This is a genomic window from Mucilaginibacter mali (assembly GCF_013283875.1).
GTDB classification, from domain to species: Bacteria; Bacteroidota; Bacteroidia; order Sphingobacteriales; family Sphingobacteriaceae; genus Mucilaginibacter; species Mucilaginibacter mali.
Window position 1 is genome coordinate 2,991,176 of the sequence record NZ_CP054139.1, and the last position, 57,671, is coordinate 3,048,846.

The window sequence follows — 57,671 nt, forward strand, 5'->3', positions numbered from 1 at the left end:
TACGTGGACAAGTCATCGGACTATAACCTGAACAGTTATCGCTATTTGTTAGGTTCGGATAGCGCGGATAAGGCGGGGAAGCCTAAGAATATCAAAATCCAGATCAAAGAAAACGGCCCGCTGGTAACATCAATACTGATCATATCCGAAGCACCGGGCGTAAACTGGCTAAACCGGGAAATACGTGTGGTAGCAGGGCAACCCTGGCTGGATATCATTAATTCGTTTGATAAGATCAGCACCCAAACCAAAGAAGGTATTCATTTCGGTTTTGCTTTTGATATACCGGATGGTACCATGCGTTTGGATATCCCATGGGGCGTAATGATCCCCGAAGCTGACCAGTTACCCGCCGGCAACCGCAGCTGGCTGAGCATACAGCACTGGGCCGATATATCCAACAGTACGAACGGCATTACCTGGACGGCCATCGAAGCGCCACTGGTGGAGATCGGCAATATGTCGGTTAACCTGCGCGGCGGCGCGCATGGTAGTCAAAATTGGTACAAGCATCTGGATAAAAGCCAAACCCTGTTCTCCTGGGTGCTCAACAATCACTGGGGTACCAATTTCCCCTTAGAACAAGGCGGCGTGATGACCATGCATTACGGCCTGCTTCCCCATGGTGCTTATGATGCCACCACAGCCAATCGTTTCGGCCTGGAACAAAACCGGCCTTTGATAGCTATTCCTGTTGATAGATCGCCAGTAGTGAATACCCCGGTCAAGATAGGCAACCCGAATGTATTTATATCTGTTTTAAAACAGAGTGATGATGGTAAAGGCATGGTACTGCGGTTACGTTCGGTATCAGGCAAAGCAGAAAAAGTAATGCTGAGCTGGCCTGATGGCAAGCCGCGTAAATTATTTAGTTGTATGGCTGATGAGAAGCCGCTGAAAGCTGCTACCGGCAATGAGGAGGTTTTGCCTTATGGGGCGCTGAGTTATTATTTTGAGAAATAAACCTACCATAACGTCATCGTGAGCGATAGCGAACGATCCCCGATCAGCAGAGCAACTCTGCACAGTTTGGGGTTCTTCGCTATCGCTACCCATGACATGTTTGTTTTTCCGCTGAAGCCTCACCCTGCCCTCTCCAGAGGAGAGGGTTCCAAAGTCTCCCCCTTTGGGGGAGATTTAGAGGGGGCTTTCATCAGCATGTCATAAAAACCATTAGAGGTCGCCGGGATTATATCGCTCAGAATGACGGTTTAGTTGCTACTTATCCTTTATCCAAACCGTACTAACCGGGTCGCGCTCTACATATTTAGGCGGTTCGTTGGGGCGGGTTGGCGGTATGGCTATATAGGTTGATTGTGGTGTAGCAGTCGTCGGTACCCGGTTAAGGCGGGCATAGTTAGGGATAGCCGTTAGCGGTGTACCGTCGCTCCAGGTGCCGTTAATGATCATTACGCCGTGCAGAAAATCGGGCTTCCATTGTACGGTCAGCGGCTTGTTGCTGATGGTTTTATCGATACTCTGCTGATCGGCCGATTCCACATTATACAGCATTGGGCCGTAGCGCAGTGCTACTTTACCGTTATCGGCGGCTATGCGGGTGTCAGCAGTAACGCGTTGCACTTCCATCGGGAGTTCCAGGTCAATGCGGTCGCCTTTTTTCCAAACGCGTCGCACAATGGCGTATCCGTTAACGATTTTTGGTGATATGGCCTTACCATTTACGCTGATCGATTTCAGGCCGTTCACCTGTGGCGTTGGGGTGTACAGCGTACTGGTGGTACGGTTTGGCACGCGTACATAAACGGTAAACTCCTTGCTTTGAACTGGATTTACAAGCATGGTTACCTTACCATTCCACGGGTAATCTGTTTTTTGGATCATCTCCACATTGGTACCGGCAATTTTATCAACTTTAATGGTGCTGCCTACAAACAGGTTTACATACAGGCCGTTATCGCCACGAACGTAGGTCCAGGTGGGCATCATTAACAGCGTGCGCGGGATATTGCCCACACAGCAAGGACATACGTGCCACTCATAACGCGCCTGTGATGTTGACAGCGCGTTGGTATACAGGAAGTTTTTGCCGGGCAGATCGAGCGAACCTAACAAGGCGTTGTACATCGTCTCTTCGTACAGATCGGCGTACCTGGCATCATGGTAGGCCAGGTTCATTTTATATTCGAAGAAGATGAGCCCGCAGCTTGAGCACGACTCACAATAAGCATCGTTACCCAGCGAGAAATTACCGCCAAATCCTTCGGATGTTTCGCCGCTGCCGATACCACCGGTGATATAGTATTTTTTGTTCACCATATTATCCCAGATAGACATTACGGCGCTTTGGTAATCCACATCCCCTGTCTCGGCAGCCACGTCAGCCATGCCCGAATAGGTATAAGTTGCCCTTACCGCGTGGCCTACGGCTTCGTATTGTTGTTGTACCGGCACATGGCTCTGATCGTACTCACTGCCTCCCTTACGGTTATCCAGCAGGAACTTGGCCAGTTTAATATAGCTATCGCCATGGCTCTTAGGCCCCTCCATATCATTCACAAAACGGCCGAAGCGAACCAGCGCCTGCTCCATTTCCTGGTGGCCATCGTACCAGTGGATCTTATCAGGCCCGATGTTAGTCACCCAGCAATCGGCCAGTTTTTTGGCGGCATTGTACAGGCGCTTATCCTTGCCTTCAGTAAGGGTATAATGGTTAATGGCCGATTCGATAAAATAACCGGCGGTGTATCCTTCGTGATTACCACGGCCCTCCGGGCTCCAGCGCTTATGCCAGCGGCTGGTATCACGCAACGTATAGGCGGTTTGCAGGTAACCATCAGGTTCCTGTGCAGCCAGGATAATGGGGATCCACCTATCCAGCGTTTTACGCATTTTTTCCTGCGCGGCAATCATTTCCTTATCGCCCTGCGGGTCAACCATCAGCGCCTCGCTCATGGCCTCGACAGTTTGATGTACCCATGCATTCGAGAATACATAACCGATGTGTTTGGCATGCGGTTCGCCACGCAGGGCTTTAGCCGCTTCAATAAAGTTATCCAAACCACCCTGACCGGTAGTCAGGTCGGTGCGCTCGCATTGATCGATGCAGAATGGAATCCAGTTAACGATCATGGCCTTGGCCCTATCGTTCCACAGTTTGCTGTCTATTTTATAGCGGCGGGTGTATACCACATCCAGTCGCCTGGCTGGCGGCGGCGTAACCACTTTTACTTTGAATAATGACGATGAACTATAAGCGCCATTCCCCGCGGTATAGCTGAGCTGGTAATCGCCGGGAGCCGAAAAAGTGGCCGAGCCATCTTTTTCCGCATCGTTACTGAACGTAACCGCGCCCGGGCCGGATACCTTTACCCATTTATTAGTTTTTAAAGGTGTTGTTGATCTCACATTAGCGTACAGGTAAGTTTTACCATTCAACATCACATCCCTATCCGGAACAGCGGCTATTACCGGCGGGTACCCATCTACGTTAGGCATTTGATATACGATCCATTCCTGCAGCGAGTTGATCTGCCTGTCGGCCGAGTCTACTTCGAGGCGTAGCTTACTGGTTTTTACCGCGTCGAAGGTGGTGGTGCTTAACTTATCGTTATCCAGCCCCAGGCCCAATGCATTGTTAACCGGCACGAAAGCCTTGCCATCCCAATATTGTATGCGGTAAGCCAGCGGCAGGCGCAGGTTTAAGTTTTGATTATGCCAGTAAAGCGCTACCTGTTTGGTTTCAATGGGTTGCTTCCACTCGTACTGTACCCATTGCTTACCCACATATTGCACCCTGCGGGGATTATTGCCAGGTGTATTACGGGTGTTGACCGGCATGCGGCCATCACTTAAACGTTCGTAATCACCATTGCCCGATGCGGTGGCTATTACCGCCAGGTTAGGCGTATTTTGCTGCGCGAAAACAGAGGTGCAGGCCGAAGCCAACAACAAGGCTAAACAAATTGCTTTTTTCATGATGATACCGGGGTGGCTAAATAGTCGGTTAATAATTAAAAGTAAAGTTAACGGAATAAATATACCACGCAATAATAAATGTATTTTTAACAGATATTTTACCGAAGCATATATCAATCGCCTACCGGGCCTATGCTATATCAAAGCAGTGTGGTTTTGTTCCAGTACTTTTTATAAAGCCGTTTAGCCTCAGCAACGGCGTCGCCCTGTGGCATTACCGGGTAATCTTTGCGTTTGTTTACCCATTGCCATTCCCAATTTTTTATCTGCTTTTCAAAAGCTGCTCTGTCCAACGGCTTTTTACCGGCTATATCTAATTCCATCGCGGTAAAAAACTGCTGCCAGCGGGGTTTATAAAAATCGTTCATCAGGCCGCTCCATTGCCTGCAGGCATATTCGTTCAGCGGGCATTCTTTATCGCCCCACAGGGTGATCAGGTCTTTGGCGTTCATTTCGTACAGGGCCTTTTCACTTTCCGTTTTTCCCCAGCTACGGGCATCGGCTACCCATTTGCCTAACAGGAAATCCTGTCGTGTAGCCAAAAGCTTGTCCATATCAGTAATCAGGTCGATAAACCCGGCGCTGTACTTTTTAAATGCTGCCATATCCTTTTGCTGATAAGCTGTTACGATCTTTCGTTGCAAAGGCAGGGCATAATTGGCCAATACCTGCCGGGTAACGTCAACCAGGTCAAAACGGTAGCCGTCGCTGTTTTGCAGGGCTGGCGCGGCGTTTATTAAGGCTTGCCAGGCGGGCAGCAGGTCTTTCGCATTGTAGTTCAGTTTGGTTTTTGCCCAGCGGGTCATACTATCTAAAGTTGGCCGGCCCTGAATGATAGATTCGGCACCATCGCGGATATACTTATCTTTTGGTACCGAATATACTGTGCGATGCAGTATCTCCCACGCCTTTAGCGCCTGCGCGTTCTTTTTACCATAACGGTTCAGCACATATTGAGGCAGCCAGGTATCTACATTTATCGGTTCATTGCGCCAGGTATTATCGGTCAGTAACTCATAAAGTACCGGGTTTTGCTCAATACCTTCCATCGTAAGGCCAATACCCTTCATTTGCCCGCTTTGCGGATGGTGCAAAGCCGCCGATGGTTCGGCAGCCACCGCATCCATCCGGCCGAACAGGTTGGTGTTGGCGCCGAAGTTGTTCAGCATGTTCCAGATCCATGGCTTGCCGTAAAAGGCACTGGTACGTTTCCATACCGGCTCTATCTCGGTAGCCAGGTCAAGGATGATCATTTTATTATCGGGCACGGCTTTCAGCAGGGCTTCGGTCTGTGCTTCTTTCCAAAACTTGCGGTCGCTATAAAACAGCCAGCCCTGCATTACCCAAACGGCGGCTGTATCGGCCTTATGCATGGCATCGTACACCCCTGCACTCAGGCGGCTTAAATAAGCAGGCTCGTCCGATGGCGGTTCATTCTCGTTAAAAGTATCAGCCGAATACAGGTGATCGGTACCCAGCAATTGCGTTTGCTTTTGCAGGAACTTTTTGCCTATCTGCGCGAACATCGGATCTTCGGCATCAAGGATATAGGTATCGGCAAAACCGTTCTTCCAGTTGGTGGTCTTTAACTTAGCATCGGGAAATTTGCTTTTAAAAGCTGCCGGTACGTGGCCGGTAAAAGCGGGCAGCACAGGTTTCATCCCCAATGCACGCTGACGGGCCAGGATCTTTTTTTGCAGTTCCATATGGCTTTGCATCCAATGCAACGGCAGCGGGCCGCCCCAGCCATCCATATTACCCATCCAAAACCACGAGAAATACGACGGCCCGGTAAAGAAACCTTTCAGATCGGCAGCGGTAAAGCCCATATCCTTATACACCAGGTACCAGGTATACTCTTCGCCGGTAATGGCCAGCGGCATGTTGATGCCGTGCAGGGCCATCCAGTCTATCTCTTTTTCCCAGCGGTTCCAATCCCACCAGCTCATGCTATAGTTAAAGGTGCAATAGTTCAGGTAGTATCGATATTGGTATGGCGTTTCCTTGCGTACCTTGCCTTTTACCTTTGGCAATACCGCGGGCAGGTTAAGGTTGGTGCCGTTCCAGGTTACCTGGCAATGAGCATATTCGGTAAGGTAATAATACAGGGCCGATGCAATGGCCACACCATCGCTGCCGCGCAGTACGATCTTATTACCGCGGCTTTCCAGTTCAAATACACCGCAGCCTTTGTTGGGGATGCTTTCTACCTCGAAGAACCGCACATGCTGTGGGATAACCCGTGCGATGAGCGCTTTTGACGATTGTACTACCGATTGTGCAGACCCGCCAAAAGCCAACAGTAGGTATATGAATGTAAGCAGGATGCTTTTTTGTTTCATAGATAAAAGTATAGGTAGCAAAATTATAATTTAAGGAACAATTTGCGGATATAAACGAAGCGCAGCAGCAGGAGTTGGATAGCTAAAACCCCCGTCCACACGATGGCATGCTGCCATGCTGCACTTAACCGGGTTATCAAACCACCCAGCAAATATTGTGCTGTAGCTTCGAAGCCGATCAGGCCGTGCACCGCAACATATATCAGGATAGAGTTGGTACCTATCCAAACCATGGGTACGCACCATTTTTGGTATCCTGCTACATCGGCCAAACCATAAAAAACGGCAAACAGCAGCAAACTCCATCCGCCTGCATATAGCACGAACGAACTTGTCCACATGGTTTTATTGATGGGGAAAACCATATCCCAGGCCAGGCCCAATAAGATCAGCATCACCGATGCCCCTGCCATTACATACATTTTTTTCATCGGCTTCAATTTAGCCGTTTCCCAACGCAGGAACCTGCCGGTGAACAAGCCAAGCATAGCCGTAGCAATAGCCGGGATGGTGGATAACAGCCCCTCGGGATCATAAACTTTACGGTGCAATTTGCCGGGCAACAGATGCTGATCGATATACGATGCCAAATTACCTTCGGGCGTTAATACGCCGGCGCCGTGACCGGGTACTATGATCATGGTCATCAGCAGCCAATATCCCGCAAGGATACACGTAAACCAGATGATCTGTCCGCGCAGCGAAGTGTTGAGGTAGATGATGGCCGCGAAAAAGCAGGCCAAACCGATACGCCCCAGTACGCTGGCAAAACGGGTTTGTTCGTAACTCTGAAATCTGAACAGGCCATTCACCACCATGCCCAGCAAGATGAGCCAAATGGTGCGCTTTACCAGTTGGGTGTATCGTTTTTTCTTAGTGGTTGCATCAGCGTGTGATGGGTTGGTACCATAAGAGAAAGCCATAGATATCCCGGAAATGAAAATAAACAGCGGGAATATCAGGTCGTAAAAAGTAAAGCCATTCCAGGGCGAGTGGTGCAGCTGGTTGCTGATACCCACCAATATCTGTTCGCCAAAGTTGAGGCGGTCATCGGTAGCGATACGCCAGTTGATTGGGTTGCGGGCCAGGCCGTATTTATCTTTTACGGTATTGGCCAAACCATGAAATATCTCTTCGCCGCTGATGATCCAAAACATATCGAACCCGCGCAGGGCATCAAGCGATGCCAATCGCGGGTTTTTCTTTGCGGGGACCTCTGGTGAAGCTACAGGTATAATACGCATGTGTAAAGCAATGTAAGTAACAAGATAGGTATATTAATAAAAACCTCCGGAGAAAGTGCTTCGTCCGGAGGTTTTTTATACGGCATATTAAGGCCAGTTAATAACCCGGGTTTTGCACCAGGGCCGAGTTTACGGCCATAGCTGTACTTGGTATCGGGAATATACGGCGATAGGTATCGGTATTGGTTTTACCTAAACCGTAGGTATTCTCGAATTTACCAAAACGGATCATATCGTTACGGTGCCAGGTTTCCCAGGTAAACTCGCGGCAACGCTCGGCATAAATATCATCGATAGTAAGCGCTGTTAGTGCCGCCGAAGTGGTACGGTTTGAGCGTACCGAATTTACCAGCGATAAAGCGGTAGCACCTAAAGTAGGCGCGCCACCCCTGAAGATAGCCTCTGCTTTCATCAGCACAATATCTGAGTAACGGAATACCGGTACATCGTTATTTTGGTTACGGCTGATGGTATTGGTATAATCGGGCAGGAACTTGATGTTGCGGTAACCGGTGTTCCAGGCAATTTCATCCTTCCCCAAGTCGTACGATGTAGCGCCCAGGCGTGATGTGCCCAGCGGTGTAAGGTTCAACTGGTAGGTGTATGATGCCGATGGGCTGCCGCCGGTGTAAAACTGGTTATAACCTAAGTTGGTGGTGTTCACCATAATTGGTGTACCATCCTGCCAGTATTGCGGGCCGGTTAACCATTGCTTGTTACGCACGTCGTTGGGGTCGTTAAAGTAAGCGTAAAACTCGGTAGTAGTCATACGCGGGCCGCTTGGTTTTACGTTGTTAAGGCCGCTGCCGCTGCTTTGGTTCATTATCGGGTCGGTTATGCCGCCCGGTGTAGAACCCGAGTACAGGTAACGGATCCCCTGGTTACGGTTCAGATCGTAACGGGCATAAAACATATAACCGTTAGTAGTCGAGGCATCAAACGGAATGGCGAATACAAATTCTTTTTGCGATGGCCCGTTCGTTGGGTAAAACATTTGCAAATAGGTACTCGCCGGCTCAATAGCATACAGCCCCGAGTTGATGATCTGATCGCAGGCGGCTATACAATCGTCGTAGCGGGCAGTGCCGGTATAAATGGCTGCATTCAGGTACATTTTAGCCAATATAGAATAAGCCAAATATTTGGTTGGCAGGCCATAAGTTGCCGAACTGGCCGTTTTCAGGTAAGGAATAGCAGCCTTTAGTTCACTTTCAATATAAGTGAAAACCTTAGCGCGCGGCGTATTGGTTTTCAGGTCGGTAGCGCCGTATAAGGTATCCAACGGTACGTTACCATAGCAATCCATCATCATGAAGTAGGCCAGCGCGCGCATGGTTTTTAACTCGGCCAAACTGGTATTCTTGGCATCACCGGCAGGTGCCGAGGCTTTTATAACCGAAATGGTTTGGTTAGCGGTACCGATCATATTGGTCATATAAGTCCAGCCCGAAGCTACCCAGGCATTGTCTTTTGTCCAGGTGTGGCGGTGCAGTTCAAGGTATTTGTTACCGTCTATCCAATCCGTAGCGAAGATAGGCAGTACAGCTTCATCGCTCGAGCAGCTTTGCAGGAACCAATAGGTAACCGCGAAATCGCTGCGTAAACTAATATAAATAGGGCCCGATGCCGATGTAAGCTGTGCCGCTGTTTGCGGATAAACATCAGGCGTAAGCTCGGCCGTAGGCGGCGTGTCTATTTTATGACAGGCTGAGAAAATAGCGACCAGCGCAAGCATGCTCACTATTCCAAAAAATATCTTTTTCATGTCTTTCAATTTCTTGTTTAAAATGATACGTTAACACCAAACAGGAAGGTGCGTGTTTTTGGATAGAAGTTGTTATAATCTATCCCCGGCGCTACGCCGCCCTGGTTAATTTCAGGGTCGATACCTTTATAACCCGTTATGGTTGCCAGGTTATTGCCCGAGGTATAGATCCTGATATTGCTTACATTTTTGAAAGGGTTTTTAAAATTGTAACCCAGTGTAGCATTATCCAAACGCACGTACGAACCATTCTCGATATACCTGTCTGAATAATAAGAGTTACGCGTATCTGATATTTTATCGTTCGCTGCACTGTTCAGGATATTGCTGGTAGCTGCGCCTGCTGTGTTCGACAGATCGGCACGGGTAGCGTTAAATATCTTGTTGCCAAAGGTGCCGCGCAAGAATACGTTCAGATCGAAGTTTTTATACCTGAAAGTGTTGTTCCAGCCCATAATTACGCTTGGCTGCGCGTTGCCCAGGTAAAAATAATCGGTACCGATGCCCGGGGCGGTAGTGGTAGAACCATCGCGCTTGTAGAACTGCGAGTTACCGCTGGCATCTTTACCGGCATATTTCAGCGTAAAGAACTGCCCCAGCGGATAGCCTACTTTCAATAACTGCAGGGTAGCATTGGTTTGGCCCGCGCCTTCAGGATCTGAGTAACGTACCGAGTCGCCGTTGGCATAAGGGCTTCTCAGGCTGGTGATCTTGTTTTTATTGTAAGCCAAACTTACATTGCTGGACCAGTTGAAGTTTTTACCATTAACCGGCGATGCACTCAGCGTAAGTTCGATACCCTTGTTGTTGATGCTACCGCCATTAGCTACGATAGAACCGCCTGGAACCAACGCTGCCGATACACTGTACCTGAACAGCATACCTGTAGTGTTTTTATCATATACATCTATCGAACCCGAAAGTTTATTGTTCAATACAGAGAAATCTACACCGATGTTTTTGGTAGCGGTTTTCTCCCATTTTAAATCGGGGTTTGAACCCTGGTAAGGTGCGTAAGCGGCGGTTTGCACACCATTGTTATAGTAAGTACCCGCTGCTACATAAAATAGCTGACCAGTGTAAGCACCGATACCTGCCGAGTTACCGGTTTCACCATAGCTGGCGCGCACTTTCAGATCGCTGAACAGGGCTTGGTTCTTCATGAAATCTTCCTGTGTTACGCGCCATGCCAAACCAACCGATGGGAAGTAACCCCAATGATTATTAGCACCGAAGATAGAGCTGCCATCGCGGCGGATAGAGCCTTGTACCAGGTATTTATCCTTGTAGTTATAGTTTAACCTTGCAAAGTCTGATATCATGAGGTATTTGCTGTAGGTAAGGTCGTTACCCAGGTTAATACGATAGCTTGATATAGCATAAGGGTTACCCAAAGTAAGGTTTGAGAAACCGGTATAATCGGTAGGGAAGTTAGTGCTCGATGCCTGGAAACCATCGCCGATGGTATTATCCTGGTACGAGTAACCTAACACGGCCTCGAAACTGTGGTCGCCCAGTTTTTTGTTCCAGGCCAGGAAGGTTTCTAAGGTTTTAGTAGTATTCTCTAAGTTATAACGTAAAGCCGAACCGTTAGAGCCAAACAGCGAACCGATAAGCGTATGCGCTATACCGATGCCCGGATCGGGGTTGTTATAAAAGTTAGATGTTGGGTATTTGCTAAAATAGCTGCCATAATACTCGCCATGGTTTGATGTGGTACGCTGGTACGACAAGTTTACATTGTAAGTAAAGTTAAATGGCAGTTTTACCTGCGTGTTAAAACTACCCAGTAATACGTTGTACTTAGTTTCGTCCTGCGAATTGCCTACTATGGCCAGCGGGTTAAAGTACCCTGTGTTGTTCAGGTTCTCGAAATAGCTGCCATCGGCATTGTAAACCGGCGATACCGGCGAGTGCTTGGCGGCCTGCAACAGTACAATGTTTTGTAATGGCTCGTTAATAGAGTTGCTTGATGAGTTTGAAACGTTAAGGCTGAATTTCAGGTTATCGTTCAGGGCATATTGCTCTAAGTTTAAACGGCCTATCACGCGCTCAAGCGAGCTTTCGCTTAGGATACCTTGTTTTTTAAAGTAGTTTAAGCTGGCGCTGTAAGTACTGTGGTCGGTACCGCCGCTTAACGAGATGTTGTGGTTGTGCGAATAGGCTGTAGAGCGCTCAATGGCTTTCATCCAGTCGGTATTGGCACCTTTATCATCGTTGGGCGAAAAGGCGGCGCTGTTGGCGCTGATAAACGAACGTAACTGATCGGCGTTCATCAGATCCAGGGTATTACTCACTTTTTCGGCACCGAAGTAGCCGCTGTACGTTACCTGCGAAGCACCTTTTTTACCACGCTTGGTGGTTACCATAATTACACCGCTGGCAGCCCTGTTACCGTAAATAGCGGTAGCGGCGGCATCCTTCAATACGTCGATAGACGCGATATCGGCAGGTGCGATAGCGGCTATATCCGCACCGGGGATACCATCTATCACATAGAACGGGGCGCCCGGACTGTTAACCGTTGATGCACCGCGCATAATTACCGCGGCAGGCTTGTTCGGGTCGCCGCTGGCGGTGATGTTTAAACCGGCAACTTTACCCTGCAGGGCCTGGCCTACATCAGATATAGCGCCTTTGTTCAGATCGCCGGGTTTAATGGTGGTGATAGCGCTTGAAAGGGTTTCGCGCGTGGTGGTGCCGTAACCTACTACCACTACCTCGCCCAGCGCGGTGTTGGCTTCTGCCATGGTAATTTTATATTCTTTTGCCGATGTTACCGTTACATCTTTAGTGGTATAGCCTACGCCGGTAAAAACAAGTACATCGCCAGCTTTGGCAGCGATAGAAAATTTACCATCGATATTGGTTGACGCGGCTTTGGCAGTTCCTTTTACGGTAACTGTAACACCGGGAATGGTAACGCCCTTGGTATCAACCACCGTACCGGTAACATTGGTTTGCGCGAAGGCGCCGGTAACCAGGCTGAATAGCAAGAACAAGAGCAGCAGACGGATCCGCGTACCCTGGTTTAATTGTAAATTTAAGTTCATAGTTTGGTTAAAATTTGGTTCATAATTGAGTTTAATTTATTTGGGTGGTTTGTTTGGTATGGTTAAAATTTAAGTGTCGGCGGCAGGTATTTGGCCACAAGCGCCTCGTAATAAGGCTTCAGTTCGGCCCAGCTTTTTTGGTTGGGGTTCTTAGAATACAGATCGTACGGGTTGAAAAGGTTAACCCATTTAAACATCTCGTGATCATGGTCGCTCATCAGGTGGTTATAAGCGTTTTCGCGGTGCTGCGAGTAAAATGAATGGTAGCGTAACATGTACAAACCGGGCTCGGGCAGGTAATCTTTCATCATATGGTAAACATATTCGTCGTGCCCCCATGACATGTGTACATTATCTAAACCGCAATTGCGTTTGTAAACGCCCATTTCGGTACTGTAAACGGGATCGTAACGATCCGGATTATCCTCAAAAAACTCGGGATAGACTATCTTATCAGAAAAAGCGCATCCTACCGGAAAGGTATCGCCAACTACGGCCCATTGTGGCTGGCCGAAAAGGCATAGTACTTTACCCATATCGTGTATCAAGCCAACCAGTACCATCCAATCGGGGTGGCCATCGTTACGTATCGCTTCCGATGTTTGCAACAGGTGCTGCATCTGGTCAAGATCGGTATCCGGGTCAGAATCATCCACCAACTGGTTTAAAAAATCAAAAGCGTCCCAAATGGGCATCTCCTTTTTATCGAAGCTTAAATACTCCTGTTTTTTCTGCATTACGTAATCGTAAGTCTGATATTTATGGTTAATGCGGTAAAACTCTTTTACACCATCCTTTTCGGTTCCATCGTAATCCCTAAAATCCGCTTCTTTTTTATCCTCATTGATAGTTGAAGGATCGGGATAACGTTTTAATACGTCATTATCCCAATCTTCCAGGCTGGCAAGTGGCGCAAAATTTTCGTCCGGTTGGTTGTTTTTGTAAATGTCCATATGACAATAATTTTTAATGACAGAAATTGACTTGTTTATATATATTTGACTTACGGTAAAGTATAGTGGATTGTACGCAACAATTGGTTTACGTATCTAAATTAGACAAAAGGGTACCTATGTTTTATTGATGCCCTGATAAAAATTTACTTAAACGATTAAGTAAGATGGATTATTTTACTGCCCTGATTAATTATAGAAACTGTTTTTTATGAGTGGCATCACTATAAAATTATTAGCCGAAAAGTTAAACTTATCTACTGCTACCATCTCTAAAGCACTGGGAGACAGCCATGAAATAAGCGATGCTACCAAACAGCGCGTATTAAACCTTGCCCGTGAACTGAACTACGTACCCAACGCCTACGCCGGCAGCCTGCGCCGCAACGTAAGCAAAACCATAGCCGTGTTAGTGCCCGAAGTTGCTGATAGCTTTTTCTCGCTCGCGCTGAACGGCATTGAAGAAGTAGCCCTGGCAAAAGGTTATCATACTCTTATTTATTTAACCCATGAAAAGCTGGAACGTGAACAGGCCATTTTAAAAGCATTGGCCGGAGGCCGTGTAGATGGCGCCATTATGTCGGTTACGGCCGAAACGAATATTTACGACCATATACAGGAGTTTAACCGCCAATTGCCGGTGGTGTTCTTCGACCGGGTTTGCGAAGAGATAGATACAGCTAAAATAACTACCGACGATTACCAATGCGGTTACAATGCCACCCAGCATTTAATTGAAGCCGGTTGCCGTAAAATAGCTATTCTGTCTATCCCCAATAATAACCTCTCTATTATTTGCGAACGGATAAAAGGTTTTAAAGCAGCCCTTGCCGATAATGGGCTAAACGCCGAAGACGGCGATATTCTTTATTGCCCCGAAGAACCGGGCGACAGCTACAATTTTATTAAAGAGATCATGTTTAGTGGTAACCCGCCCGATGGCATAGTGGCCACAGTTGAAAAACTGACCACCGATATTTACCTCGTATCGCAGCAGTTGGGGATCAATATTCCTAAACAGTTAAAAGTGGTATGCTTTTCTAACCAGGCATCGGTAAATATCCTTACGCCATCGCTTACTACCATTACGCAGCCTGCTTTTGAAATGGGCAAGGCAGCTGCTACAGTGCTGCTAAAATCGCTTAGGAATAACGAGTTAATTATGAAAGAAGAAAGCATGGTGATACCATCAATCCTGATGGCGCGGGGTTCATCGGTGGGGTAAAGCAGGCCGATAAAAAGCTGGGGACCGTGCGCTTCCCTCCCACAGGACAATGTCATTAAGTTAAGAGATCTTCATTTCAAAAGCATCGTTTAAAGTGGTCTGTGGGGGACACCATAGCCGTTAACTTAAGGATTTTCAGAAAGATTTTTTTTGAGATAGTGGCGTGAGATGGCTCCGCCGGTGGGCGAAACCTATTAGATTTTCCCATATTTGTTTGATTATTTTTTATTAAAAAGGGCGGTTTGTTTTCGAGGCAATTACCGCCCTTTTCTTACATAAAGATAACTTTTTTTTGAAAAAAGGTGTCATTTTCTTCGGGAAAAGCTCCTTTTATCTTCAGCCGCGACGCATTTGTTGATGGCATTATCACGCCCTTACAGGACAGTATTACTAATACGCTTGATCGCGACAAACTTGATGTGTTTGCGCGGCAAAGCGGATTTCTGCAACGGAGGTCCAAGCTTAAACCCGACGAGTTTATCGATACATTGATGTTCAGTGGTCTTGATCATGGGCAACTCAGTTTGCAGGACTGCTGCAACGACCTGGCCCGGCAGCACCAAACCGCTCTTAGCAAAGTCGCATTACATAAGCGGTTCAATTCAAAGAGCCTGAACTTCCTCAAGCTTGTGCTGGCCGAACAACTCTCATCCAGGCTGAATATCAAAGGGACGGACGACTGGCAGCCGTTTTCACGGGTAGTGATCGCCGACTCCTGCAAGTTTTCTCTGCCGGCACAATGCAAGGATGACTATCCCGGTTTTACAAACTTCGGCAATGTATCATCCATTATGAATATCCAATATGCTTTTGATATCAAAAACGGGGATTGGGAAAACCTGGAATTGACCAGGGCTACCGAAAATGACCAAAGTCATTCCAAAAAAACACTGCACCGTATTGGCAGGGGGGAGTTGCATATCTGCGACCTGGGCTTTGTTACTCCATCATACCTCAGAAAAGTGGTGAGTGAACAAGCCTTTTTCCTCAATCGCTTACATCCGCAATGGAAACCCCTGCAGCATGGTTCGGGCAAGCCTGTCGATTGGGCGGCGCTCCACCAAAAAATGAATCGCAGCGGGAAATTGCAGTTCGAAACAATGGTTACTATCGGAACCGGGGAGGATGGCTTCAACTGCCGCCTGATCGCTGTTCCCGTACCGGAACAGGTATGGGCCGAACGGATACGGATAGCTCAACAAAGAGCCAAAAGCCAGAAGGTCGCTCTTTCCGATGAATATAAGTCTCGTTGCCGGTTCAGCATATTTATTACAAATACGCCGATAACCACCCTTAAAGCCGCGGAAGTCATTCAACTATATCGTTTAAGATGGCAGATCGAACTCGTGTTCAAGACCTGGAAATCGCTGCTTGCCATCCATAAGGTAAGGGCTGCCAGGACTGAAAGGCTGGAGTGTCAACTGGTCGCCAAATTTATCTGGATATTTATCAACTGGAAGATATTCCGCTTTGTCGATTCCGTCATTCGGAAAAACCAGCCGGCCTACGCCCTTTCCATTTGGAAATTCTTTAAACATACCCGCCTTAATAGCCAAGTCATCAGAAGTGTGGTTGCCGGTGAATTACCATTAAAAGATTGGTGGGAAAGGTTCCTTTTTCCAATTATAAAAAGTCTGTTGATCGAACCGAAAAAAGGAAAAAAGGCAGCTTTTGAAATTGTCTATGAGGTCTTTAAGAACTTAAGTTAACGGCTATGGTGGGGGACACAGACCACGGGGAATTTTACCCGGTGCCTGTGTCCTCACAGGCACACTAAAAGCTTAGCTTAATGACATTGCCCGTAGGGGCATTAAAAGACGTGTCCATACGGTAGCCCACAAATAGGATGTAAGGAGGGGGTTTACTACCCTAAAAAACACCAAATAAAAAGGTTAACATGTTTTTGTTTGAATTTTTAATTAAACTACTGATAGTCAATAATTTAACATTAATTTTTAGCCAAATTATGTTACATTGTGTTAACCTTTTTTTAAGCAGGTGGTCGCCCTCAAAAACTATACTTACTTATACTCCTTAATCGCCGGTAGCTTTCCCGGGAAAGCTGGTTCGCCCGCTAAGCCTTCAGTTTTCAAGCCTACGACGCCATGGCTTTCCAACACATGTTTATAATACTCCGGCCTATTAGCGCCCCATTTTACCGAACTGTTACGGATAGTGATATTGGTAGCATTATCTAAATAAAAGCCCGATGTGCTGCCAGCCAGCAAGCCATCAACCCTGGCCGGGCGGCGATCGTAGATGCCACCAGTTATGCCCGTAGTTTTATTGATATGCAGGTCTACCTGGTCGAAAGTGATATCGGTAACCTTATCGGCCGATTCGGCGCCTACGTAAATGCCGTTCTCGCTTACGCCTTTAATATTGCTGAAATAAATGCGGCTTACCGTACCTACGCTGCCCTCGGTCTTACCCTTGGGGAAGCGCCAGTTGGCATCCTTATTATTACCGTTAGCCCGCCTGAACGCGGTCACATAGACCGGCTCGGCCTTACCCCACCATACATCCGAGAACAGGTGCGCGTCGACCACGATGTTCGAGAATATTACATCGCTCACCGTGCCCTCGTCCCTGTTCTGTATGCCTATGCCGCGGTTACTGGCCCGGATCACGCAATTGTTCACCACTACGTGACTAATGCGGTCCATATTCTCCGATCCGATCTTGATCGAGCAGGAGCGCGAGGTCATGGTGCAGTTGCTTACGGTGATATTCTCGCAGGGGCCAAATTCCTCGTACTCCCGGCGGTTCTTCAGGCAAATACAGTCATCGCCCGATTCGATATAGCAATTGCTGATGCGTACGTTCTTGCTATGATCAAGGTCAATGCCATCGCTGTTGCGCACTTTCAGGCTGTTCAGCAGGGTGATGTTATCTATAGCTACATCGTTGCAGCCTACTAAATGCACCGTCCAATAAGCCGAGTTACGGATCTGCAGGTCACGGATACGGATATTTTTGCCGCCCACTATGGTAAGCAGGTGCGGCCGCGGGTCGGTGATGTTGAAAGGCTTCAGCACGTACGAGTCTTCCAGTTCGGCACCCATAAAAGATATGCCATTACCATCCAGTGTGCCAGTACCGCTAATGGTTACGTTCTGCAAATTCTCGCCGCCTATCCATATCGTACCCTCGCCCCTGTTGCTGCGGAAAGCGCTTTTTTTGTACACGTCTTCATTGGGGTTGGCCAATACGCGGGCGTTCCCCTCCACCACAAATTCAATGTTCGATTTAAGGTCGAACGGCCCACTCATAAACGCTTTCCCGGCCGGTACGATCACGCGACCGCCACCGGCCTTATTGCAGGCATCTATGGCCTTTTGTATGGCCGCGGCATTGTCCTTTTTCAAACCGGCAATGGCACCGTACGATGTGATGTAAAAGTCGCGCGATGCCGCCGGCCTGCTTTGCGCCGACGCAATGGTGCTGATGAACAGCGTTAAAAGTATATAGCGTTTAAATAGCTGCTGTAACATAATTATTTGCTTAGTGATGCAGGTTGTTGTTGTTGGGCACCTGTGCCCCAGTTGCCAGGCTTGTCGGTCAGCCATATTTCCAGCAGGCCGCCATTGGTGATCATGCTGTGGGTGATATAGTTTTTGCTATATGGCTTGTGGTTATACTTTACCGATGCGATATAAAGCGCGCCTGCCGATGCGCGGTGTGTAATCACGCTAAAGTTCTTACCATAAGTTAAACCTATGCGGTAACTATCGAACAAAGGTGTACTTAACAGATACTGGCCACACACCGGGTCCAACGGGTAAAAACCCAGCGCGCCGAACACATACCAGGCCGACATTTGCCCCGCGTCATCATTACCGCTCAGGCCGCCGGGGCCATCGCTGTATTCATCTTCCAATATCTGTTTCACCCGCGCCTGCGTTTTCCATGGCGATGCGGTGAAGTTGTACATAAAAGGTATCTGGTGCCCGGGTTCGTTACCGTGCCAGTACTCGCCGCCATCAAACAATTTATCAAGCGACGCTTCCAGCTTATCGTTGCCGCCCATCAGGTTGGCCAGCCCCTGCACATCCTGCGGAACGTAGAACGTATACTGCTGCGGTGTGCCCTCGGTTATGTAAGGTTCTTTATGATTGCCTTTAAATGGCTGGTACCAGCTTTTATCGGTATGCCTGCCCCTCACCATATTTACTGCCGGATCGAACACATTTCGGTAATTAAAGCTGCGGGCGGTAAGGGTTTTATAATCGGCGGTCTTATTTAAGCCACGGGCTACTTGCGCTACGGCATAATCATCATAGGCATACTCCAGCGTACGGCTCACCTGCTCTTTTTTATGGAAAGCATCCTGCACCGAATCTTCCATCGGGATATAACCATATTGCAGGTATGATGTTAATGCGCGGCGGCCCTTACCATCTTTATACACGGCCGTCGATGGCGTTTCAAAAGCGTTTTGGCGCATCAGGCGGTAAGCCTCATTCACATTGTAATTACGGATGCCTTTGGTATAAGCCGAGGCGATAAAGGCCGAAACGTGATCGCCGATCATGGCAGCCGTATAACTGTTCCAGCAAGGGAATATGGGTAGCCAGCCACCCTGCTGCCCTTTTAGTATCATGGAGTTAACACAGCTATTGATAAGCGATGGCTTCAATATCTCGAACAGCGGCAACTGCGCCCGGTAAATATCCCACATCGAAAAATCATCGTAATATTCGCCGCCTTTCAGGTGCTGCAACTGGTAATTACCGGCAAATTGCGGGTAGATGCCATCCACATCGTTAAACAGCCGCGGGTGCTGCATGCTGTGGTACATCGAGGTGTAGAAGATTCGTTTATACTGTTCGTTGCCGGTCTGTATGCTTACTTGCGATAGCGCCTTTTGCCAAACGGCCTTGTTCTTTGCTACCAGGCCGTTGAAATCCCAGCCCTGCATCTCGGCATTTAAATTACGCAGCGCCCCAGCCAAACTACTGAACGATGTGCCTACGGCAATGCGCACCTGTTCGCCCTTATTGAGTTTGAAACCAATGTATGCACCCATATCCTTGGCGCTGTGCAAGCTATCGGCGTGTATCACATCGGCACCTTTGTAAACACCATGGGTGCTGAACGACCTGTCTGTCTTGATCACAAAGTAACCGTTAAAACCGGCAGGATTGCCCCAGCCCTGGTAAATACGGTGGGCCGGATTGTAACCCCATATCAAACCTTTTTTGGCATCTACCTTAACAAAACCTTCGCCCCTGTCGCTATTGGGGGTGATAAGGAGGTACAGGCTATCGGCCTTTTGCGCGGTGAATTGCAGCATACCACTGCGCCGGGTGGCGGTTATTTCGGTGGTCAGGCTGTAGTCCGGCAAGTGCACCCGGTAATAATTGGGGGTGGTCACTTCATCTTTATGCGAAAAGGTAGCGCGATATTGGGCAGCGATGGTCTTTAATTTACCGGTGATGGGCATAATGGTGAGGCTGCCATAATCCTGCGTGCAGGACCCGCTTAACCAATGCGTAGCACGGAAGCCGGTCAGTTTTGTGTCGGCGTATACATAAGGCGGCGCGCATTTATTTTCGGTTTGGCGGGTCTCGGCCGTCCATTGGGTCATGGCAAAAGGCAAGCCCACCGCCGGGATGGTATTAGCATTCAATTCGGTGCCGGCACCATGTTTCAACGCGGCCCTTGTAGTAGACGGCGCGGTACCCGCCAGTGGCTGCACATAATGCACCACATCCTGGGCGTGTACAGTACCAACTAAAACCATGCCTGCATAACTAACAGCCAATAATATTTTACACCTCAATTTTTTATAGATAGTGATGCCCACGGCCATTGTTATAACAGTATTGTTAAATCTATAATTGCTGCACGAATGTATTAACAATAGTACTTTTTGGTTATAGCTGGTTAATATTTAATTACGAAACCGTTTTCGCAGAGAGGTGAATTTGGTCAAAAAAAGGTAATGTAACAGATCGATCTAAATTGCTTTTCAACCATTCGCACTCACCTGGGCCTGAACCAGGGATCAAAAGGCTTTTAGCCGAAACTCTTGCCGACATGTTATTCTAATAATAGCAACAGAACGGCGCTTTTGCATTCTACCGCTTACTAAAAAATACCGGGGCTTTACTCACTTACATGCGGCTTATACACATTGGGCTTTCCCTTTAAAAATAATTACTTAAATTTATTAGCATTAACCAATTATACCTGCATAATGCTTAGGGCCTTATTAGTAGACGACGAACCTAATAACCTGGATAACCTGGAATTTATGCTGACGCACGATTGCGCAGGCATAGCTGTGGCCAATAAAGCGCGCAGTGCGGATGAGGCCCGGCAATGGCTGGCCGGTAACGATGCTGATGTAATATTTCTGGATATACAAATGCCCGGTGAAACAGGATTTGATCTTTTAAATACGCTTGCGCCCGGTCAATTACAGTCAATAAAGATCGTTTTTGTTACAGCCTATGATACTTACGCCCTTAAGGCCATAAAAGCCAGCGCGATAGACTACCTGCTAAAACCGGTAAACATTGATGAACTGCGCCACGCGGTTGAAAAAGTAAAGGAGGCTACAGGGGTTCCGGTTTTAAACGGGCAGCAACATCAACTTATAAAGCAACTGCTGCGGTATGTAAACAACCCGGATGCACAGCAGCGCATAGCGCTGCCACATTTGGGGGGCGTAACCTTTGTTAATACATGCGATATTGTATCACTACAGGCCGATAGTAATTATACAATTATCCATCTCAGTAATATGCAAAAGATGGTAATCAGCAAAACACTGAAGGATTTTGACGAGCTGCTTGACCATCAGCATTTCACGCGGATCCATAAATCATACACGGTTAATCTTGATCATATTAAAGAATACAGCACGGCAGATGGCGGGGTAGTAAAAATGATCGACGGTAATCAGTGGAGCATAAGCCGGAGGTTATTAGATTCTTTCCTGGAAAAGATGAAGAAAGCCAGCTTAATGTTTAACAAATAACTGATCTTTTTCCGGCCCGTTATAATTGATATGCGATACGCCCTGTTTATACTGTTCATCCTGCCATTGTTGTGCAAATCGCAGCCATCAAGGTACAGGGCATTTACCATGGCCGATGGTTTGCCAAGTAACAATGTTTACCGCTGTGTTGAAGACGATAAGGGCTTTTTGTGGATTGCTACCGATGCCGGCCTGGCCCGCTTTGATGGCAAGCGCTTTACAGTTTTCACCACGCATGACGGCCTGCCCGATAACGAAGTAATTGATGTAGTAAAGGAAAAGAATGGCCGGATCTGGGCAAATTGCTTTAAACAAACCCCGGCTTATTTTGATGAAGCAAACAATCGCTTCATTAATTCAACAACCGACCCTATATTACGGCTCATTCCTGAAAGAAATAATGTGATGTATTGTACAGCTTTGAAAGATGGAGGCGTTATGTTCGCGAACGATAAATCCTATATCATAAAGGATGGAAAGATCACCATTTATGGCGAAGGCCCTAAATCTGACACCTACTTTGTCATTAAAAACGCAGATGGATCGGTCGTTAAACTGGGTGGTGCATACATTGACAAAAAAAACAGTCGTATCTTTAAACTATACCGCACCATCGGGCATACTTATACCGATAGCGCGGCAATAACGAAAGCAGTTTTAGGTGATATTTTTACTTACGAAAATAACGATCATAATCTGTACATGTTTAACCGGGCCAGGGGATGGATATATAAATGCAGTAATTTCACCAGCAAGCCGTTCGGCTTTAAACTGGATTCGATAAAATCACCCGAATTATTTAGCAGCGTTGGTTTTACTTCTAATAGTTTTTATCTGATCGGTTTTTCGGGGAAGATCTTATTATACGATAAGAAAACCTTGCAGCATCGTTTTGATATTTCCGGCAATTATCTACCCAATAGTGTTTATAAAGACCGAAAGGGCAATATGTGGGTAGGGACTATTGATAAAGGCCTGCTATACTATGAGAATAACCGTTTTAACGCGGTGCAAATCCCCCAAAACTTAAACAGCAGCAACTTCCTGAGTATAGCCGGCAAACCCGATGGCGCCATATTGGCCGGTGGCTTTTACGGGACTATTTTAGAAGCGAAGGGCAGCACCGTTATTATCCACCAGGTACCGGCAAAAAACAATATTATAGCCCGGCAAAAAAAGATACTGGTTTTAAAGAACGATGTTTATACCTTTTCCGAATCGGGAATGTATGTTAACTATGATCACCCTCTGCTCAATCTGTTAACAAAAACCAGGATATTTGGCAAAACTGCCATTGTTTATAACGACAGCATTTTGCTTGTGGGCACAGCTGTTGGTTTACAAAAATTCAATACCAATACAAAAGCCGCCACTTTGTTACGGGCTTTTACAAAAAGGGTTACCGCGATGGCGAGTAGTAGTGATGGTGCAGCTTATATAGGATCAACAGATGGTTTATATAAATATAATTACACCACCAGGATCACAACCGAACTCAAAAACAAGTCGGCATTACTTAAAGAGCGTATTGCCAGCATTTGCATAAGCCCCGATAATTTGGTTTGGGTGGCTACCTCAAGCCAGGGGATAGCCGTTTTAAAGAACGATGAGTTACTGCTTCGCATAGCTGAGACAGATGGTATGATCAATAATGCCACACGCTGTATCACAACAGGCCGCCCCGGTGAGGTATGGTTGGGTACAAGCAATGGCATCAGCCGCATCAACTATACCTTAAAAAATAACCGACTGGGCTATAAGATCTTAAATTTAACCCGTACCGACGGCCTTACTGATAACATTATAAATGAACTGGTATGGAACCGCGATACGGTTTACGCTGCTACCTCCAATGGTATATCCATTATCCCGGCAGATATTTCCGTCCGTAAATTCAGTATTCCTGTACAGTTAACAGGCGTCAGTGTTAATCAGCGCGATACGCTTCAGCAATCCTATTACAAGTTAAAATATTGGCAAAACAACCTGCAGCTACAATTTGCCGGTGTTGAGTTGGGCGGGCATTTCAAGAATTTTCAATATACTATTGATAAAAATGCTACCTGGCTTAATTTACCGGATAATACCCTGGCGCTGCAATTGGAAAGCGGAGACCATATTGTACAGGTAAGGGCAGTTGATATAAACGGAACCGTAGGCAGCAACATACTTAAATTACGATTTGATATCGCTACCCCATTTTGGAAATCCGCGTGGTTCTGGATCATCAGCGCTATTGTTGTGCAGGTCATCCTTATTTATTTTATTAATCAGCGGCACAGGAAAAAGAAAGAAGATCGCCTGGCCAAACAGATAGCAGGCGTGCAGACCGCGGCGCTGGAGCAACAGGCGTTTACCTCGCTCATGAACCCGCATTTTATGTTTAATGCCTTAAACAGTATCCAGCATTATATCAACCTGCAAGACCGCCAGAACACTAACCGCTACCTCAGCGATTTCGCCTCGCTGATACGTAAGAACTTCGAGGCGGCACAGCAATCCTTTATCCCGCTTGAACAGGAACTGGAAAATATCCGAATTTACCTGGGGCTTGAGCAAATGCGCTTTAGCGACCGCTTTGCTTACAAACTCAGCGTACCCGATCATATTGATACCGAAGATTGGATGATCCCCACCATGATCCTTCAGCCCTTGCTGGAAAACGCCTTGCTGCACGGCATTATGCCCTCCGCTATCAAAGGCGAGTTGGAAATCGATGTAAGAATTGAAAACGGCTATCTACTGGTAACCGTGATGGACAATGGCATCGGGATAAGAAATAGCATGGCGCTCCACACTAACAGCGAGCATAAAAGCCGCGGAACCGAGCTCATTAAAAAAAGGATAGCGGCGTTAAGCAATTTCGGTACCGGCCCTATCACTATCAAAATGTCGCCGCTATCGGATGATGAAAAGAACCCCGGCAACCGGACCGTACTCACTATTCCGCCCGATCTTTACGACGCCTGGCTTGCCGCTCAGCGTGCCTAAGATACCGATAACTCACCCATAAGCCGCTCATAAACAACCATGTATACCTGTTACACAAAGCACATTGTGCCGGCCTGCCCGCATTGGTAAATTACATCAACAATTTAACCTTTGAGCGATGAACCGAGCCAAATTAGCGCTTGCTGCACCTTTAAAAGTGATGCAGGGTGTCCTTTTGCTTGCCTTAGCTTTTTTTGGGGCAGCCACTGAAGTATCCGCGCAAGCCAACCTGATTACCAATGTTAATATTTCGCTGCCGGCCAACCCCAATGCAAACACCGCTAACTGGGGCAGTTCAAATTCGCTTTTAACCATAACCGCATCAACCCAGGTTTCAAACGGGCATATCAATGAACAGGTATTGCAGAGCACCATGCTGGTTAGCATTAAAAAGGGAGGGAGTAAAGTTTGCGGCCAGTATACCAGCAGCAATGCACCTTCGGCTGGTTTTAATACCATTGTAAAAACATGGAGCGGCGCGAATGCTACATCCTTCCTTGGCCAGGATTGCACATTACAGCCTGGTTCGTACGAAATAAGCGTACAATTCTTCTATTACAATACCGGCCAAAATAAATTGATGCCAGCCAGTGCCGAAAAAACCAAAGCTTTTACCATTGCCGGTCAAAATTACCAGCCGCCGCAAACCTTAAACCCTGTGAATAACGCGATACTAACATCATCCGCGTTAACTCAACCCATCACCCTTAAATGGACACCGGTAACACCCGCCTTTACCGGCCCGGTTACTTATCGTATAAAAATATGGCAGCTTCTGCTTGGCCAAACAGCCAGCCAGGCAAAAAACCTGAATACCCCATTGGTTACCAAAGATGTGATCGCCACTACACAAACCATCATCACTAACCTGGTATCGGGCCCGTGCCAGCCGCCTTATACCTGCAATTTTGTATGGACTGTGCAGGCCATTGACGGCGATGGGCAGCCGGTGGGCAGTAATAGCGGTACCAGTTCGCCCGCCACTTTCGGGGCGCCGGCTGATAATGGTTCGGCCACTACCGATAGTGTTAATTGCTCAACGGTGTCTACCAAGGCTTTTGCTATTGGCGATGAGATCCTTTTGTCTGATGGTTTTGTAATGAAACTCACATCGGCGCCTACGGGTACTAACAGTTCGTTAAGCGGTAATGGTTCCGTTAAGGTTAAATGGCTGGGTTTGCTCAGTGTTAAGTTTAAAAATATCAGTATAAATGGCGATAACCGGCTATGCTCCGGAGCTGTTTACACCAATACCGATGCCGACCAGGAATACCCCACCCAATGGGGGAAGAATTTTTTAAATAAGCCGGGCGATTGGATAAGCGATAAAGTAAAAACGGTGATGGCTGCCATAAAATACAAGGCCACCCATAATATAAAAGCGCTTATTCAGGCAGCTGATGATGTGGCCACTCCCCCATCTGCCACACCCGTGAATATGCCTTTTGGATATTTCAAAGGCGGTGATACCACTACAGCCATCGGCTTTACCGAAATGGTATTTAAACCAGACCGGGCCGAGCTTGAAGTAATAGCGTCCCTTAATACACAGGGCATATTTAAGGATGCCGGCAACGCCTTCAACGGTACAGATGCGATAGCCTTACAAGGCCGCGGGATCAGGTTTAAGCAATCGGGCCTGAAGGGCATAAATGGTTCCATTATGCTGGTTGAGCCATTGGTTTTCACCTATGCCAATACCGGGACAGAAAGTTTGAAAATGACAGCCAATGTGCCGGGGGTGGGCCATATAGGCAATGGCATCGAATTCAGTTCGGCCAATAATGAATTTTGGAACTACAAACTCGACTTGAACATTCAACTCCCTAAACAGTGGCTTATCCCGGTTGATAAAACAAAGACCAATGTGGATATGAACTTCCAGAGTTCCTTTGCCCGCTGGGGCGACTATATTATCCAGGGAAGCCTTCCGGCTTGTATTATACCGCATTGTAACGGTTTGGGGATAGAGGCCGCCACCATAACGTACGATCATTCGGATATAGCGAATGCAACCGGAATGGTTTTTCCTGCAGGTTATGCCGGCGATACCAATACCTTCTTTTCGGGCTTTTACATGAAGGATCTGAAATTTACTTTGCCCGATGTTTTAAGAAGCTATGCCGATACCACTAAAAACATCCAGATAGTTGCCGAAAACCTGATCATAGACCGTTACGGCCTGAGCGGGAAGGTTTACGCCGCCAACGTACTGAATTATCCTTATGCCAATATTGGCAATATGGGCGGCAGCATCGATACGGTGAAGATAGCTATGGCCAACAGCGCGTTGACCGAAGCATCGCTTACAGGCAAGATCACGCTTCCGCTCAGTTCAACAAATGATGCTACAAGCGGCATTAATTATAGTGCCTTGTTTTTACCATCCGGGGCCCCGGCTGCCGATGGCACTTCATCGTTTACTTTCGCCTTGCATCCCGCGCAGGATGTTACTACACGTTTCCTGGGCGATGGCAAGATCAAGATCGATCCCTCATCATCGCTCAGCCTTGTACTCACCAAATCGGCTTCAACCGGCCGGAACATCGCGCTGAACGTAGACCTGAACGGCTCGTTATATTATCCGGCCGGGCAGATCATCGACCCGGGGAGTATCTTGCCTATGGATCTCGACCTGTCATGCGCATTCCAACACCTGGGGATAACTTATATCAATAGCCCCCAAACATTCACATTCACACCCGGGCAATGGTCGTTTGCCAGTCCTCAGAAGAAACTTTCCGGTTTCCCGTTCACTATTGAGGATGTAAAGGCAAAGTTAGATTCGTACACCATAACCGATCTTTCTGCCAGCGCTACCCCCGATGGGCAATACCTGTTTAAAGGCGGAGTTGAAATAAAAGCGAAGATCAATATAGGCAGCGAAAACTCCAATATCAAGATCAGCGGCGATACCAAGATCCTGCTTAGTGCTGGTATCTTATCATCAAAGTTTACCCCACCCGCTTCTTCAGGGCAGGCGCAGGCTGCTTCAACACCTAACCTTAGCCTGTTAAGCGCCCAATCTCAGTTGGCCTCGGGCAATGTTAATAGCGTAAACTCAGCTACCAGCGCATTCAAAGCCGACAAGGGTTTCCTTACCCAATTGAAACCTCAATACCTGGGTGTGCAGGTTGAAACTATCCATATTGAGACCCAAACCCCCGCTGTATCTATTAAAGGTGATGTTGAGTTTTACAAACACCATCCAACTTATGGCAACGGCTTTAAAGGCGACCTCACCGCCAAATTCACCTGCCTTAACCTGGGCATACAAGCGGGAGCCATATTTGGCAACACCAAATACATCCCCAACAATAGCGGGCCAGGCTTTAAATACTGGATGGTAGAAGCGCAGGTTAATCTGCCCCCGCCGGGGATCCCTTTTCTTACAGGGGTTGCTTTTCGTGGGTTTGGAGCAGGTGTTTATAGCCGCATGAATATGACGCCGCCGGCAGTGTTTAACCCAACACAGGCAGCAGGCAGCACATTTGGCGGCGCGGTATTTACCCCTGATGCCAGTGTGAGCATGGGCTTTAAGGCCAAGGCCATTATAGCCACCACACCAAAGGAAGAAACACTGAACGGAAGCGTGGCATTGGGCGCGCAATTCAATACCAGCGGGGGCATCAATTTTATCCAGTTCGATGGGTTGTTTAACTGCGGGGCCGCTATCGGGAACGAATCGCAGGCATTTGCTAACGGGGCTATCAGCGTCTCTTATAATTTCCCGAATAAGGTGTTTGACATGAACTCCCAGCTGCTGATCAATAAAGATCCGATCTCTACCGATGCTCCGGGTATTCAAACCAAACTGCATATAGACGGGCTTAACAATAAGTGGTTTTTCATGAGCGGCACACCTACCCTGCCTAATAAGATAAAAATATCGGGCGTAGCCATCAACTCCTACCTCATGTTTGGCAACGATATTGAAAAGCCGCAGGGCTTTATGCAGGAAACCCGCGACGGATTTGCCCGGATAGGCCATACACTGCCCAACTTTGCCGACAATGCCACATCTGATGGAAAATATCAGTCGGCTAAAGGGTTTGCCTTCGGCATAGGCGTAAATTACTATAACGGCGATAGCTGGAACGTGGCCGACTGGGAAGGCGTCGGGAAGCATCACCGGTACCTTACTGTGAATTACAGTATAGATGCCGGTGCCGAGATCGACGCGTCGTTTATGCAATATAATGGTTGCACTGGTTTGGGCAAGGGTTGGCGCGCCAGGGCCAGCGTGGCGGTTTATGCCGGGGCAACTTTAGGGTATGCCTATGATCTGCCGCTCTTGGGTGCACAATCAGGAATTTTAGGGCATGTGGATGGTTCGGCCTATGCTATTGCCGAGTTCCCTAACCCTACTTATTTGGCCGGCAGCCTGGATGGCGACTTTTCCATAGGCGGCTACTCGGTAGGGTTCCACAAAAGCTTTCAGAAAGGCACGCCATGCGCCGGGAGCCAGGTGGTATCAGACCCTGCGTTGGACAATCCTTACACCCAGCAAAACGTAAGCGATTCGTTAAACTACAGCCTGATAAAAGATTTTCTGTTGACCAATGGATCGACCGGGGTTTCAAGAAAACCAAAGCTTGCCGTCGAACTAAACTATATGGCCAACCAGCCTTTTGATGTGCAGGAACAACAGTCTACGGGACAGATCAAAGTGCGAAAATTCAGGGCCTGGTATACCGCGACGTTGAAGCAGGATTCACTCACAACATCCGGCACAACAACTTTGGTAAAGGCCACAGCGCAAAAAGCAATATTAGGTGTTGGTGGTGTAAACCAGGGCCAGCAGCAAACGGCACCTGCAACTGCAAGTCCTATCGCCCTTACCGATGCCGGGTATGACGATATCGGCGCCAAATTATATAAACTGACCGGAACAGGTACCGGTGGATTGAATGTAACCCCGCTAAAAAGCAACACCAGCTACAAGTTTGAAATTAAAGGCGAGCTACAGGAATTTGTCAATAATAGCTGGCAAGCGGTAAAAAAGAAGAATACCAATATAGCAGTTACGCAAACCGAGCGGATATATTTTAAAACCAACAACGATCCTGTCAGCAACGCCCCTGTTCAACAGAGTACGGCAGGTGCAGTTGCACATCATTTATAGTTGATATGAAAGCATTTTTCACAACGATATTGTCCATTTGCGCATTAACGGTTTTGGCACAAACTCAACGGCCGGAGCTTGCGCTGATGGCCCGTAGCTACCCTGATAAAGTAGTGCTAAGATATTTCCCTACCGCGCCCGCATTACTAACGCGTGCCGCTAATGCCGGCTTTGTAGTTGAAAAAGCTGTTTTTAAGCCGGGCATTGCACTTGAAAAACTCGCGTACGCACCGGTTAAAGGTTCGCCCTTTAAACGCTGGGGCGATGATGCATGGAACACTGCTTTGCGCAACGCGAGCCAAAACGACACCGCAAGTACCCGGATAATCGGTTTTGCGATGACGTTGACAGACCCCGCCGTTAAAGCTGCATCGGGCGATGTTTTGGCTGACGGCCTAAAAACACTGATGGAAGAACGCAACCAGCAGGATATGAAATTCGCAATGGCGCTGATAGCCGCTAACCGGAGCCGCGTAGCCGCCGAAGGGCTTGCCCTCAGTGTTACCGATGCCGATGTAAAAAGCGGCACAACCTATGTATACCGCGTCCGCATTGCAGATAGCCAGGCAGGCGACAAAAATTCGATAGCTTATGTTAAGGTTAGCTGCACAGCATTCAACAGTAGATATTTGGTGAATAACAAAGCGGTTAAGGTGGTTGAAGGAGATAAGCGCATTACGCTAAGTTTCCCGCAATCAAAAGAATATTATGCTTTCAACGTAGAACGATCGGATGACGGCGGCCTTAACTTTAAAAAAATCACCCTTACGCCCGCATTTAAACTAAACCCGCGCGGCGCTACAACCATCACCGATTACGGCTTTGTAGATTCGAACCTCACCAATTATAAAACTTACCGCTACCGCTTATTGGTATCTACACCATTTGGCGATGACCTGCCTCTGGCCGAATTCCAGGGCACACCGCGCGACCGTACCCCTCCGCCCGCGCCATTCTTAAAATCGGCAACAAACACAAAACCTAAGCAAGTGGAATTGCTTTGGGAAACCGACGGTGCCGGCGATCTGAAAGGTTTTAATATCAAACGAAGCAACTCGTTTAAAGGGAAGTATACCACCATTTCACAAACTATACTTCCTAAAACGGCACGAACTTATATTGATGGCGGCTTCGATCCTGACGGCAATAACTATTATATGATTGAAGCCATTGATACCGCAGGCAATACCAGCACCTCATTCCCTACCCTGGCGACGATCATCGACAGTATACCACCCGCAATGCCTGTTATCGCTTCGGCTACCATTGATACCTTGGGCAAAGTGCTGATAAAAATAAAGCCTAATACCGAAAGGGACTTTATTGGTTATCAATTGCTGAAAGCCAACGCCGCCGATCACGATTTTTCGGTGGTGGCCGAAACTTATATGGATACGCTTGGCAAAAAGCGGTTTACGCTGCGCGATTCGACCACGTTGAATTCGCTAACGTCACATATTTACTATAAAGTAATAGCGTTCGATTCGCATTATAATCAGTCTCTCCCATCGAAGATCATCGAACTTAAACGGCGCGATACTATCCCTCCGGTTAGTCCGCTGATCACCGGTTTTGCTGCCACCGATAGTACGGTATCCATCAGCTTTGCTAATTCGCCCAGTGACGACGCGGTAAGCAACATCCTGTTACGGCGATTGAACGGCAAGCCACGCTTTGATACCGTGTTTGTGAATCGGAACAGGGCTATCAACTCCTTTATCGACAAGAAAGTGAACGGGGGCGACGAGTATGAATATGCCATGATGGCAAAGGATGAAAGCGGCTTAAAATCAAAAATTACCCGCAGTATTATGGTCAGCATACCGGTGAATAAACGGTTGCCGAAGCCGCAGCTTAGCGGCATATACAGCGCCGATAACAAAAAGATCACCCTGTCATTCATAGTCGACGATAAGGTAAAGGGCCGAAAACTAAAGATCGCACTATACAAGCGATCTGATGGGGCAGCGCCGTGGACAGTTTATAAACTGATAGTTTTTGAAGCCGGAAAGTCATTTATAGATGACGCGGATGGCACCGGCAGCAAATATTACGCGGCCCGCCTGCTTGATGAGAACAGCAATTCCTCCAATTTCAGTAACGAACTGCAAATAAATATCCGATAGTAAATATGGCACCAGTTTTACTCCATCGATTAAGATCGGTCTTCCGCATTGCCGGGTGCTTCTGCATCGCCATATGTTCGGTTTTATATGTGCAGGCACAGGATAAAGGGAAGCCCAAATTTTCGATAAGTGGCGATATGGGCGTTTGGTATGAAAGCTATAACCTGAACCGATGGCCGGGGCAATCGCTCCCGGTATTTTACCAGCCGCGCAAGCCCTGGAATATGCTCCGCTACAACTTTAGCCCGGTATTCAGCTTTGGTAAGTGGACCGTCCCCTTTAATTTTAACTTCACCGCGCTCCAAAATAATTTCATTACGCCGGTTACATCGGGAAAGCAAAGCCTGTGGCAATTTATCACTAACCCGGCAAATAACTTTGGCGTTAGCCCCAAATTTGGCACAACCGAAATATTGCTGGGGACGCAATATATTCACTACAGCGATCTGAGCACGGGCGATCTGGGTACGTTCGGCTATGGCGTTAACCTATCTCCCGGTAAATTCCGCTTTAAATTTTTCCAGGGCGTTTCGCAGCGTCCTGTTAACTATATCGCCCCAACCATTATTCCGCCTGACCCCGGTGTGCCCGGCGCCTATCAGCGTAACCACTGGATGGCACAGTTGGGCTTAGAGGAAAACGAAAAATACTTCGTCGGCTTTAATTTTTCTAAAGCGAAGGACGATATCGGTTCGGTAACATCCGCTCCGCAACTGCCCGTAACGCCTCAGGATAATATGGTGGTTACCTTTTTGGCAAAAGCCAATACAAAAAATGGCTGGAACGTTCAGTTAGAGCTTGGCCAAAGCTTCCATACCCGCGACCTTAATACGCCACTTTCTTTATCGCCGGTAGAAGATTTTAAGCCCTTTATCGAATCGCATACATCTACCGTAAAAAACAACGCCATAGTATTTGCCCTGGCCAAAAAGAAAGATGACTGGGAAGCCGGCATTAAGTTTAATTATTATGGATCGGGATATTATACAGCCGGATACCCCTTTTTAGCCAACGACCGGATGGATTACCTGGCCAATACCCGTTTTTCAATCATTAACAAAAATGTGAATATTGTGGCCAGTGCCGGGCAGCGTTTAGGTAACCTCAGTAATAGTTCGGGCACGGGTGTTAACCGACAGTTCATCGCTAATGTTAATGTATCGGCACAGGTATCCGAGCATTTTAGCCTTAACAGCAGTTTCAACAACCTGGGTTATAATGCGGCCGATGCTTCAGGCTATCGTAGTGTAAGTAACGAGTTTAGCATCAACCCGGTGTATAACTGGTCTACAGCATCCATGAGCCACATGATCAGCGGAACGTATACGCGCAGCCAATATGATGAAACTACAATAATACCGCCCGGCACTACGCGCAACAATACCCAAACAGCCTTATTGCAATATGTACCAACCTTTTTTAAAGGGAAACTTAGTCCGGATATCAGCCTGATGTGGTTTAAAAACATAGCGCCTCCAGTCGATCTTACACTGATGAATGCAACCGCGTCGTTGGGTTGGAAGGCCGGTAAAAAATTCAATGTAAAAAGTCAGCTTCAATATAACCTGACCACAACCGCCCCTTTTACCGCCAATAAAAATGTACTGTTGAGTGGCGGTTTTGATTGGGAATTGTATAAGCGCCTTACCTGGCAAATATTGTTAACCGGTAACCTGTACCATTACGGTACCGAGTTGCCGGGCAATACCTTGACGCCCCCATATGCAGGATTGCCGCGATACCTGGAAAGTACTGTTCGTTCATCGTTAAACTACCGGTTCAAATAAAGGCTATGAGAAAATTGATCATATATTGTTTGTTGCTGATTGGTGTGTCCACTGTTGCATTTAAAGGATATGCGCAGGTGAGTATAAACCTGGCCCTGAATAGCAGACCGCAACCCTGGCTGGCAGATTGGGCAAACCCGGTAAACGGAATAATGATACTGAATTATATGCCGGGAGTTGTCAACGATCCGGCAGTAAAAATACGCACAACCATTACCGAGCTTAGCGGGAACCTTGTAGCTACCTCGAATATCAGCGCGGCAAGGCTTTATATCCTGAAGGACGGCGCAAACCAGTTTACTATGGCCGATGCTTTGCAATTGCAAAATCTGGCATTTGTTGGGAGTTATAAGGCAAATCTACAGCAATCGGGACGGCTACCGGCGGGGCAGTACCAACTAACGGTGCAACTCACTAATACCACCGGCGATGTGGTGCGCGCTACGCAAACACGCCCTTTTTTCGTTACATCGTATCAATTGCCGGTTTTGGTTAGCCCGGCAAACGGTGGGAATGTTAACGCGCATGTCGCGCAAAGTATAATAGTTTTCAGGTGGACACCGCTTACCCCTGCCTATACCGAACCACCTGTTTACCGGGTACTGGTTTTTGAAGTGCTGCCGGAACAAACACCAATGCAGGCGTTCAGGGTCAACCGCCCCTTGCTTGATGAGCAGATGAGAGGTATCACGCAATATGCCTGGCGTACCAACTTGCCTATGCTGGATTCAACTGCTAACCGGCAATTTATATGGACGGTTCAAACTACGGATAAAGATGGCAGGGTATTCCCCGGTAACCAAGCATCCAATATACTGGGATACTGTGAACCAGCTCTGTTTCATATCGTCGGTCTGCCGGCCATAGTAAAAGAAGAAAAGCATGAGGACAAATAATGTATATAAAGCCATTATATGGTTAGCGGCCATGTGTTTATCAGCAGATTTACAAGCACAGGATTCCGCGCGTGCCAAACCGTCCACTTTACTATTTCATGTTTTTTATAATGATTTTCCTACGGCACAGCTCATCCGCACTACTTCACTAAATAACGCGTTGAACAGCGGCCAATGGAAAAGGCTTGCCGATATGCAAATGGGGGCTGGTTTATCTTATATGCGGGGAGTAACTAAAAAGATCGACTTTGCCGGAACCATTGATGCCAGCTATACCGATTACCTTTTTAAAAACGGGACAAACAATGGTAGCAGCCAATTTTTATTGGATGTGGCAACAACGTTTAATGCCCGCTTGCTGAATGACCGGCATATTTTCAATCCTTTTTTAACATCGGGTTTAGGGGCTTCGCTTTATACCGGCAAAGCCGGTTTTTATATTCCGGCAGGTGTTGGCTTGCAGGCCAATGTGTTTAACCAGGCTTTTGCATTGCTTGGCCTGCAATACCGCAAAAGCATTGGCGGGTTTGTAAACGACCATTTCAATTACAGTATAGGCATCGGCTTTAGTTTAAGCCATAAAAAACGAGCGACGGTGCCACCAATCGCTCCGCCGGTTAAACCGGCAGATACTGTGTCAGTAAAGCCATCGCCACGCATATTACGCAAAAACATAACTATTAAAGTAAAAGATGAACAAACAGGTTTACCCCTACCGGGCGTAATGGTGACTTTAAAAAATGCGGATACACTAATACAATTACAAACCGATAGCGCGGGCAATACGCATTTTACCGATATAGCGCCTGATACTTACACGGCGACCGGTACGCTAAACGGTATTAATACAAATACCCTACAGATAAAAACGGCAGACTTCAGTGGCAGCGAAAGTCTGCTCAATATCAGCCTTACCCACAACGACCCGCGCTTTACACTGGCAGGTGAAGTAATAAATATGGAAACAGGCAAACCGGAAACCGGGGTAACCATAAACCTGCAAAACCTGGATAAAAACTCCACAACATCAATCGTTAACAGCGGTAATGACCAGGGCTTTAACATCCAACTTGATGCCGGTACTGATTTTACAGTATCCGGGAAGAAAGCAGGCTATCTTTCAAATATTGAAAAAGTAAGTACCAAAGGGCTTAGCCGGAGCACTACTTTATATGTAAAGCTTAAATTAAGTATCCAGCAAACACAGGCTAATAAAGCAATTGTGCTACGCAATATTTATTATGACACGGGCAGTACGCAAATAAAGGCTGAAGCATCTTCTGATCTGGATAAACTGATACTTTTCCTGAACGATAATCCCGGTACCCGAATTGAAATTGACTCGCATACCGATAGTCGCGGCAGTACGTTACTAAATAATCGTTTAAGTAAGGAGCGTGCAGCTGCGGTGATGATTTACCTTGTTAAGCATAATATTAGCCCTGATCGGTTAACAGCAAAAGGGTTTGGTGCTTCACAACCGGTAAATGGTTGCACGGTCGGAATAAAATGTACCGATACGCAACATAAAGAGAACAGGCGCACAGAATTTAAGGTGCTGGAATAAAACCGCTTCCATGATAATTAGATGATTACAGCCGTTTGCCTTTCCATATTTATCCAAATTAGCAGAAACACAATCAAATCTTATAACAAAGATAGCCGGCCAAACATCATGTTAAATAGAGTATATTGAGCTACAAATGGACTTTTCGATATGCGGCATTAAACGGCCCTGCTCCCCCTCCTGTTACTGATTTAAATCGCCGCCGAGGCCGCCTTTTCCCCGGTATAGTTTAATTGGCTTTTCCAGTTGTACTTTTAATATGGTGATATATTCGTCCTGTACGTTTGGGGGTATGGGTATATATACCAGGCCCGGAACCGGGCTCCAGGAAATTTTCCCGACAATTTTAGGCTGTAACTTAGTACCATTGCCTACAACCTCAACGCTATTGATCTTGCTGTTAAGACCCTTAATTACTACCGGTCCGCTGCTTTTACCGGGGATAAAGAGATATAAAGCGGTCGAGTCTTTCGATAAAGTAGTGGGGCCATAAAAGTGGCCTTGCGGTATACCGCCTAAGGTGCCAAACACTGCTTCGGCATGCTTTTTATTCCACTTACCTAATTCCTTTAGCAGATGTACCTGTTCCTGGGGGAAGGTACCGTCTTCTTTCGGGCCGATATCAAGTAATAAATTACCACCATTACTAATCACATCTGCAAATATGGAAATTACTTCAAAGGGTGTTTTCCAGGTGGTATCGTCGGGGTGATAGCCCCAATTGTTATTGGTGGTCATACATAGTTCCCACCAACTATATACAGGCCTGGTTACCGGGAAATTTTGTTCCGGGGTTTCGTAGTCGCCATAGCCGGTTAACCTGCCGTTTACAATAAGTTTAGGGTTATAGCTTAGCAGCATTGATTTTGTACCCGCTGCATCCCATTCTTTCGCACTATGTTCCCAGTCGCCATCAAACCACAGCAGATCGGGGTTATAATTCTTCATGATCTCCTGCAGTTGCGCCTTATAAAATAGCTGGTACTTCTTCCAGCGTTCCGGCTGTTCGGCTATCTTATACCTGGTGCTGTCCTTTGTAAATCCCGGATAATTAGTATTACTCCAATCTAATATTGAGAAATAAGCTCCGCATTTAATATCCGATTTGCGCAAGGCATCATAAAATGGTTTTAAAAGGTCTTTTTTAGCAGGTGTGCTTTGCACCACGTTAAGTTTGCTTTGCCGGGTATTCCATAAAGCAACCCCATCGTGATGCTTGGTTGTTAAAACCGCATACCTTGCCCCCGATTCCTTAATTAAGCCTGCCCATGCCTGCGGATCGTACTTAGCGGCTGTAAAACCTTTCAACTGATCCATATAACCGGGATACGAAATTTTTTTGTTGTAAAAACTCCATGATTCGTCTATACCGTTAACCGCGTATATACCCCAGTGAATAAATATCCCCAACTTGGCATCGGCAAACCATTGCATTTTGTTTTTAATACTATCGGGCACCGTCTTTTGCTGGGCGTATCCCGCGAAAGTTAAGCAACTGGCAATTATTAATAATTGGATATGGTTTCTCATAGTTTTATAAAATGATCAGTTGGTTTGATACTGGCAATTAAAGTTTTGCCTTATTGCGCAAAAGATGCAATAATATCATTAAGCGCTACACATATCAAAAAAAATGTTCCTCATTTCATTATTTCTGATATCAGGGCATCTAAAAATAGAAGTATCATTGATAACCTAAAATAGATCAAACGATATTTCTGACGGATTATCCATTGATGTCGCCAATTGCGCCAGAACACCGACATAGCTTATTACTTAAATACGCGACTACCCCAAAATTGAAAAAGGCTTTTTACGAACCTTTTTATTTACACTTCTCTCTCCAAACAGAGAAATTCCTATATATTTGCGCCATGCCTCCGTAGTTCAATGGATAGAATTATGGTTTCCGGTACCATCGATATGAGTTCGAATCTCGTCGGGGGCACATAAAGCTACTTCGGTAGCTTTTTCGCGTTAATAAAGCTTGGGGTCGAGTCCCTTCTTCCGCACCAGTTTATCCGTCAGGATATTCATAAACGCCACAATAGCCTTTATTTCACGCTTTGTCAGCTTCAAACTATCCGATGCCAGTGTTTGATCGCCATTGTTCAATCCCCAGCCGTTGCCACCGCCGGCGTTGTAAAAATCCATCACCGTATTTAAATTATGAAACGCCCCACTATGCATGTACGGCCCGGTTTTGGCGATGTTACGTACGGTTGGGGTTTTAAAGGCGCCCTTCATGTAGTTAACCGGCATCTGGCGGTAGGCGCCTTCATCGGTATCGGCCAGCGCGTTTTTGCGACTATCGGTTTGGGGTACACCAATGATCTCCATCTCGCTGGTTTCGTAAAAAGGCGGCACCAGTCCGTTAAACAAGGGTGCGAAATGGCAACTGCCACACTGCCCCTTCCCCATAAACAGGTTAAAACCATTAATTTCGCTGTTAGTCAATGCCGCTCTGTCGCCGGCCATATATCTGTCAAAAGCCGAGTTGCGGGGCGAAAGGGAAAGCACATAAGCCGTAAGTCCCTCGGCAATGCCATACATGGTGGCGCGCTGGTAAACGGGCATTGGGAACGCCGATTTAAACAAGGCAGCGTAGCTTTTATCCCGCAAAAGCCTTGAAATAATTATACTATCATTCCCGGCCATTTCCTGTTTATTGTGCAGCACCTCCTGCACCTGCTCTACCATGCTTTTAGCGCGGGCATCCCAAAATTGGCTGTATTGAAAGCCAGCGTATAGCAACGTCGGCGCGTTGCGTAGCACATGGCCATGTCTGCTGATGGTTTTACTTTGAGGTAAACCGTCGGTAAAGTAACGTTCGGGCTGATGACAGGTAGCGCAACTGCGTGTTGCGGGGCCGGATAAGCGCTTATCAAAAAACAGGCGCCTGCCCAGGGCGATCAATTGCCGGTTTTTCTCCGGAAAATCTAAAAACACCCGGCTGTTAAGCGCGTCCCGGCTAAATATATTTTTTGCTTGTGCATTAAATATCCCGGTCGATTTTACATCCAGCTTAGCTTGCACAATGTATCGGTTCAACTCTTCCTGCAAGGGCATGGCATAAACGGTTAAAAACCGCATCCGGTTGAAGCTGTTAAAATCCGTATGCGCTTTCAGGTACGATATCCCGTCGGCAAGCAAACTGCTCACCCTGGCCGATGGCTGCTGCCGAAGGTATGGCGCCAGCGCGTTTTGCAGCGCTACCATCGCGTCGCCTGCCTCTGCAATACCGCTTTTAAAAAGCGGGGCATCGTAGCCGGTGATGTCCAGCGTCATAATGCGCACCAGCGTTACCTGCAGGCTGCGCAGCAATTGGGCATCACTGGTATGGAAATTGATAAATAAGCCCGGCAGGTTATGGGCAGCATTCACCAATAAATCAGCAAGTTGCTGTAATTTTTCCTTCCGCGCGACAACATTCTTATCAAACAACAGCGCTTCCATCACCTGCATTCCCACAGGTTCCCGGTAATCATCTTCGGGTTCTTCGGCATCAAACTTAGGTGGGGCGTTAAACCCGGCAGCCGAAGTTTTAAAGTAATATTCAAGAAACCAGGCTATCGCCTTGTAATCGCGACGGCAAGCCAGTAACGCAAACCGGGCATTTTTTATACTGCCGGCATCATCCTGTTTCAGCCGGCCGATCTCGAGCTGTACCTGCCCGCAACTTTGCGCGAATACCCCGCATTTTATTTTCACATCGCCAATAACCTGCTCCGTACACGATGGCGCCTTAAGCGGTAAGGCTAAGCTGGGTAAAAGCAATAAAATAACAAGGATGCCGGTAACGATCACCGGCATCCTTGTTATTTTAATTCCGCTCCTTCTTTCCTCAATCAATAGGTGATGATTTATTTGGTAACCTTAAATGCATCCACCTCTTTACCATCGGCCGCAATTTGACGAAAGTTTAAGGTTTTGCCTTCCACATCAACAACAGTTAACGAGTGCACTTTAGAGATAAAGGTGCTGGTAAATGTTTGCCACGAGTTTTTGTCGTCCTGCTGCTCGGGGTTATACAGATCGGCACCGCCGGCACCGGTTACAATGTAAATGATGCCTTTAGGTTTGGTTACGGTTTTACCATTAAAATTATTATCCAATACCCATTTGCCGTTCACTATGCGGCCACGGCTTGGCGTGGTAGTAGCGGCAGGCGGATCTGGCGTAAAGGTAAGCGGATAAGTGCGCTGGTAGTTATGCACGTGGCCTGTGATCACCACATCTACATTTCCTGCTTCAAAAGCAGGCGAAAGTACGCGCATTTGTTGTTCCTCGAAATGCTGGCGCGATGAATTGAAGCCTGGGTGATGGAACACCACAAAACGCCAGGTAGCGCCCTTTGCCGATGCAAGATCATTCTTTATCCAGTCGGTCAGCGTTTTATCCGACCAGTTTACATACGGGTTCGAATCTAAATACAGCCAATGTGCGTTGCCATAATTGAACGAGAAATTACCCATACGCGGATAAGCATCGCCGGCTGCAGCTTTAAAAGCGTTCTTGTTCTCGTCCGAACCTTTCAGCAAAGGCACCCAGGCACTGCCTTCGGGACCATTAGGCCCGTTTAATGGTTGATCCCAAAACATAAAATAAGCCAAAGCCTGTGGCAAACGGTCCAAATCGCGGGTAGCGATATCGTGATTGCCGGGGGCAGCCACAAACGGTACCGAGCGCATGATCGGCGCGCTTTGCTCTGTTTCTTTATCAGAGTTATAGATATTCCAAAACTTGGTACGGTATTCACTTATAAGGCCGGTATTGTAAACAATATCGCCGGCAACTACTACCATATCGGGCTTGGCTTTGTAAGCCTGTACGGCCAGTAATTTTTGATCGGGCGTCAGCGCGCCGATATCGCCGATGGCTACAAAGCGGTAGTTTTGTTTGTCGCTTTTGGGCGCTTTGCCTTCGGCCTCAAATACCACAACTTTATTTTTAATCACCCGGTAATAAAAAGTGCTGCCCGGATCCAGCTTGTTAAATTTGATATGATAGATACGATGCGGATCTACACCGGTCACAGCTACGCGTGTAAAATTAATGGCTTCTATCCTGGTCCACGCATTGCTGTCTTTGGTCCTTTCCTCCACAAACCATGTAGCATCGGCGTCGGCAACGTGCCACACCAACTCAAGCGATTGTGCCGATGGCTCGCGGCCTATTTGCAGGTAAGGGTTAGCAATAAATATCTTTTCGGTTGAGTTTTCCTGCGCCATCAGCTGTTGTATGCCGATGAAAAGCAGTAGTGATAAAAGTCTGAATTTCATTTTGTGATTTTTTTCCTGGTTTAAAACTATTAAAAAACATACACCCGGTTAAATGAAAGCCATTTGATATTAAATTGTTAACCATAGCTTAACCAGGGCATCAACCTCGCCCCAAAAAATTGTTTAAAGCGTTGCGCTTTTTATAATTAAGCCTGTATTTGCTAAATTTGCAGCGCTAATGCAGGTCGATACTTATCAGCCGTTTCCGTCACAATTTATATAATTATGAGCACATCCGTTAAAAGTGGGTTAATTAAAACCCTTAAGATAACCGGCATTGTTTTAGGCAGTTTATTGCTGTTGATGTTCCTGTTGCCATTCCTGTTTCCGCAAACTTTTACTAAAAAAATAAACGTTTGGGCTAACCAGCGCATCAACGGGCATATCGCTTTTTCAGGTACGGGATTGTCGTTCTTCAAACATTTCCCCGAACTAAGCCTTACCCTTTACGATGTAGATCTGAAAGGCAGCGCCCCCTTTGAGCGGGACACACTTATTTCGGCTAAGGAACTAACCTTCGGTATCGATATCTCATCGGTATTTAAAAGTAAGATCAACATCAACAAGATCTATCTTAACCAGGCCTACATCAATATACAGGTAGATACCGCGGGTAGGGCCAATTACAATATCTATAAATCAACGGGGCAACAAACCGCGGCGCCGGCCGATAGCAGTGGGGCATCGCTGGGTATCGAACAAATTTTGGTGGAGAAAAGCCGGCTAATTTATAACGATCAATCATTGCCGATGAAGATCATCGCCCGCGATTTCAACTATACCGGCAGCGGCGATTTGAGCAAAGATGTGTTCGACCTGAGCACGCATGCCAGTATCCAGTCGCTGGATTTTTATTATGCCAAACAAGCTTATATCATCGGCAAAAAAGTAAATGCCGACCTGGTTACCAAAATCAATACTAAATCGCTGGCATTTATTTTCCAGAAGAACGATTTGATGATCAACGAGCTACCGGTTCAGTTTAAAGGCCGCTTCGCCTTTATTAAGGATGGGTACGATATGGATTTCAAGATCGAATCGCACGAGAGCGACCTGAGCGATATTTTTACCGCCCTGCCATCGGCCTACCAAAAAATGCTGGATGGTACCGAGGTGAACGGCACGGGCCACATCGCCATGTCGTTAGCGGGCAAGTACATTGCAAAGGATAATGTGAAACCCGATCTTGACTTTAACTTTAAAGTACGCGATGGATATATCAACAATGCCAAATCGCCATCGCCGGTGAAGAACCTGTTTGTAAACATGGAATCGCGGGTGCCTGGACTGAACCCGGATAGCCTTTATCTGAATATCGATTCGATCTATTTTAATATCGATAAAGATTACTTCAGTTCGGTGATACGCGTTAAAGGCGTGAAGCAGCCCGATATTTACGCCAAAATAAATACCGAGATAGACCTGCAGAAATGGAACCAGGCCTTCGGCATAAAAACCGTGGACCTGAAAGGCCGCTATGCGCTGCACCTGCTGGCCGAGGGTAAATATGCCACCGGACCGGTACGCACCGGTTTACGAAAGGTGGATACGCTACCCATCAGCATCCCCAAATTTAGTTTGCATTCATCGTTTAAAGATGGTTACCTGAAATATGCTTCGCTGCCCCAGGCGGTAGACCACATGAGTTTTGATATGGATGCCGATTGCCCGGACCATAACTATAAAAACATTAAGATATCGGTTAATAACCTGAGCATTACTGCTCTGCGCAACTATATTAAAGGCTACTTTAAATACAGCAACAGCGATGATGCCCCGGTTGATGCTTTATTGCAAGCCAAATTTAACCTGGCTGATCTGAAAAATATTTACCCGATTGACAGCACCGACCTGAAAGGCCAACTGGATGCCGATGTACATGCCAAAGGCAGCTACCTGCCAGCCCAAAAGAAGTTCCCGGTAACGGTGGCTAACATCAACCTGAAAGATGGGTCTATCCAAACCAAATACTATCCACACCCTATTAGCAATATACAGGTGAGCACGGTGGTTACTAACAGTACCGGTACCGTTGCAGGCACTACGGTTTCGGTGAAGCCGATATCATTCAGTTTTGAGAATGAGCCTTTTCTGCTGAGGGCCGGGTTGCATAATTTCGCAGATATCAATTATAACCTGTCGGCTAAGGGGATCATCAACATTGGTAAAATTTACCAGGTGTTTGCCATGAAGGGTTATGATGTAAAAGGCACTATAGCCGCCAATTTTAACTTAAAAGGCAAACAAAGCGATGCTGTTGCAGGTCGCTACGATAAACTGGCAAATTCAGGCACCTTACGGGTAAATAACATTGCCCTGAGTACCGAGCTATTCCCTAAACCATTTATCATCAGTAAAGGCTTGTTTAGCTTTAACCAGGATAAAATGCAGTTTGATGCATTTACCGCCCGCTACGGCAATTCGGAAATTGTGTTGAACGGCGCGCTGAACAATGTAATAGATTATGCCCTTAAGCCGGGGTCGGTGCTAAAAGGCGATTTCAATCTGAAGAGCGATCAAATAGTAGTCGACGATTTTATGGCTTTCGCCGGGGCCAGCACCGAAGCCAACACGGCTGGCGGCGCGGGCGGCGTGGTAATGGTGCCCCGCAACCTGGATATGAGTTTTGCCGCCGATGTTAAAAAACTAAAATATAACGGGCTGACTTTGGTGGATGCCAAAAGCCAGATGACCATCAGGCAAGGTAGCATCAACCTGAAACAAACCGGCTTTAACCTTATTGGCTCGCCGGTAGATATGGATGCATCGTACACCAACAACGGTGCGCAAAAGGCATTTTTCAACTACCACATCAGTGCTAAAGACTTTGATATTAAGAAAGCCTATAACAACATCAAACTCTTCCACGATATGGCCACCTCCGCCGCCCATGCCGAAGGCCTGGTATCGTTGGATTACCAGTTGAGCGGTCGCCTGAACAGCAATATGCAGCCGGTTTACCCATCTTTAAAAGGTGGCGGTGTACTATCGGCATCAAAAATAAAAATGCACGGGTTTAAACTGGCGGGCGCCGTGGGCAAATCAACCGGGCATGACAGCCTGACCAATAATGCCGACCTGACCAAAGTAGAGATAAAAACCACCATTGCTAATAACATCATTACCATTGCCCCTACTAAAATGCGCATGGCCGGCTTCAGGGTAAGGTTTGAAGGACAGGCAAGTTTTGATAAAGCGATGAACATTAAATTTAGGCTGGGGCTGCCGCCTTTGGGCATTATCGGCATCCCGATGACGATTACCGGCACACAGGATAAACCTAAAATAAAACTGGGCAAAGGCAAAAAAGAAGATGAACTACAGGGTGCTGCCGATGATGACACGAAGTAAATGACCTTATTTCTTCACCAAACACCAGGTAGTCATGCAGCGCATATTTTGCACATTGGTGGTTTTAATAGGTTCAAAAAGCTCACCGCCAAGTTCGCGGGTATATTCCAGCAATATTTCCTCGTTCACCAAATAACGGGTCGATCCATCGGGTAAATGGTAGCGGCCATTACCCAGCGGCTGTACCCGGTCTTCGATACCGATATCCGATGCAAGCCTTGCAAACAAGAAACCGCCCGGTTTCAGCACCCGCCATATTTCGCGCAGCATGGCATCAAAGTGGTTATGATCCCGCGCAAAATGCAGCACGGCACTACAAACGACCAGATCGAAAAAGTTATCGGTATAAGGCAGATCATCAACCCTGGCCACAACAAAATTATCTGCAGGGATAGCCGGCGCTAAGCGGGCCGAGAGTTGTTGTACTGCGGCAACCGCCCCGGCATCAGCATCCATACCGTAAACACCGAACCCGTTATTTAAAAAGTAATGCAGGTTGCGCCCGCCGCCACAACCAACATCAAGTACGGTGTGGCAATTATCAAAACGGCCTTTCATTAACTGATCGAACAGGTAGATATCTATATTGCCGTAAAGTTGGATGAGGTTATTTGCCATGATGTTTTTTTAGCAAGATGAGAATTTAACCACAGAGTACACAGAGAAAAAAGCACAGAGAGCACGGAGCCCATAACTGATTTTTATTGCTACTTAAAGTCTCTGTGTTCTCTGTGAAAGACCTCTGTGAACTCTGTGGTTAAAATATAAAACGATATATTTACTTATCACTTTCAATCATGGCCAAAGAAGACACCTCCGAACTGTTTACCTTCCTGGAAGCCGTATCGCCCGAAGCGCAGGACAAAGCCCTTTGGCTCCGCGATTTTGTTTGGGACCGCTACCCGCAATGTAACGAGATGATCTATGATAACTATAACGCGCTGGCTATCGGTTGGTCGCCCACGGAGAAGATGAGCCATATTTTTTGTTCAGTGGCCATATACCGCACCAATAATGGCATTCACTTTGGCTTTTACTGGGGATCGCAGATACCCGACCCGCAGCATATGTTATTGGGCGAGGGGAAGCAGTACCGTTATATCAGGGTGGATAATTTGGTGGCTTTCCCCGAGACTTATATGAAGCAGTTGATGCAGGATGCTTACGAACTATCGCTTAGTAAAGTGAAAGACCCAAAGTTGCTGCTGGTGCAGGGAAAGACGTTTGTGAAGGGGGATGGTTCAGGGAAGAAGCGGGTCAAATAGTCATTGAGTCATTACGCGAACCATAATGACTATCTTGGACTCTCCTTCTTCGCCAACTCTCTTAACTCGTTTAAATTCGTATCGATAGGATTATCCTTTAACAGTTTAGCAAACCAGGCCAGATTAGCCGTCATGTAACGTAACGTGTAATTGGTATAGTACCATTGTTCGCCGCCTGCTTCTACGTAGTCTTTCCCGGCGCCGGCCATGCCCACCCAGTAGGCGTTTACATTTGGCGGGATGGTGAAGCCGCACTCCTGCATGCTCCATAACACATGCGCGGCGCAGGCATGCGCGCCATCCTCGTTACCGGTGATGAGGCAGCCCGCCACTTTGTTGTAGGTGAAAAATTGGCCTGTCTTTGCATCACTCAGGCTTTCATCGTGGAAGATAGCATCCAGCCGTTCGATAACGAGCTGGGTTGGCGATGCGATATGCCCCATCCAAATAGGCGTAGCGATGATGAAGATATTACAGGCTTTTATTTTCTTTAGGATAGCAGGCCATTCATCACCCTTGCCCATATCTGCTTCGTTACCGGGCTTTACATCGTGGTCTACCAGGCGTATTACCTCGCTGCTAATACCCATGCCTTTGAATTGGGCTACGGCTTTTTGGATCAGCGCATCGGTGTTTGAAAATTGGGGAGATAATTTTAGGGTGCAATTGATGATGACTGCTTTCATATTTTATCAACGTGTAAGGATGGTGCTTTGTTTAGACACGAAGCCAGACTTACAAAAACTTAACACGCTTTAGTTGATCTTTTTGGAGACGAAACAACCGTTCAATGTAAACCTGATCGCAGCGGAAAGCCCACAGCCGCTGGGGGCATGAGGGGGAAAGGCCACGGCGAGGACTTGGAGCGGAGAGCAGGAACAAACTTTAATAGCAGCACTGGCATTGCTTTTCAAAAGCCCCACCCAAACCCTCCCCAAAGGAGAGGGCTTTAGAAAAAACACGTTTAAAACCCCCTCTCCTCTGGAGGGTAATAGCCCATCATTAGGCAGATAAACAGGTCGCTTCTACGAAGCTCGAATTTTAAGCTTAACCTATTGCCATCACTACGGGCAATGTCATTAAGTTAAGCTTTTAAGCCCCACCTAAATCCTCCCCAAAGGGGAGGACTTTAAGAATTTTACGCTTGTGCAGCCTAAGTCTCCCCTATCGGGGGAGATTTAGAGGGGGCTTTATTCGGCTGGAGCGATATGTTGGTAGAAAAAGATGGCAAGTAAGGCAGAACCCCATCGGGGTGATCTGTAAAATGCCCATTTATCCGGCTCTGCCTAATCATGGGCTATTACTCTCTGGAGAGGGCTGGGGTGAGGCTTTAAATAAAAACCCTAACTTTGCGTTAACAATAAACCCATGGGCAAATTCCCGATACCTGATAACGTACTATACGTGTGCACCGGCAGCAAATGCGCCAAGCGGGGCGGGAAAAGTATGTACAAAATTGCCAAAGCTTTGGCTAAGTACGATGATAGTTTTGAAGTGGTACGTACAGAATGCACAGACCGGTGCGATTGGGCACCGGTCTGTGCTATACAGCCGGGTAATACCTGGCTAAAAGAATACTCGGAAAAGGAAGTGCTTAAGCTGCTGCAAAAGCAAAGGCGTGGTGAAGATTAAGCTTCGCTGTCGTATTTAATATCGCAAACGTGCTTGTCGATTTGCCAGCGGCCGGTGCCTTCTTCGCCAATAACTTCAAATAATTCCAGCGCTCGGCGGGCTTTGTACTCTTCTTCGCGCTGTTCTTTCAGGAACCAGTTCAAAAATTCAAGGGTCACGTAGTCCTGCTCTTTATGGCAGCGGGCTGCAATGTTTTTGATAGATTGCGTAACGCTGATCTCCTGGTCCAACGCATCCTCAAAAACTTCTTTGAATGAGTTGTATTCTATTTTAATACCGTTCACATCGGGCGAGATAGCGGTGCCGCCCATATCCAAAATGTATTTAAAAAATTTCATCTGGTGCATACGCTCTTCTTCGGCCTGTTTGAAAAAGTAGGTTGATGAACCGTCGAAGCCGTTCCTGTCGCACCATGAGGCCATGGCCAGGTAGGCTGATGATGATTGGGCTTCTTTTTTTATTTGTTGGTTTAAAAGGCCCTCTATCTCTGAAGAGATAAGGCATTTTACACGGATGAGATCTTTCATAATGTTATTGCTTTAGGTATAACTAAAGCAATAATAATGCTAAAATTAACATTAAGCTAATAAGTATGCAATATGAAATGAGTCTAAATTCGATTAAACGGCCAGGCGGTGCAGACGATCGTAGATGATATGGTTCAGCTCCAGCATGGTAAAGGTGCCCTGCAGCAGTTCTTTAAAACGAACGATCTCCATTACGGTAAGTACATACGAATCGTCGCAAGCGCAAATGAAAACGATCTCGATATCGGCCGATTTGTTGCTTTTCAGCAAGATGGCCTCCACATCAATGGTATAAACTGCTTTTTTGAGTTTCAGCAGGCAACGGTAATCAAAACGGGCAACTTTGCCCGCAAAATCAACATACCAGCAACTTTCGCTATCCGACTGATAAACACCGCCATGTTCGGTAATAAACACTTCGGTTAGTTTCATATCATCAATCAGGGTATTGCTTTCTTGCATCTATTTCTTCTGTTGCGCTACAAAAGTAGATGTTATTTATAATTAATCCAAATAAATCAAAATCAGAATTTACAAAATTTAAGGATTTACAGAATTCTGCTAATTCATCAATTCTGTAAATTCTGATTCAGACAGTTAATGCATCAGCAACTGCAAGGTAACCCCTATCCTATTCCAGGCGTTGATGGTAGTAACAGCCATTATAATAGCGGCCAGGTAGGTTTCGTCAAACAGTTTGGCGGCGTTGTTATAAGTTTCGTCGCTAACGCCATGGATATTTAAATGGGTCATTTCTTCGGCCAGGGCCAGCAGTGCGCGTTCCTGTTCGTCAAAAAACGGGGTTTCGCGCCAGGCGGTCAGCGCGTAGATTCGTTGTTCGGTTTCACCGGCTTTGCGGGCATCAATGGTATGCATGTTGATGCAGTAGGCGCAATGGTTAATTTGCGATACCCTTATCTTGATCAGGTCTTTATGTATGGTAGTTAAACCAGTGGCGTTAACCGCGTTTTCAAGGCTCATCATGGCTTTATAAGCGGCCTGATCTAATTTGCTAAATTTTAATCTGTTGTTCATTTTGTTTTGATTTTGATATACCAAAGGTCGGTACTAAAGGGGCTTGAAAAAATGAACTGAGTTTAAGAAAAACACGCATAGCGTCGTATACTCACCCCGACGACGCTTCGCTGGTCGGCCCGCTCTGCGCGGAAAGAGGGCAGGAAGAAATTCCGATAACAAATACCCTCTTTGCGAAGCAGAGAGGGTGGTCGGGCGAAGCCACGACCGGGTGAGTCCACTCGCCGCCGTGCTTTCTCTCCCCGACGACGCTTCGCTGGTCGGCCCGCTCTTCGCTGCGCGGAAAGAGGGCAGGAAGCAATTCCGATAACGAATACCCTCTTTGCGAAGCAGAGAGGGTGATCGGGCGAAGCCACGACCGGGTGAGTCCACTCGCCGCCGTGCTTTCTCTCCCCGACGACGCTTCGCTGGTCGGCCCGCTCTTCGCTGCGCGGAAAGAGGGCAGGAAGCAGTACCGGTAACCCGTCCCCTCTTTTGCCAAAGGCAATAGAGGGCGGTCCAGCGAAGCGAGGACCGGGTGAGTCTTCGCCATCACGCTAACCTACTCCCATTCAACCCACTACCCCACATCAGCAAAAACCCTATTGCCAATCAAAATAATATATCCTACCTTACACTCATTAATACATTTATCAACCAATAATTAAATACCCCAAAACGTGTAATATTTTAAGGGGACATCACTCTAAGAAATAATTAACGTGCTATTAACATGGCTATAAATCTTCAAAAAGGACAACGCATAGATATCGGCTTGTCTAAAATAAGCCTTGGATTAGGCTGGAACCCACACGAAGGCACTGGTTACGATTTCGACCTCGACGCCTCGGCAATTATGATAGACCAGAACCGGGTGATACCGGAAGAGGAATACTTTATTTTTTACGGCAATACCGATTCGCCCGATGGCGCTTTACACCACAGCGGCGACGACCCGACCGGCGGCAACAGCGATGGCGGTGATGACGAGACCATCTCGGTAGACCTGGCCAAAGTAGACGGCCGCGTGAACGAGATCTTATTTGTAGTAACTATTCACGAAGCCGCGGCGCGCCGACAGAATTTTGGTCAGGTACGCGATTCGTACATCCGCATTGTGGATGACATGACCGGGCAGGAAATTGCCAAGTACGAACTGGGCGAGGATTTCTCGATTGAAACAGGTGTTGAGTTTGGCCGCCTGTACAAAAAAGATAATCATTGGAAGTTTGAGGCCTCAGGCCTTGGCTATCGTGAGGACCTGGCCTACTTCCTTGCCAAATACTACAAAGGCCAAATTATTAAATAATTAAAACCCCTTAAAATTATGGCAATTAACTTAACAAAAGGTCAAACCATCGACCTTCGGAAAAACGATAAAGGCGAAACCTTCGATCTGTCGCAGGTTACCATAGGTTTAGGCTGGGACGTAAGGCAAAAAGGGGGCGGCGGCTTCCTGGGCAAGCTATTTGGCGGTGCACAGGAAGAAGAGTATGACCTGGATGCCATCGGCTTTTTGCTGAACGAGCAGGGCAAAATAGCCAATATGGGTCGCCAGTTTACTAACAGTAACGGCCGCCAGGTAAATATGTACGAAGGCGATGTGATCTATTTTAACTCCATGCGCCACCCATCGGGCCATATCTGGTTAACCGGCGATAACCGTACCGGCGCCGGTGATGGCGACGACGAACAGATCATTGTAAAACTGGATAGCCTCGCCCCCACTTTCGATCGCATTGTATTTGTAGTGTCGATTTACCAGGGCCGCAAAAACAACCAGCACTTTGGTATGATAGAGAATGCTTTTATCCGCGCGGTCGATCGCAGCGGCAAGGAGATAGCTCGTTTTAGTTTGAGTGGCGACGCTACCTTTAACGGCATGTGCAGCATGACCTTTGCAGAAGTGTACCGTAAAGATGGCACCTGGAAATTCCGCGCGCTGGGCGAACCGCACCCGACCGATAATTTTGTAGAGCTGTTAGGCAAATACCGATAGAACAAATGTCTGTTTACAAACATTATTCGTTTGATCTGTGGCTGACGTTGATCCGATCGAACCCGCAGTTTAAACAGCAGCGTGCACGGATCTTCCATGAACGGTTTAATTGGTTAAACAAGCCGTTGGTTGAGGTTGAGCGCGCTTTCAGGCAGGTAGACCTGATGGTGAACGGGATTAACGAAACCACGGGCAAAAACATCGATGCCGATGAAATGTACCTGATGGTGATCAGCCTGATCAATGATAACCAGGCAGACCTGCATAATATCGATATTGAGGCGCTTTACCAACAAATGGAAGACTTGGTACTGGAGCATATGCCCCTTATTTATTGCGACCGTACTACCGAAGTGCTGGCCTACCTGAAGGATAACCCCGCTTGTACAGCCAACTTATTGAGTAATACCGGTTTTATTAAGGGTGTTACCTTGCGCAAGGTGCTGCACCATTTGGGCATCGGCCGGTATTTCGATTTTCAACTATATTCAGACGAGGCGGGGCTATCGAAACCCAACCCGGCATTTTTTCAGTTGATGATCGACCGGGCCATGGCCTTAAAACAAATATCGCTAAACGAGATTATCCATATTGGCGATAACCCCCGGGCCGACGTTAGGGGCGCTGACATGGTTGGTATCGGCAGTATGCTGGTCAACTCAAACAATACATCTATTATAAAACTGCTACCCGATGTTACACAAAACGTATTCGCTACATAAAATACATACCAGCACCAGCTTCGGGTTTGATGCGGGGCATTACAGCCGCTTTAAGTTTGGCGATGGGTTGGTATCGGCACAATTCGGCACCGATCTGGCCGATGGGTTCATCCGCGATGTTTTAAGCAAGGGCCGTATCCAGCAACAAATTGTGGTGATATCCAGTCCATACGCTTTTATACCCACGGCAACTTTTGCCATGAAGGATCATTTTGTGTACCGGCTTAACCATTGGCTGGCCGAAAACGATCTGCCTATTGTGCAGGAGACCAAGGTGCACCGCACAATTACCTATAAAGAAGATTATGGCGAACTGGATGCCGCCCAGCGTATGAGCCTGATCGGTAACGATAGTTTCCATATAGATGCTGAGTTTTTAAAAGGCAAAACGCTGCTATTTTTGGACGATATTAAGATAACCGGCAGCCATGAGCGAATGATATCCAAGATGATCAAACAGTATAACCTTCATAACGATATTTATATGCTGTACTTTGCCGAGCTGGCCAACACGGCCATCCACCCCAACATCGAGAACTATTTGAATTATCACGATGTAAAGTCGATATTCGATCTGGACAGTATCATCAGCAGCGGCCATTTTCGTGTGAATACCCGTATTGTGAAGTATATTTTAAATTACGATCACGATAGCTTTTGCGTGTTCCTGCAAAACAAGCCGCAGGCATTCATCAGCGAATTGTACAACATGGCTTTAGGCAACAGCTACCATACCATGGATAGCTACGCGCTAAACCTTAATTACATAAAAGACCACTTATTTAACAATAATAAACTATTACAATATGGCAATTAACCTTCAAAAAGGCCAGCGCGAGGCAATTAATGCCCCCAAATTCGTTATCGGGTTGGGCTGGGATACCAATACTTCATCTACCGGTTCGGCATTCGACCTGGATGCTTCGGTATTTATTTTAGGCGAGAACAAAAAGATCATAGCCGACGAATATTTCGTTTTTTACAATAACCTGAAATCGCCCGATGGCGGCGTGGAGCATACCGGCGATAACCTGACCGGCGCCGGCGATGGCGACGACGAGCAGATCAAAATCGACCTGAACAAGGTTGACCCGCGCGTAAGTGAAATTTGCGTGGTAGTAACCATTCACGAAGCCGAAAGCCGCCGCCAGAATTTTGGACAAGTGCGTAACTCGTTTATGCGCATATTTGATGCCGCCACTAACGAAACCCTGCTGAAATACGAGCTGGAGGAAGATTTCTCGATCGAGACAGCGGTAGAATTTGGCCGCATTTACAAACGCAATAACGAATGGAAGTTTGAAGCCATTGGCGCCGGTATGAAAGGCGGCCTGGCCGATTATTTAAACAAATACAACTAAACCATGGCTATCAATTTAGAAAAAGGGCAGCGCATTAACCTGCAAAAAAGCAATGGCAGCACTCTGCAAAACGTTTGCGTAGGCATTAACTGGGGCGCAATTGTAAAAAAGGGACTGTTTGGCATTGGCAGTACCACCGAAGCGGTTGACCTTGATGCCAGTTGTGCCCTGTTCAGCGAGAACAAGCAACTGGAAGAGGTGGTTTACTTTGGCAACCTAAAATCGAAGCTTGGCGCGGTACGCCACAGCGGTGACGACTTGACCGGCGACGTTGGCGGTGATGACGGCCTGGATAACGAAGTGATCACACTGGATTTCAGTATGCTGAGCCCATCAACCCAATATGTAGCCTTTGTGTTAAACAGTTTCCGCGGACAGGATTTTGGTTCGATACCTTTCGCCTCTATCCGTATTTACGAAGGCACGCCTACCCGTGTTAACGAGGTGTTCGCCAAGTACGATGTGGCGCATGGCGCTGGCTTCGCCGGGCACGTATCCATGGTGATGGGTGTGTTTTACAAACGCAACGGCGAGTGGAAATTTAACGCCATTGGCGAGCCGACCAAAGACCGCGATCTGCAAAATACCGTTAAAACGGTAGCCGCGCAGTATTTATAAGGCTAAAAATCCCGTAGGGATTAAATATCGGTAGCAATAAACAGATTGTGTTTAATCCCGTGCCGTAGGTACGGAATATAATATAGCGTACCTATGGCACGCAGGATGAAATACAATTGCTACCGATATATTGCTCCTAACGGAGCATTTGGAATAACAATTTGTAACATTTCAAATTATCTTTACATCTAAACTTGTGTAATTTCAATACCTAACACATTTGTAATCATGGCAGAAACAACATCAAACGGGGCCAACGAAACCCCTGATTTTTTAAGCGATATACCTCCTTTAGTCCCAATTACCCCTGCCCCGGTTGAAGATGCCCCGGCACTGGTAGTGAGCAGCACTACCCCGGCTGCCGAACCATCTAAACTAAAGGTAGATAAAGAGGGCAATGTTAACCTAACGCTGATAAAACCCGAAGACGAAAAGAAATACCTGGAAAAAAGCAAGGACCTTAACCCAGCCGACAATAACTCTATCCTGAACTACGGTTCGGAGATACAGGGATCGATGGAGAAATACAGTAACCAGTTTTTAACTTCGGTACGTACTTATAACTCGGGCGAGGTAGGCACACTAATTGCCGACCTGCTGACCGAACTGAACTATATCGACGTTAACGAACTGGAGAACACCGGTATTAAAGGCTTCCTGTTGAAGATCCCTTTCCTGAAAGGTTTGGTGATGGATGCCAAAAAGATGTTCGCCAAGTACGATACGGTGATCGATAACGTGGATAAGATCACCAACAAGATCAAGGCCGGTCGTATCAACTCTATTAAGGATAACAGTTCGCTGCAAACCATGTTCGATAGCAATGTGGAGTACATCAAGCAGATGGAGGAACTGATCATTGCCGGACAGATGAAACTAAACGAGCTGAACATTCAGCTGGCTGCGATGGAGCAACGCCCGCAGGATTATAACGATTACGAAATTGCCGACCTGCGCGACTTCACCAATCGATTGGATAAACGCCTGGCCGACCTGAAAACCGTGCGCTTCATCATGATGCAATCGCTGGCGCAGATCCGCGTGGTGCAGAACAATAATACATCGATAGCGGAAAAGGCGCAATCCATTATTTCTACCACTATCCCGGTTTGGAAAAATCAGCTAACCATTGCCGTAGCCCTGCAAAGGCAAAAGGCCAATGTGGAAATGCAGCAAAAAATATCGGAAACTACCAATACCATTTTGTTGAAGAACGCCGAACTACTGAAGACCAACAGCATCAACGTAGCGAAGGAAAACGAAAAAACCGTGGTATCGTTAGAAACGCTGAAGAAAACCACTTCCGACCTGATAGACACCCTGAACGAAGTAAAACGTATTCACGAGGAGGGCGCGCAGAACAGGAAAACGCTGAACACCGAGTTGCAAAATTTAGAGACCGAGCTAAAGAAAAATGTGACGAATGTTGGCTAATTTTGAAGAATGGATGAAACCCGCAAGGCGATACTGAACGATTCGAACCACATCATCAGCAAGCTGCAACTGCTTTCTGTTTTTTTTGGCGACGATATCATCTACAAGATCTATTTGCGCAGCCAGGTTATCCACCAATTATTTGAGGATAACCCCGAACTGGATATTAATAAACTGGAGTTGTTTCACCTCCAGTTTACACAAACCTTGTTGGATCTGCTGCGCAAGATCAAAAAGAATAACGAGAAGAATATCATGATCGTGCTGGATGAGATCCAGATCAACAAAGATCTCATCACGCGCATAAAAGATTCTGTTCTTTCGCAAGATCAGTTCAGGTTAGATCAGCAGCGACAAATGCTCAAGATCAATACCTCCTTACGCAAACTATATCAGGTTTTGTCGGATGATTCTTCGGAATATCCATTCTCCAAAAACATCAATGCGTTCAGCGCGCGTTACTCGCACGATTTTTATAATGAGGTGCCCCCAGCCCTGCTGCTGGAACTAATTGACTACGAGCCAAAGGATGTTTACACTACCGCGTATGCCACTATTCAGCGCAAGCTGATGGGACAATTGTGCAAGAACGATTTCCGCAGCACTTTTTATTGCGGCCTGAGGGCCGGCGAAATGGTAGCCGAGGTTTACCAGCTAAATGATACCGATAAGTATTTCCTGTATTTCGCGGCACGTAACCTGTTTCTTTTTTGCGATGTAAGCAAAATAGACACCGGCACGCCATCAAACGAAATATCAAAAAAGGAAACCTTTATGCACGAGCTGGAGGACAAGAATGACCGGCTGAACAGCACCATCAGCAGCCTGAAAACCGCCATTCCTGCCGAAGTAAAAAGCCTGCTGATAGATAATTATCGCAAGTTGAACGACATTAATTTCCTGCAAAACATCAGCGATGTTGATGTGCAGGCCAACATGCTGAAGAGCATGCTGAATACGGATTTGATGTGATGCCGTCCATTTTTACCATTTTGTCATTTCGAACGAATTGGCGGGGGAATGAGCTTTGGGGACGAGGAGAAATCAGATACGGTATATTTCTAAATATGGCGTATCATGCATATCGTACAAGATTTCTCCTCACACAACCGCACGAACCCTCCCCCGGTTCGTTCGAAATGACAAGCTGCTAAGATGTGGGTACACGGTAACACTTCCAAGGGGAGGGAACTGTTTTACGGCAACGAAAAAATAATATCTTTACAAAAAATCCAAAACTGATCATAAATGGACATTTTACATTCCCTTTTAGGCCCCGATCTTAAGGCCGGTGTGCTTATTATTCTTAACCTTATCGTTATCGAAAGTTTGCTTTCGGTAGATAATGCCGCTGTACTGGCTACCATGGTGCTGGATTTGCCGCCAGGTCAGCGTAAAAAAGCGCTGCGTTATGGTATCATTGGCGCTTATGTAATGCGTGGTATCTGCTTGTTCCTGGCTTCATGGCTGGTGAAGATCTGGTGGCTGAAACCCTTGGGCGGCCTTTACCTGCTTTACCTGTGCTTCGATTATTTTAAAGGTAAACTAAGCGAAGGCGATGGTGGCGGTGATGAGGAAGTAGATAAAACCAAAAGCTGGGCTTACCGCTCAACTGTTGGACTGATCGGTCCGCTGTGGGCTACTATTATCCTGGTAGAAATTATGGATTTGGCTTTCTCTATCGATAACGTTTTCGCGGCGGTGGCTTTTACCGACCACGTGATGCTCATCTATATCGGTGTGTTCATCGGTATTTTGGCTATGCGTTTTGTGGCCCAGGCCTTTGTTAAGCTGATGGAGAAATTCACCTTCCTTGAAACCGTAGCTTTCATTGTTATCGGCGTGCTGGGTATCAAGTTAACTTCATCACTTTATATCCATTTCTACCCGGATGGCGGCTTTGCCGAAGTAATGAGCGGCGAAAAGGCTGATATCTTTACATCGGTATTTACAGTGGCTATCTTTATTATACCGGTGCTTACCTCTATCTTTTTCAACTTCCCTAAAAAACATACCATTGAACCGGAAGTTGCCGAGGCAGCAGAAAAGGTATTGGATAAGAGTTGAGGTAAAGAGATTAGAGGTTAGGTAAAAGAAGCGCTGGCTGGTGCGATTCCCTCCCATAGGGAGGGTGCAGGGAGGGGGTTCATCACTCATGTATTTTCACAGAAACCCCTCCCTACCACAACACAGGCCATCTCACTCCTCCCAGGGGAGGGAATTGTAAATGCAAAAAACATATACATGAATAAATTAATTGCCACCTGGTTTGGCATAGGTTATATAAAAGGCGGCGGCACTATTGCCGCCGCTGTTACTTGCGGCTTGCTTTGGCTGTACTGGCCAACAGCTATCGCACAAAACAGCTGGTATCTGCTGCTGTGGACGGTGCTGATCACCCTGCTGGGCATTTATGTTGGCGATAAGGTAGAAACTTTCTGGGGTAAGGACAGTTACCGGGTAGTGAT

Annotated in this window: 39 protein-coding genes and 1 tRNA gene (2 of these 40 running past the window's edge); 24 read left to right on the forward strand and 16 right to left on the reverse strand. The window is 46.9% G+C overall.

Features of this window, described 5'->3' with window-relative positions:
* Positions 1 to 963, forward strand: the 3' end of a protein-coding gene (locus tag HQ865_RS12745; RefSeq protein ID WP_173415261.1) for a glycoside hydrolase family 38 N-terminal domain-containing protein. It extends 1,923 nt beyond the left edge of the window; only the last 963 of its 2,886 coding nucleotides appear in the window; its start codon lies off the left edge, out of view; the stop codon is at positions 961 to 963.
* Positions 964 to 1,218: 255 nt separating this feature from the next.
* On the opposite strand, the gene HQ865_RS12750 is transcribed toward HQ865_RS12745, so the two are convergent.
* The 6 genes from HQ865_RS12750 to HQ865_RS12775 form a co-directional block, all read right to left on the reverse strand.
* Positions 1,219 to 3,936 carry a glycoside hydrolase family 127 protein gene (locus HQ865_RS12750; protein ID WP_173415262.1) on the reverse strand — a complete coding sequence of 906 codons (2,718 nt, stop codon included), beginning with the start codon at positions 3,934 to 3,936 and terminating at the stop codon, positions 1,219 to 1,221.
* 140 nt (positions 3,937 to 4,076) lie between these two features.
* Positions 4,077 to 6,278, reverse strand: a complete 2,202-nt coding sequence (locus tag HQ865_RS12755) for an alpha-N-acetylglucosaminidase (RefSeq protein WP_173415263.1) — start codon at positions 6,276 to 6,278, stop codon at positions 4,077 to 4,079.
* Positions 6,279 to 6,301: 23 nt separating this feature from the next.
* A complete protein-coding gene (locus HQ865_RS12760; protein WP_173415264.1) occupies positions 6,302 to 7,522 on the reverse strand; it encodes an acyltransferase family protein in 1,221 nt (406 codons plus the stop codon).
* Positions 7,523 to 7,619: 97 nt separating this feature from the next.
* The gene (locus tag HQ865_RS12765) at positions 7,620 to 9,287 is read right to left on the reverse strand and encodes a RagB/SusD family nutrient uptake outer membrane protein (protein WP_173415265.1); all 1,668 of its coding nucleotides are present in this window, start codon (positions 9,285 to 9,287) and stop codon (positions 7,620 to 7,622) included.
* 17 nt (positions 9,288 to 9,304) lie between these two features.
* Positions 9,305 to 12,340, reverse strand: a complete 3,036-nt coding sequence (locus tag HQ865_RS12770; RefSeq protein ID WP_173415266.1) for a SusC/RagA family TonB-linked outer membrane protein — start codon at positions 12,338 to 12,340, stop codon at positions 9,305 to 9,307.
* 62 nt (positions 12,341 to 12,402) lie between these two features.
* On the reverse strand, positions 12,403 to 13,293 hold the full coding sequence (locus HQ865_RS12775; protein WP_173415267.1) for an inositol oxygenase family protein: 891 nt from the start codon (positions 13,291 to 13,293) through the stop codon (positions 12,403 to 12,405).
* 211 nt (positions 13,294 to 13,504) lie between these two features.
* Here HQ865_RS12775 and HQ865_RS12780 point away from each other — a divergent pair, with 211 nt between their 5' ends.
* Positions 13,505 to 14,518, forward strand: a complete 1,014-nt coding sequence (locus HQ865_RS12780) for a LacI family DNA-binding transcriptional regulator (protein WP_173415268.1) — start codon at positions 13,505 to 13,507, stop codon at positions 14,516 to 14,518.
* Between the two features lie 302 nt (positions 14,519 to 14,820).
* Positions 14,821 to 16,227: an IS4 family transposase gene (locus tag HQ865_RS12785; protein WP_173415269.1), complete on the forward strand. Its 1,407-nt coding sequence runs from the start codon at positions 14,821 to 14,823 to the stop codon at positions 16,225 to 16,227.
* A 312-nt stretch (positions 16,228 to 16,539) separates the two neighbouring features.
* On the opposite strand, the gene HQ865_RS12790 is transcribed toward HQ865_RS12785, so the two are convergent.
* Positions 16,540 to 18,012, reverse strand: a complete 1,473-nt coding sequence (locus HQ865_RS12790; RefSeq protein WP_173415270.1) for a glycoside hydrolase family 28 protein — start codon at positions 18,010 to 18,012, stop codon at positions 16,540 to 16,542.
* A gap of 2 nt (positions 18,013 to 18,014) precedes the next feature.
* The gene (locus tag HQ865_RS12795; protein WP_237073799.1) at positions 18,015 to 20,303 is read right to left on the reverse strand and encodes a GH92 family glycosyl hydrolase; all 2,289 of its coding nucleotides are present in this window, start codon (positions 20,301 to 20,303) and stop codon (positions 18,015 to 18,017) included.
* A 417-nt stretch (positions 20,304 to 20,720) separates the two neighbouring features.
* Between HQ865_RS12795 and HQ865_RS12800 the strand changes: the two genes are divergently transcribed.
* From HQ865_RS12800 to HQ865_RS12830, 7 genes are all read left to right on the forward strand, one after another.
* Entirely contained in the window at positions 20,721 to 21,506 is a 786-nt protein-coding gene (locus HQ865_RS12800) for a LytR/AlgR family response regulator transcription factor (protein ID WP_173415271.1), read from the forward strand.
* A 30-nt stretch (positions 21,507 to 21,536) separates the two neighbouring features.
* Positions 21,537 to 24,497: a sensor histidine kinase gene (locus HQ865_RS12805; protein WP_173415272.1), complete on the forward strand. Its 2,961-nt coding sequence runs from the start codon at positions 21,537 to 21,539 to the stop codon at positions 24,495 to 24,497.
* 118 nt (positions 24,498 to 24,615) lie between these two features.
* Positions 24,616 to 29,622 (forward strand): hypothetical protein, encoded by a 5,007-nt coding sequence (locus HQ865_RS12810; protein ID WP_173415273.1) that lies wholly within the window; start codon positions 24,616 to 24,618, stop codon positions 29,620 to 29,622.
* 5 nt (positions 29,623 to 29,627) lie between these two features.
* Positions 29,628 to 31,748 (forward strand): fibronectin type III domain-containing protein, encoded by a 2,121-nt coding sequence (locus HQ865_RS12815; protein WP_173415274.1) that lies wholly within the window; start codon positions 29,628 to 29,630, stop codon positions 31,746 to 31,748.
* A gap of 5 nt (positions 31,749 to 31,753) precedes the next feature.
* Positions 31,754 to 33,535 (forward strand): hypothetical protein, encoded by a 1,782-nt coding sequence (locus tag HQ865_RS12820; protein ID WP_173415275.1) that lies wholly within the window; start codon positions 31,754 to 31,756, stop codon positions 33,533 to 33,535.
* Positions 33,536 to 33,540: 5 nt separating this feature from the next.
* The gene (locus HQ865_RS12825; protein ID WP_173415276.1) at positions 33,541 to 34,431 is read left to right on the forward strand and encodes a hypothetical protein; all 891 of its coding nucleotides are present in this window, start codon (positions 33,541 to 33,543) and stop codon (positions 34,429 to 34,431) included.
* A complete protein-coding gene (locus HQ865_RS12830; RefSeq protein WP_173415277.1) occupies positions 34,418 to 35,998 on the forward strand; it encodes an OmpA family protein in 1,581 nt (526 codons plus the stop codon). Before HQ865_RS12825 ends, HQ865_RS12830 begins: the two co-directional genes overlap by 14 nt.
* 183 nt (positions 35,999 to 36,181) lie before the next feature.
* Here the strand turns inward: HQ865_RS12830 and HQ865_RS12835 are convergent, their stop codons facing one another.
* Positions 36,182 to 37,528, reverse strand: coding sequence for an alpha-L-fucosidase (locus tag HQ865_RS12835; RefSeq protein ID WP_173415278.1), 1,347 nt, complete (start codon positions 37,526 to 37,528; stop codon positions 36,182 to 36,184).
* 346 nt (positions 37,529 to 37,874) lie between these two features.
* Between HQ865_RS12835 and HQ865_RS12840 the strand changes: the two genes are divergently transcribed.
* A tRNA-Arg gene (locus HQ865_RS12840) sits at positions 37,875 to 37,946 on the forward strand.
* Positions 37,947 to 37,975: 29 nt separating this feature from the next.
* Here HQ865_RS12840 and HQ865_RS12845 read toward each other — a convergent pair.
* Entirely contained in the window at positions 37,976 to 39,811 is a 1,836-nt protein-coding gene (locus HQ865_RS12845) for a cytochrome-c peroxidase (RefSeq protein ID WP_173415279.1), read from the reverse strand.
* Between the two features lie 50 nt (positions 39,812 to 39,861).
* The gene (locus tag HQ865_RS12850; protein WP_173415280.1) at positions 39,862 to 41,280 is read right to left on the reverse strand and encodes a metallophosphoesterase; all 1,419 of its coding nucleotides are present in this window, start codon (positions 41,278 to 41,280) and stop codon (positions 39,862 to 39,864) included.
* A gap of 225 nt (positions 41,281 to 41,505) precedes the next feature.
* On the opposite strand from HQ865_RS12850, the gene HQ865_RS12855 reads away from it, so the two are divergent.
* The gene (locus tag HQ865_RS12855; protein WP_173415281.1) at positions 41,506 to 44,631 is read left to right on the forward strand and encodes an AsmA family protein; all 3,126 of its coding nucleotides are present in this window, start codon (positions 41,506 to 41,508) and stop codon (positions 44,629 to 44,631) included.
* Between the two features lie 6 nt (positions 44,632 to 44,637).
* Here the strand turns inward: HQ865_RS12855 and HQ865_RS12860 are convergent, their stop codons facing one another.
* Positions 44,638 to 45,249 carry a class I SAM-dependent methyltransferase gene (locus tag HQ865_RS12860; protein ID WP_173415282.1) on the reverse strand — a complete coding sequence of 204 codons (612 nt, stop codon included), beginning with the start codon at positions 45,247 to 45,249 and terminating at the stop codon, positions 44,638 to 44,640.
* A 179-nt stretch (positions 45,250 to 45,428) separates the two neighbouring features.
* Between HQ865_RS12860 and HQ865_RS12865 the strand changes: the two genes are divergently transcribed.
* Positions 45,429 to 45,896: a hypothetical protein gene (locus HQ865_RS12865; protein WP_173415283.1), complete on the forward strand. Its 468-nt coding sequence runs from the start codon at positions 45,429 to 45,431 to the stop codon at positions 45,894 to 45,896.
* 29 nt (positions 45,897 to 45,925) lie between these two features.
* On the opposite strand, the gene HQ865_RS12870 is transcribed toward HQ865_RS12865, so the two are convergent.
* On the reverse strand, positions 45,926 to 46,582 hold the full coding sequence (locus HQ865_RS12870; protein WP_173415284.1) for a flavodoxin family protein: 657 nt from the start codon (positions 46,580 to 46,582) through the stop codon (positions 45,926 to 45,928).
* Between the two features lie 682 nt (positions 46,583 to 47,264).
* Between HQ865_RS12870 and HQ865_RS12875 the strand changes: the two genes are divergently transcribed.
* Positions 47,265 to 47,528 carry a (2Fe-2S) ferredoxin domain-containing protein gene (locus HQ865_RS12875; RefSeq protein ID WP_173415285.1) on the forward strand — a complete coding sequence of 88 codons (264 nt, stop codon included), beginning with the start codon at positions 47,265 to 47,267 and terminating at the stop codon, positions 47,526 to 47,528.
* Here the strand turns inward: HQ865_RS12875 and HQ865_RS12880 are convergent.
* The 3 genes from HQ865_RS12880 to HQ865_RS12890 form a co-directional block, all read right to left on the reverse strand.
* On the reverse strand, positions 47,525 to 48,055 hold the full coding sequence (locus tag HQ865_RS12880) for a ferritin (protein ID WP_173415286.1): 531 nt from the start codon (positions 48,053 to 48,055) through the stop codon (positions 47,525 to 47,527). The two genes, HQ865_RS12875 and HQ865_RS12880, sit on opposite strands and share 4 nt — an antisense overlap.
* A 93-nt stretch (positions 48,056 to 48,148) precedes the next feature.
* Positions 48,149 to 48,517, reverse strand: coding sequence for a hypothetical protein (locus HQ865_RS12885; RefSeq protein ID WP_237073461.1), 369 nt, complete (start codon positions 48,515 to 48,517; stop codon positions 48,149 to 48,151).
* Between the two features lie 135 nt (positions 48,518 to 48,652).
* The gene (locus HQ865_RS12890) at positions 48,653 to 49,090 is read right to left on the reverse strand and encodes a carboxymuconolactone decarboxylase family protein (protein ID WP_173415287.1); all 438 of its coding nucleotides are present in this window, start codon (positions 49,088 to 49,090) and stop codon (positions 48,653 to 48,655) included.
* 712 nt (positions 49,091 to 49,802) lie between these two features.
* Here HQ865_RS12890 and HQ865_RS12895 point away from each other — a divergent pair.
* From HQ865_RS12895 to HQ865_RS12940, 10 genes are all read left to right on the forward strand, one after another.
* A complete protein-coding gene (locus HQ865_RS12895; protein ID WP_173415288.1) occupies positions 49,803 to 50,378 on the forward strand; it encodes a TerD family protein in 576 nt (191 codons plus the stop codon).
* A gap of 18 nt (positions 50,379 to 50,396) precedes the next feature.
* Positions 50,397 to 51,068: a TerD family protein gene (locus HQ865_RS12900; protein ID WP_173415289.1), complete on the forward strand. Its 672-nt coding sequence runs from the start codon at positions 50,397 to 50,399 to the stop codon at positions 51,066 to 51,068.
* 5 nt (positions 51,069 to 51,073) lie between these two features.
* Positions 51,074 to 51,790, forward strand: a complete 717-nt coding sequence (locus HQ865_RS12905; RefSeq protein WP_173415290.1) for an HAD family hydrolase — start codon at positions 51,074 to 51,076, stop codon at positions 51,788 to 51,790.
* The gene (locus HQ865_RS12910; protein WP_173415291.1) at positions 51,762 to 52,607 is read left to right on the forward strand and encodes a phosphoribosyltransferase family protein; all 846 of its coding nucleotides are present in this window, start codon (positions 51,762 to 51,764) and stop codon (positions 52,605 to 52,607) included. Before HQ865_RS12905 ends, HQ865_RS12910 begins: the two co-directional genes overlap by 29 nt.
* Positions 52,597 to 53,151, forward strand: coding sequence for a TerD family protein (locus HQ865_RS12915; RefSeq protein WP_173415292.1), 555 nt, complete (start codon positions 52,597 to 52,599; stop codon positions 53,149 to 53,151). The genes HQ865_RS12910 and HQ865_RS12915 overlap by 11 nt, the downstream gene beginning before the upstream one ends.
* 3 nt (positions 53,152 to 53,154) lie before the next feature.
* Complete coding sequence (locus HQ865_RS12920) at positions 53,155 to 53,769, forward strand: TerD family protein (protein WP_173415293.1); 615 nt, start codon at positions 53,155 to 53,157, stop codon at positions 53,767 to 53,769.
* A 228-nt stretch (positions 53,770 to 53,997) separates the two neighbouring features.
* Positions 53,998 to 55,203: a toxic anion resistance protein gene (locus HQ865_RS12925; protein ID WP_173415294.1), complete on the forward strand. Its 1,206-nt coding sequence runs from the start codon at positions 53,998 to 54,000 to the stop codon at positions 55,201 to 55,203.
* A 9-nt stretch (positions 55,204 to 55,212) separates the two neighbouring features.
* Complete coding sequence (locus HQ865_RS12930; RefSeq protein WP_173415295.1) at positions 55,213 to 56,175, forward strand: hypothetical protein; 963 nt, start codon at positions 55,213 to 55,215, stop codon at positions 56,173 to 56,175.
* Positions 56,176 to 56,451: 276 nt separating this feature from the next.
* Entirely contained in the window at positions 56,452 to 57,270 is an 819-nt protein-coding gene (locus HQ865_RS12935; protein ID WP_173415296.1) for a DUF475 domain-containing protein, read from the forward strand.
* Between the two features lie 177 nt (positions 57,271 to 57,447).
* On the forward strand, positions 57,448 to 57,671 hold the 5' end (the start) of the coding sequence (locus tag HQ865_RS12940) for a phosphatidylglycerophosphatase A family protein (protein WP_173415297.1). Its footprint extends 226 nt past the window's final position; only the first 224 of its 450 coding nucleotides appear in the window; the start codon lies at positions 57,448 to 57,450; its stop codon lies off the right edge, out of view.

Coding starts and splice junctions, on each gene's coding strand:
- HQ865_RS12910 (WP_173415291.1), top strand. CDS start 51,762: ATGTTACACAAAACGTATTCGCTACATAAAATACATACCAGCACCAGC.
- HQ865_RS12790 (WP_173415270.1), bottom strand. CDS start 18,012: ATGTTACAGCAGCTATTTAAACGCTATATACTTTTAACGCTGTTCATC.
- HQ865_RS12895 (WP_173415288.1), top strand. CDS start 49,803: ATGGCTATAAATCTTCAAAAAGGACAACGCATAGATATCGGCTTGTCT.
- HQ865_RS12810 (WP_173415273.1), top strand. CDS start 24,616: ATGAACCGAGCCAAATTAGCGCTTGCTGCACCTTTAAAAGTGATGCAG.
- HQ865_RS12775 (WP_173415267.1), bottom strand. CDS start 13,293: ATGGACATTTACAAAAACAACCAACCGGACGAAAATTTTGCGCCACTT.
- HQ865_RS12805 (WP_173415272.1), top strand. CDS start 21,537: ATGCGATACGCCCTGTTTATACTGTTCATCCTGCCATTGTTGTGCAAA.
- HQ865_RS12755 (WP_173415263.1), bottom strand. CDS start 6,278: ATGAAACAAAAAAGCATCCTGCTTACATTCATATACCTACTGTTGGCT.
- HQ865_RS12750 (WP_173415262.1), bottom strand. CDS start 3,936: ATGAAAAAAGCAATTTGTTTAGCCTTGTTGTTGGCTTCGGCCTGCACC.
- HQ865_RS12920 (WP_173415293.1), top strand. CDS start 53,155: ATGGCTATCAATTTAGAAAAAGGGCAGCGCATTAACCTGCAAAAAAGC.
- HQ865_RS12845 (WP_173415279.1), bottom strand. CDS start 39,811: ATGCCGGTGATCGTTACCGGCATCCTTGTTATTTTATTGCTTTTACCC.
- HQ865_RS12880 (WP_173415286.1), bottom strand. CDS start 48,055: ATGAAAGATCTCATCCGTGTAAAATGCCTTATCTCTTCAGAGATAGAG.
- HQ865_RS12815 (WP_173415274.1), top strand. CDS start 29,628: ATGAAAGCATTTTTCACAACGATATTGTCCATTTGCGCATTAACGGTT.
- HQ865_RS12760 (WP_173415264.1), bottom strand. CDS start 7,522: ATGCGTATTATACCTGTAGCTTCACCAGAGGTCCCCGCAAAGAAAAAC.
- HQ865_RS12820 (WP_173415275.1), top strand. CDS start 31,754: ATGGCACCAGTTTTACTCCATCGATTAAGATCGGTCTTCCGCATTGCC.
- HQ865_RS12900 (WP_173415289.1), top strand. CDS start 50,397: ATGGCAATTAACTTAACAAAAGGTCAAACCATCGACCTTCGGAAAAAC.
- HQ865_RS12770 (WP_173415266.1), bottom strand. CDS start 12,340: ATGAACTTAAATTTACAATTAAACCAGGGTACGCGGATCCGTCTGCTG.
- HQ865_RS12870 (WP_173415284.1), bottom strand. CDS start 46,582: ATGAAAGCAGTCATCATCAATTGCACCCTAAAATTATCTCCCCAATTT.
- HQ865_RS12835 (WP_173415278.1), bottom strand. CDS start 37,528: ATGAGAAACCATATCCAATTATTAATAATTGCCAGTTGCTTAACTTTC.
- HQ865_RS12800 (WP_173415271.1), top strand. CDS start 20,721: ATGCTTAGGGCCTTATTAGTAGACGACGAACCTAATAACCTGGATAAC.
- HQ865_RS12765 (WP_173415265.1), bottom strand. CDS start 9,287: ATGAAAAAGATATTTTTTGGAATAGTGAGCATGCTTGCGCTGGTCGCT.
- HQ865_RS12825 (WP_173415276.1), top strand. CDS start 33,541: ATGAGAAAATTGATCATATATTGTTTGTTGCTGATTGGTGTGTCCACT.
- HQ865_RS12890 (WP_173415287.1), bottom strand. CDS start 49,090: ATGAACAACAGATTAAAATTTAGCAAATTAGATCAGGCCGCTTATAAA.
- HQ865_RS12830 (WP_173415277.1), top strand. CDS start 34,418: ATGAGGACAAATAATGTATATAAAGCCATTATATGGTTAGCGGCCATG.
- HQ865_RS12865 (WP_173415283.1), top strand. CDS start 45,429: ATGGCCAAAGAAGACACCTCCGAACTGTTTACCTTCCTGGAAGCCGTA.
- HQ865_RS12925 (WP_173415294.1), top strand. CDS start 53,998: ATGGCAGAAACAACATCAAACGGGGCCAACGAAACCCCTGATTTTTTA.
- HQ865_RS12915 (WP_173415292.1), top strand. CDS start 52,597: ATGGCAATTAACCTTCAAAAAGGCCAGCGCGAGGCAATTAATGCCCCC.
- HQ865_RS12780 (WP_173415268.1), top strand. CDS start 13,505: ATGAGTGGCATCACTATAAAATTATTAGCCGAAAAGTTAAACTTATCT.
- HQ865_RS12855 (WP_173415281.1), top strand. CDS start 41,506: ATGAGCACATCCGTTAAAAGTGGGTTAATTAAAACCCTTAAGATAACC.
- HQ865_RS12860 (WP_173415282.1), bottom strand. CDS start 45,249: ATGGCAAATAACCTCATCCAACTTTACGGCAATATAGATATCTACCTG.
- HQ865_RS12905 (WP_173415290.1), top strand. CDS start 51,074: ATGTCTGTTTACAAACATTATTCGTTTGATCTGTGGCTGACGTTGATC.
- HQ865_RS12885 (WP_237073461.1), bottom strand. CDS start 48,517: ATGCAAGAAAGCAATACCCTGATTGATGATATGAAACTAACCGAAGTG.
- HQ865_RS12850 (WP_173415280.1), bottom strand. CDS start 41,280: ATGAAATTCAGACTTTTATCACTACTGCTTTTCATCGGCATACAACAG.
- HQ865_RS12930 (WP_173415295.1), top strand. CDS start 55,213: ATGGATGAAACCCGCAAGGCGATACTGAACGATTCGAACCACATCATC.
- HQ865_RS12875 (WP_173415285.1), top strand. CDS start 47,265: ATGGGCAAATTCCCGATACCTGATAACGTACTATACGTGTGCACCGGC.
- HQ865_RS12935 (WP_173415296.1), top strand. CDS start 56,452: ATGGACATTTTACATTCCCTTTTAGGCCCCGATCTTAAGGCCGGTGTG.